Annotated in this window: 55 protein-coding genes and 2 pseudogenes (1 of these 57 cut by a window edge); 18 read left to right on the forward strand and 39 right to left on the reverse strand. The window is 59.1% G+C overall.

Going from position 1 to position 56,039, the window contains the following annotated elements; all coding sequences use genetic code 11:
• The 11 genes from KVG95_RS06780 to KVG95_RS06830 all read right to left on the reverse strand — a co-directional run.
• Positions 1–169: the beginning of a methionine ABC transporter permease gene (locus KVG95_RS06780; RefSeq protein ID WP_030128490.1), read on the reverse strand. The gene continues 476 nt to the left of window position 1, outside the view; only the first 169 of its 645 coding nucleotides appear in the window; its start codon is at positions 167–169; its stop codon lies off the left edge, out of view.
• Complete coding sequence (locus KVG95_RS06785) at positions 159–1,280, reverse strand: methionine ABC transporter ATP-binding protein (RefSeq protein ID WP_217855142.1); 1,122 nt, start codon at positions 1,278–1,280, stop codon at positions 159–161. Before KVG95_RS06785 ends, KVG95_RS06780 begins: the two co-directional genes overlap by 11 nt.
• A gap of 2 nt (positions 1,281–1,282) precedes the next feature.
• Complete coding sequence (locus KVG95_RS06790) at positions 1,283–2,092, reverse strand: MetQ/NlpA family ABC transporter substrate-binding protein (RefSeq protein ID WP_217855144.1); 810 nt, start codon at positions 2,090–2,092, stop codon at positions 1,283–1,285.
• 174 nt (positions 2,093–2,266) lie between these two features.
• Positions 2,267–3,625 carry an LLM class flavin-dependent oxidoreductase gene (locus KVG95_RS06795; protein WP_217855146.1) on the reverse strand — a complete coding sequence of 453 codons (1,359 nt, stop codon included), beginning with the start codon at positions 3,623–3,625 and terminating at the stop codon, positions 2,267–2,269.
• Positions 3,625–4,818, reverse strand: coding sequence for an SfnB family sulfur acquisition oxidoreductase (locus KVG95_RS06800; RefSeq protein ID WP_217855148.1), 1,194 nt, complete (start codon positions 4,816–4,818; stop codon positions 3,625–3,627). The genes KVG95_RS06795 and KVG95_RS06800 overlap by 1 nt, the downstream gene beginning before the upstream one ends.
• Positions 4,819–4,856: 38 nt before the next feature.
• On the reverse strand, positions 4,857–6,098 hold the full coding sequence (locus KVG95_RS06805; RefSeq protein WP_217855150.1) for an SfnB family sulfur acquisition oxidoreductase: 1,242 nt from the start codon (positions 6,096–6,098) through the stop codon (positions 4,857–4,859).
• A 221-nt stretch (positions 6,099–6,319) separates the two neighbouring features.
• Positions 6,320–7,078, reverse strand: a complete 759-nt coding sequence (locus tag KVG95_RS06810; RefSeq protein WP_217855152.1) for a hypothetical protein — start codon at positions 7,076–7,078, stop codon at positions 6,320–6,322.
• A 505-nt stretch (positions 7,079–7,583) separates the two neighbouring features.
• Entirely contained in the window at positions 7,584–8,333 is a 750-nt protein-coding gene (tcyN, locus tag KVG95_RS06815) for an L-cystine ABC transporter ATP-binding protein TcyN (protein WP_008068688.1), read from the reverse strand.
• A gap of 4 nt (positions 8,334–8,337) precedes the next feature.
• Positions 8,338–9,003, reverse strand: a complete 666-nt coding sequence (gene tcyL / locus KVG95_RS06820) for a cystine ABC transporter permease (RefSeq protein WP_007903115.1) — start codon at positions 9,001–9,003, stop codon at positions 8,338–8,340.
• On the reverse strand, positions 9,003–9,797 hold the full coding sequence (gene tcyJ / locus KVG95_RS06825; protein ID WP_217855154.1) for a cystine ABC transporter substrate-binding protein: 795 nt from the start codon (positions 9,795–9,797) through the stop codon (positions 9,003–9,005). The genes tcyL and tcyJ overlap by 1 nt, the downstream gene beginning before the upstream one ends.
• Positions 9,798–10,107: 310 nt before the next feature.
• Entirely contained in the window at positions 10,108–11,100 is a 993-nt protein-coding gene (locus tag KVG95_RS06830; protein WP_217855156.1) for a D-cysteine desulfhydrase, read from the reverse strand.
• 190 nt (positions 11,101–11,290) lie between these two features.
• On the opposite strand from KVG95_RS06830, the gene epsC reads away from it, so the two are divergent.
• Positions 11,291–12,217 (forward strand): serine O-acetyltransferase EpsC, encoded by a 927-nt coding sequence (gene epsC / locus KVG95_RS06835; protein WP_217855158.1) that lies wholly within the window; start codon positions 11,291–11,293, stop codon positions 12,215–12,217.
• Between the two features lie 426 nt (positions 12,218–12,643).
• Entirely contained in the window at positions 12,644–14,599 is a 1,956-nt protein-coding gene (gene betT, locus KVG95_RS06840) for a choline transporter BetT (RefSeq protein WP_185047081.1), read from the forward strand.
• Between the two features lie 26 nt (positions 14,600–14,625).
• Here the strand turns inward: betT and KVG95_RS06845 are convergent, their stop codons facing one another.
• Positions 14,626–14,886, reverse strand: coding sequence for a hypothetical protein (locus tag KVG95_RS06845; protein WP_123721735.1), 261 nt, complete (start codon positions 14,884–14,886; stop codon positions 14,626–14,628).
• A gap of 211 nt (positions 14,887–15,097) precedes the next feature.
• On the opposite strand from KVG95_RS06845, the pseudogene KVG95_RS30305 reads away from it, so the two are divergent.
• From KVG95_RS30305 to mgrA, 4 genes and pseudogenes are all read left to right on the forward strand, one after another.
• Positions 15,098–15,208, forward strand: a pseudogene (locus tag KVG95_RS30305) (LysR family transcriptional regulator); the annotation flags it as partial.
• 176 nt (positions 15,209–15,384) lie between these two features.
• The gene (locus tag KVG95_RS06850) at positions 15,385–15,519 is read left to right on the forward strand and encodes a type II toxin-antitoxin system HicA family toxin (protein WP_225922951.1); all 135 of its coding nucleotides are present in this window, start codon (positions 15,385–15,387) and stop codon (positions 15,517–15,519) included.
• A complete protein-coding gene (locus KVG95_RS06855) occupies positions 15,516–15,980 on the forward strand; it encodes a type II toxin-antitoxin system HicB family antitoxin (RefSeq protein WP_217855160.1) in 465 nt (154 codons plus the stop codon). The genes KVG95_RS06850 and KVG95_RS06855 overlap by 4 nt, the downstream gene beginning before the upstream one ends.
• A gap of 165 nt (positions 15,981–16,145) precedes the next feature.
• A complete protein-coding gene (mgrA, locus tag KVG95_RS06860) occupies positions 16,146–17,183 on the forward strand; it encodes an L-glyceraldehyde 3-phosphate reductase (protein ID WP_217855162.1) in 1,038 nt (345 codons plus the stop codon).
• Positions 17,184–17,337: 154 nt separating this feature from the next.
• On the opposite strand, the gene tauD is transcribed toward mgrA, so the two are convergent.
• The 7 genes from tauD to KVG95_RS06895 all read right to left on the reverse strand — a co-directional run bounded on the left by tauD (position 17,338) and on the right by KVG95_RS06895 (position 25,806).
• The gene (gene tauD / locus KVG95_RS06865) at positions 17,338–18,180 is read right to left on the reverse strand and encodes a taurine dioxygenase (RefSeq protein WP_217855164.1); all 843 of its coding nucleotides are present in this window, start codon (positions 18,178–18,180) and stop codon (positions 17,338–17,340) included.
• Positions 18,181–18,312: 132 nt separating this feature from the next.
• The gene (gene tauC, locus KVG95_RS06870; protein ID WP_217855166.1) at positions 18,313–19,146 is read right to left on the reverse strand and encodes a taurine ABC transporter permease TauC; all 834 of its coding nucleotides are present in this window, start codon (positions 19,144–19,146) and stop codon (positions 18,313–18,315) included.
• A complete protein-coding gene (gene tauB / locus KVG95_RS06875; protein ID WP_217855168.1) occupies positions 19,143–19,937 on the reverse strand; it encodes a taurine ABC transporter ATP-binding subunit in 795 nt (264 codons plus the stop codon). Before tauB ends, tauC begins: the two co-directional genes overlap by 4 nt.
• A gap of 16 nt (positions 19,938–19,953) precedes the next feature.
• The gene (gene tauA / locus KVG95_RS06880) at positions 19,954–20,931 is read right to left on the reverse strand and encodes a taurine ABC transporter substrate-binding protein (protein ID WP_217855170.1); all 978 of its coding nucleotides are present in this window, start codon (positions 20,929–20,931) and stop codon (positions 19,954–19,956) included.
• 290 nt (positions 20,932–21,221) lie between these two features.
• Entirely contained in the window at positions 21,222–22,805 is a 1,584-nt protein-coding gene (gene gshA, locus KVG95_RS06885; RefSeq protein ID WP_217855172.1) for a glutamate--cysteine ligase, read from the reverse strand.
• Between the two features lie 293 nt (positions 22,806–23,098).
• Positions 23,099–23,482, reverse strand: coding sequence for a PaaI family thioesterase (locus tag KVG95_RS06890; RefSeq protein WP_050681815.1), 384 nt, complete (start codon positions 23,480–23,482; stop codon positions 23,099–23,101).
• Positions 23,482–25,806, reverse strand: a complete 2,325-nt coding sequence (locus KVG95_RS06895) for a Tex family protein (RefSeq protein ID WP_008076563.1) — start codon at positions 25,804–25,806, stop codon at positions 23,482–23,484. The genes KVG95_RS06890 and KVG95_RS06895 overlap by 1 nt, the downstream gene beginning before the upstream one ends.
• 359 nt (positions 25,807–26,165) lie before the next feature.
• Between KVG95_RS06895 and ompR the strand changes: the two genes are divergently transcribed.
• Together ompR and KVG95_RS06905 are read left to right on the forward strand one after the other, a co-directional pair.
• Positions 26,166–26,906, forward strand: coding sequence for an osmolarity response regulator transcription factor OmpR (gene ompR / locus KVG95_RS06900; protein ID WP_007903084.1), 741 nt, complete (start codon positions 26,166–26,168; stop codon positions 26,904–26,906).
• A gap of 115 nt (positions 26,907–27,021) precedes the next feature.
• Positions 27,022–28,335 (forward strand): ATP-binding protein, encoded by a 1,314-nt coding sequence (locus KVG95_RS06905; RefSeq protein ID WP_052962882.1) that lies wholly within the window; start codon positions 27,022–27,024, stop codon positions 28,333–28,335.
• Between the two features lie 126 nt (positions 28,336–28,461).
• Here the strand turns inward: KVG95_RS06905 and rimK are convergent, their stop codons facing one another.
• Together rimK and rimB are read right to left on the reverse strand one after the other, a co-directional pair.
• Positions 28,462–29,367: a 30S ribosomal protein S6--L-glutamate ligase gene (gene rimK / locus KVG95_RS06910; RefSeq protein WP_008005189.1), complete on the reverse strand. Its 906-nt coding sequence runs from the start codon at positions 29,365–29,367 to the stop codon at positions 28,462–28,464.
• Positions 29,364–29,843 (reverse strand): retropepsin-like aspartic endopeptidase RimB, encoded by a 480-nt coding sequence (rimB, locus tag KVG95_RS06915; RefSeq protein WP_007903080.1) that lies wholly within the window; start codon positions 29,841–29,843, stop codon positions 29,364–29,366. The genes rimK and rimB overlap by 4 nt, the downstream gene beginning before the upstream one ends.
• 214 nt (positions 29,844–30,057) lie before the next feature.
• Between rimB and KVG95_RS06920 the strand changes: the two genes are divergently transcribed.
• The 3 genes from KVG95_RS06920 (at position 30,058) to KVG95_RS06930 (ending at position 33,313) form a co-directional block, all read left to right on the forward strand.
• A complete protein-coding gene (locus KVG95_RS06920) occupies positions 30,058–30,465 on the forward strand; it encodes an RNA-binding S4 domain-containing protein (protein WP_007903079.1) in 408 nt (135 codons plus the stop codon).
• Between the two features lie 224 nt (positions 30,466–30,689).
• Positions 30,690–31,592 (forward strand): Hsp33 family molecular chaperone HslO, encoded by a 903-nt coding sequence (gene hslO, locus KVG95_RS06925; RefSeq protein WP_217855174.1) that lies wholly within the window; start codon positions 30,690–30,692, stop codon positions 31,590–31,592.
• A 179-nt stretch (positions 31,593–31,771) separates the two neighbouring features.
• Entirely contained in the window at positions 31,772–33,313 is a 1,542-nt protein-coding gene (locus KVG95_RS06930; protein ID WP_217855176.1) for a phosphoenolpyruvate carboxykinase, read from the forward strand.
• Between the two features lie 326 nt (positions 33,314–33,639).
• Here KVG95_RS06930 and KVG95_RS06935 read toward each other — a convergent pair whose 3' ends face one another.
• The 8 genes and pseudogenes from KVG95_RS06935 to KVG95_RS06970 form a co-directional block, all read right to left on the reverse strand.
• Positions 33,640–34,116 carry a helix-turn-helix domain-containing protein gene (locus KVG95_RS06935; protein WP_217855178.1) on the reverse strand — a complete coding sequence of 159 codons (477 nt, stop codon included), beginning with the start codon at positions 34,114–34,116 and terminating at the stop codon, positions 33,640–33,642.
• Between the two features lie 82 nt (positions 34,117–34,198).
• Positions 34,199–34,552, reverse strand: coding sequence for a DUF1493 family protein (locus tag KVG95_RS06940; protein WP_217855805.1), 354 nt, complete (start codon positions 34,550–34,552; stop codon positions 34,199–34,201).
• A gap of 57 nt (positions 34,553–34,609) precedes the next feature.
• Positions 34,610–34,756: pseudogene (locus KVG95_RS06945) on the reverse strand (YhfG family protein); the annotation flags it as partial.
• Between the two features lie 21 nt (positions 34,757–34,777).
• A complete protein-coding gene (locus KVG95_RS06950; protein WP_217855180.1) occupies positions 34,778–35,050 on the reverse strand; it encodes a type II toxin-antitoxin system RelE/ParE family toxin in 273 nt (90 codons plus the stop codon).
• Positions 35,050–35,553 carry a ParC-related protein gene (locus KVG95_RS06955; RefSeq protein WP_367616726.1) on the reverse strand — a complete coding sequence of 168 codons (504 nt, stop codon included), beginning with the start codon at positions 35,551–35,553 and terminating at the stop codon, positions 35,050–35,052. The genes KVG95_RS06950 and KVG95_RS06955 overlap by 1 nt, the downstream gene beginning before the upstream one ends.
• Positions 35,554–35,649: 96 nt before the next feature.
• Positions 35,650–35,949, reverse strand: coding sequence for a hypothetical protein (locus KVG95_RS06960; RefSeq protein WP_217855182.1), 300 nt, complete (start codon positions 35,947–35,949; stop codon positions 35,650–35,652).
• A 387-nt stretch (positions 35,950–36,336) separates the two neighbouring features.
• Positions 36,337–37,464 (reverse strand): hypothetical protein, encoded by a 1,128-nt coding sequence (locus KVG95_RS06965; RefSeq protein ID WP_217855184.1) that lies wholly within the window; start codon positions 37,462–37,464, stop codon positions 36,337–36,339.
• Positions 37,465–37,573: 109 nt separating this feature from the next.
• Positions 37,574–37,852, reverse strand: a complete 279-nt coding sequence (locus KVG95_RS06970; protein ID WP_052962869.1) for a hypothetical protein — start codon at positions 37,850–37,852, stop codon at positions 37,574–37,576.
• Positions 37,853–38,160: 308 nt separating this feature from the next.
• Here KVG95_RS06970 and KVG95_RS06975 point away from each other — a divergent pair, with 308 nt between their 5' ends.
• The 4 genes from KVG95_RS06975 to KVG95_RS06990 all read left to right on the forward strand — a co-directional run bounded on the left by KVG95_RS06975 (position 38,161) and on the right by KVG95_RS06990 (position 42,937).
• Complete coding sequence (locus tag KVG95_RS06975) at positions 38,161–38,664, forward strand: polysaccharide deacetylase (protein WP_217855186.1); 504 nt, start codon at positions 38,161–38,163, stop codon at positions 38,662–38,664.
• Between the two features lie 275 nt (positions 38,665–38,939).
• Positions 38,940–40,874: a RecQ family ATP-dependent DNA helicase gene (locus tag KVG95_RS06980; protein WP_217855194.1), complete on the forward strand. Its 1,935-nt coding sequence runs from the start codon at positions 38,940–38,942 to the stop codon at positions 40,872–40,874.
• Between the two features lie 228 nt (positions 40,875–41,102).
• Positions 41,103–42,329, forward strand: a complete 1,227-nt coding sequence (locus KVG95_RS06985) for a 3-hydroxyacyl-CoA dehydrogenase (RefSeq protein ID WP_217855196.1) — start codon at positions 41,103–41,105, stop codon at positions 42,327–42,329.
• Positions 42,330–42,505: 176 nt separating this feature from the next.
• Positions 42,506–42,937 carry an acyl-CoA thioesterase gene (locus tag KVG95_RS06990; RefSeq protein WP_217855198.1) on the forward strand — a complete coding sequence of 144 codons (432 nt, stop codon included), beginning with the start codon at positions 42,506–42,508 and terminating at the stop codon, positions 42,935–42,937.
• 71 nt (positions 42,938–43,008) lie between these two features.
• Here the strand turns inward: KVG95_RS06990 and KVG95_RS06995 are convergent, their stop codons facing one another.
• From KVG95_RS06995 to KVG95_RS07010, 4 genes are all read right to left on the reverse strand, one after another.
• Positions 43,009–43,491, reverse strand: coding sequence for a glycine zipper domain-containing protein (locus KVG95_RS06995; RefSeq protein ID WP_123721694.1), 483 nt, complete (start codon positions 43,489–43,491; stop codon positions 43,009–43,011).
• 355 nt (positions 43,492–43,846) lie between these two features.
• A complete protein-coding gene (locus tag KVG95_RS07000; protein ID WP_217855200.1) occupies positions 43,847–46,195 on the reverse strand; it encodes an FdhF/YdeP family oxidoreductase in 2,349 nt (782 codons plus the stop codon).
• The gene (gene fdhD, locus KVG95_RS07005) at positions 46,192–47,031 is read right to left on the reverse strand and encodes a formate dehydrogenase accessory sulfurtransferase FdhD (RefSeq protein ID WP_217855203.1); all 840 of its coding nucleotides are present in this window, start codon (positions 47,029–47,031) and stop codon (positions 46,192–46,194) included. Before fdhD ends, KVG95_RS07000 begins: the two co-directional genes overlap by 4 nt.
• 93 nt (positions 47,032–47,124) lie before the next feature.
• Complete coding sequence (locus KVG95_RS07010; protein ID WP_217855205.1) at positions 47,125–48,012, reverse strand: LysR family transcriptional regulator; 888 nt, start codon at positions 48,010–48,012, stop codon at positions 47,125–47,127.
• Between the two features lie 137 nt (positions 48,013–48,149).
• Here KVG95_RS07010 and lysM point away from each other — a divergent pair, with 137 nt between their 5' ends.
• Positions 48,150–48,590 carry a peptidoglycan-binding protein LysM gene (lysM, locus tag KVG95_RS07015; protein ID WP_038978513.1) on the forward strand — a complete coding sequence of 147 codons (441 nt, stop codon included), beginning with the start codon at positions 48,150–48,152 and terminating at the stop codon, positions 48,588–48,590.
• Between the two features lie 119 nt (positions 48,591–48,709).
• Here the strand turns inward: lysM and yrfG are convergent, their stop codons facing one another.
• Positions 48,710–49,372 (reverse strand): GMP/IMP nucleotidase, encoded by a 663-nt coding sequence (yrfG, locus tag KVG95_RS07020; RefSeq protein ID WP_030129609.1) that lies wholly within the window; start codon positions 49,370–49,372, stop codon positions 48,710–48,712.
• Positions 49,373–49,462: 90 nt separating this feature from the next.
• Between yrfG and nudE the strand changes: the two genes are divergently transcribed.
• Both nudE and cysQ read left to right on the forward strand, forming a co-directional pair.
• Positions 49,463–50,029 carry an ADP compounds hydrolase NudE gene (nudE, locus tag KVG95_RS07025; protein WP_038978515.1) on the forward strand — a complete coding sequence of 189 codons (567 nt, stop codon included), beginning with the start codon at positions 49,463–49,465 and terminating at the stop codon, positions 50,027–50,029.
• The gene (gene cysQ / locus KVG95_RS07030) at positions 50,026–50,859 is read left to right on the forward strand and encodes a 3'(2'),5'-bisphosphate nucleotidase CysQ (RefSeq protein ID WP_217855207.1); all 834 of its coding nucleotides are present in this window, start codon (positions 50,026–50,028) and stop codon (positions 50,857–50,859) included. The genes nudE and cysQ overlap by 4 nt, the downstream gene beginning before the upstream one ends.
• A gap of 157 nt (positions 50,860–51,016) precedes the next feature.
• Here cysQ and KVG95_RS07035 read toward each other — a convergent pair whose 3' ends face one another.
• The 5 genes from KVG95_RS07035 to KVG95_RS07055 all read right to left on the reverse strand — a co-directional run bounded on the left by KVG95_RS07035 (position 51,017) and on the right by KVG95_RS07055 (position 56,023).
• A complete protein-coding gene (locus KVG95_RS07035; protein WP_217855209.1) occupies positions 51,017–51,472 on the reverse strand; it encodes a thioesterase domain-containing protein in 456 nt (151 codons plus the stop codon).
• A 40-nt stretch (positions 51,473–51,512) separates the two neighbouring features.
• Entirely contained in the window at positions 51,513–52,907 is a 1,395-nt protein-coding gene (locus KVG95_RS07040) for a sigma-54-dependent transcriptional regulator (protein WP_217855211.1), read from the reverse strand.
• Entirely contained in the window at positions 52,904–54,712 is a 1,809-nt protein-coding gene (locus tag KVG95_RS07045) for a sensor histidine kinase (protein WP_217855213.1), read from the reverse strand. The genes KVG95_RS07040 and KVG95_RS07045 overlap by 4 nt, the downstream gene beginning before the upstream one ends.
• A gap of 106 nt (positions 54,713–54,818) precedes the next feature.
• Positions 54,819–55,364 carry a dTDP-4-dehydrorhamnose 3,5-epimerase gene (gene rfbC / locus KVG95_RS07050; RefSeq protein ID WP_007895246.1) on the reverse strand — a complete coding sequence of 182 codons (546 nt, stop codon included), beginning with the start codon at positions 55,362–55,364 and terminating at the stop codon, positions 54,819–54,821.
• Between the two features lie 134 nt (positions 55,365–55,498).
• On the reverse strand, positions 55,499–56,023 hold the full coding sequence (locus tag KVG95_RS07055; protein WP_217855215.1) for a DUF3916 domain-containing protein: 525 nt from the start codon (positions 56,021–56,023) through the stop codon (positions 55,499–55,501).
• Positions 56,024–56,039 lie beyond the last annotated feature (16 nt).

The following is a 56,039-nucleotide window of genomic DNA, read 5'->3' on the forward strand; positions in this document are numbered from 1 at the left end:
CAAACGCACCCAACGCGCGATTCAGCGCTGGTGCTTCGTAGATCCCACCCTTGGAACTGGTGACCAGAATCACCGCCAACGGAATGCCCGCCAACAATGCGATCAACGACGACACACCCACCATCAAAAACGTGTCGATAAAGCCTTGCAGCAACCGATCAAACCACATAACCCAGCACCTCCACCTGTTGCGCCCAGTTGCCAGCGCGCTGACGCAATTCCTCGGCGCCGAGGGACGAACCGGTCACTGCCAGCAGCAATTGCCCGAGCGCATGGCCTTGAATCCGTTCCACGCCCCCTTGCAGCAAGCGCACGCGGCCACCGAGGGCGCTGAACAGCGCCGCCAGGTCTGGCTCGTCGCTCGCGCTGCCGGTGAATTGCAAACGCAGCACCACAGCGGCATCCGAAGACTGCGGCAGCTCCCGCAAGCGGCTTTGCAGTTCTTCCGGCAGACCGTGTTGCAATGGCGCGAGCAAGGTCTTGCTGACCTCATGTTGCGGGTTGCCAAAGACTTCCCAGACCGGCCCTTGCTCGACGATTCGCCCGTGTTCCAACACCACGACCCGATCACAGATATCGCGGATCACCGCCATCTCGTGGGTGATCAGCACGATGGTCAGGCCCAGCCGTTGATTGATCTCACGCAGCAGGCCAAGGATCGATTGCGTGGTCTCCGGATCGAGGGCCGAAGTCGCCTCGTCACACAGCAGAATCTGCGGGTCATGCACCAACGCGCGGGCGATGCCGACGCGCTGTTTCTGTCCGCCGGAAAGTTGTGCTGGGTAGGCTTTGTGCTTCTCCTGCAGGCCGACCAGTTCCAGCAATTCGCGGACTTTGCGCTCGCGCTGCTCCTTGGGCACACCGGCGACTTTCAGCGGCAATTCGACGTTCTGCCAAACCGTCTTGGCCGACATCAAATTGAAGTGCTGGAAGATCATGCCGATCCGTCGCCGCAGCGCCACCAAGCGGTCTTCATCGAACTCGCTGATGTCGACCTGATCGATCAGCGCCCGCCCGCTGCTCGGTTGTTCAAGGCGGTTGATGGTACGGATCAGCGACGACTTGCCGGCGCCGCTGCGACCGATGATGCCGAACACTTCGCCGCGCTGGATCGCTAGGTCGATGCCGTGCAGGGCCGCCACCGGACCTTGCTGGCCGTTGTAGGTTTTACCCAGGCCGATGAAGCGCACGTGGGCGCGATTCAGGTCGGGGTGCAGTTCGGTTTGTGTGGCGTTATGTGGCTCCGGAAGTTCCAGTCGCCGTTGGATAGCGGCCGTCATACTCAGCTTTCCCAGCCGGCTTGATAGAGCTTGCCGTGGGCTTTATCCAACGCCGCACGAACGGCTGGCGAATGCTGGTAGATGTCGACGAATTTGATCAGCCGCGGGTCGGTTTTGCTTTTCGGCTGGATCACAAACTGGATCACGTATTCCTTGTGATCGAGGCCATCGAACAGCAGGGCAGAACTGGCATCGAAGGTCTTCGACAGACGGATATAGGCCGGGTAACCCTGGACCAGATCAGCATCGTCGTAGGCGCGCACCAGTTGCACGGCTTCGACTTGAAGGATTTTGATTTTCTTCGGGTTGGCGATGATGTCTTCTTCGGTGGCTTTGTAGCCGACGCCCGGTTTGAGGGTGATCAACCCGGCCTTGGCCAGCAGTTGCAGGCCGCGACCGCTGTTGATCGGGTCGTTGGCGATGGCGACGCTGGCGCCTTCGGGCAACGCGTCGAAGCTTTTGTATTTTTTCGAGTAGAGGCCGACGTTGTTGATGATCCCCGGGGCGAACGGCACCAGATCAAAACCGGCGGCAGCCTTGGCGTTTTCCAGGAAAGGGATGTGCTGGAAATAGTTCACGTCGATGTCGCCCGAGGCGAGGCTGACGTTGGGGGCGATCCAGTCGCTGAACTCCACCAGTTCGACTTTCAGGCCTTGTTTGTTGGCTTCTTCTACTGCGGCTTCCAGGGGAATGGCGAAGGCGGCGGTGGTGCCGACTTTCAGTGGTGCGTCGGCGGCGAAGGTGATGGAGCTGAAGAGGCCGAGGGCCAGGGCCAGTGCTTTGACTGGGTGGTTGAACAGTTTTTTGGTCATGATGGTTTTCCAGTCAATTGTTTAATGGGTGCACACATCTGTGGCGAGGGGCTTGCCCCCGTTGGGCCGCGAAGCGGCCCCAAAACCATGCAATGAGGCGTGTCAGGTAAACCGTTTCGCAGGTTTTGCGACTGCTGCGCAGCCGAACGGGGGCAAGCCCCCTCGCCACAGGGATCAGCGGCGGAACGCAGAGCCCGTATGTTGCTCAGGTAAATGCGCTTCGCCGTGAAACAGCTTTTCCCGCAGGCTGCCGTCGTCGTAAGCGGTCTTGTACGACCCTCTGCGCTGCAACTCCGGAATCACCAGCTCAATGAAATCCACATAGCTTTCCGGGGTGACGATCCGTGTCAGGTTGAAGCCATCCAGTCCGGTTTCCGCGATCCACGATTCCAGTTCGTCAGCCACCTGCTGCGGCGAGCCGACCACGGTGATGTAGCGGCCACCGAGGGCGTGTTGTTCCAGCAGTTTGCGGCGGGTCCAGTCGTTGTTTTGCAGGTTCTTGGTGGCGGACTGGATGGCGTTGCTCTTCACGTACTGGATCGGTTCGTCGAGCTCGTATTCGGAAAAGTCGATCCCGGTGGAGGCCGAAAAATGCGCCACGCCAGCCTCGGCGCTGGCGTAGCTCAGGTACTCGGCGTGTTTGGCCCAGGCCAGCTCTTCTGTCTCACCGACAATCACGTTCAAGCCCATGAACACCTTGATGTCCCAGGGATTGCGCCCGGCCTCGACAGCGCTGGCGCGAACCTTGTCTACCTGAACCCGGGTCGCCGGTTTGTTCTGACCGCTGATGAACACGCACTCGGCATGCCGACCGGCGAAGAGCAAACCGCGATCGGAACTGCCGGCCTGAAACAGCACCGGCGTGCGTTGCGGCGATGGCTCGCAGAGGTGATAACCCTCGACCTGATAGAACTCGCCCTTGTGCTCGACCTTGTGCACCTTCTCGGGTTGGGCGTAGATCCGTTGCTCACGGTCGTTGAGCACCGCGCCGTTTTCCCAGCTGCCTTCCCAGAGTTTGTAGAGCACTTGCAGGTATTCATCGGCCTGGTCGTAACGCCGGTCGTGTTCCACCTGTTCGCTCAGGCCCATGGCCTTGGCGGCGCTGTCGAGGTAGCCGGTGACGATGTTCCAGCCGACCCGCCCACGGCTCAAATGATCAAGCGTCGACATGCGCCGGGCGAACAGATACGGCGGTTCGTAGGTCAGGTTGGCGGTCAGGCCGAAGCCGAGGTTTTTGGTGACCGCAGCCATGGCCGAGACCAGTAGCAGCGGGTCGTTGACCGGCAACTGGATCGACTCTTTGAGCGGCACGTCCACCGAGTTTTGATAGACGTCGTACACACCGACGATGTCGGCGATGAACAGACCGTCGAACAGTCCGCGCTCCAGCAACTGCGCCAGTTCAGTCCAGTATTCGATGGTTTTGTATTGGGTGGAATTGTCCCGTGGATGCGTCCACAGGCCATGGTTGATGTGCCCGATGCAATTCATGTTGAACGCGTTGAGCAGGATTTTCTTTTTGGCATCAGCCATCAGATGGTCCCTCGCAATGGAGGGTTTTCATCGTTGAGGTAGTAATTGCCCACCGCGTGATATTTCCAGCGCACCGGGTCATGCAGGGTATGTACCCGAGCGTTGCGCCAGTGGCGATCCAGGCCGTGCTCGACCAAGGTCGCCTGACTGCCGGCCAGTTCGAACAACGTGCTGCCGGCGGCAAGGGAGATTTCGGTGCTGATGGCCCGGGCTTCAGCGACGGCAATCGACGCGGCGGCGACAGTCTCGGCATTAGTGTCGGCCTGGGCCAGATCGAGGATTTCTCCAGAGCGTTCCAGCAAGGCTTCGGTGGCGTGCAGGCGAATGCTCAAGTGGCCGAAACTCTTGATCGTCAGCGGGTCTTCGGTGGCTTTGTCGTTGCCGGAATCAATCCACGGCCGGGTCTTGGTGCGCACAAAATGCAGGGCATCTTCATACGCGGCGCGGGCGATGCCGGTGTCGATCGCGGCGTGGAGAATCTGCGCCAACGGGCCGACAGTGGTCGGGCGCTCGAACGCGCTTTGAAACGGAATCACGTCCTCGGCGGCGACGTAGACATCCTCGAATACCACCGAACCGCTGCCGGTGGTGCGCTGGCCGAAGCCGCTCCAGTCGTCGATCACCGTCAGGCCTTTGCTGTTGTGCGGGACGAACGCCAATTGCTGCACACCATTTTCGTCCACGACCGAGGTGGGGATACGCTGGGCGTAAATGGCGCCGGTGGCGTAGAACTTGCGACCGTTGATGCGGTAGCCGTTGCCATCACGAGTCAGGCTGGTGACGCGATCATGGGCGGTTTTGGTGCCCAGTTCCGCGAGTGCGTTGCCGAAGCGCTGGCCGGCCAACACTTCGGCGTAGAGACGTTTTTTCTGCTCATCAGTGCCGTTCACGCGCAGCACTTCGAGGGCGTAGAAATGGTTTTGTGGAATCTGTCCAAGGGAGCCGTCGGCCTGGGCGATCAGCGTGATGACCTTGGCCAGGGTGACATTGGAAACCCCAGCGCCACCGTATTCTTTTGGCACGCTGATGCCCCAAAGACCCGAACGGGAAAACACTTCCAGTTCCGGGTACGGCAAACGACGTTCGCGGTCGCGCAGGGCGCTGTCACGTTTGAAATCGTCGGCCAGGTCACTGGCGACAATCAGGGCTTGCTCATCGCTGGTGATGACCGCGACGTGGTGAGAAAGAGTCATGTGTTTCTCCAGAGATCTGGTCAAAAGGGTTCGGGTCGTCAGATCCAGGAATGCCGTGCAGGCAAGGTTCCATTGAGGTGGTAAGCGCCGACGGCGTGATACTTCCAGCGCACCGGGTCGTGCAGCGTGTGCACCCGGGCGTTGCGCCAGTGGCGGTCGAGATTGAATTCGGCGAGGGTGGCGCGGCTGCCGGCCAGTTCGAAGAGTTTTTCGCTGGCCAGCAGCGAGATCTCGGTGGTCAGCACTTTGGCTTCTGCCACGGCAATCGAGGCGCGTGCAGCGGACTCGGCGGTGAGCGGCGCGGCGTTGACCTCATCGAGTACTTGCCCGGCCTTGCGCAACAACGCTTCGGCGGCATGCAGTTCGATTTTCAGCTTGCCGATGTCGGCGATCACATAGAGGTCGTCGCTCGCCCGCTCGACCTTGGCGTCGATCCAGGGTCGTGCGCGTTTTTGCACGAACTCGATGGCGTCATCGATGGCGCCCCGGGCAATGCCGGCGTCGATGGCTGCTTGAATCAGCTGCGATACGGCGCCCTGGGTATTCGGGCTGTCATTGATCTTCCAGTTATCCACCACCAGCTCGGCGTCGACCCGCACGTTGTTGAGCAAAATGGTGCCGCTGGCGGTGGTGCGCTGGCCGAAACCCGACCAGTCATCAACGATGCGCAAGCCCGGGGTACCACGACGGACGAAGGCCAGCACTTGCTTGCCGTCGTCGTTCAGCGCCTTGACGGCCACCCAGTGGGCGAACAGGGCGCCGGTGGAATAGAACTTCTGCCCGTTGATGATGAAGCCATCGCCGTCGGCGGTGATCCGCGCCTTGAGCTCCAGGGTGTTTTTGGTCCCGCGCTCCGGCCCCGCGTTACCGATTCGCCAGCCTTCGAGCACGCTTTTGAACAGCTGTTTTTTCTGCGATTCGGTGGCGCTGCCGAGTATCAGGTTGAGAATCCCGAACTGGTTCTGAGGGATTTGCCCCAAAGCCGGGTCAGCCGCGGAAATGATCGCGAACACCGAGGCTATGGTGACGAATGAAACCTGCGGGCCACCGTACTCACGCGGGATGGCAATGCTGCCCAGGCCGCTGCGGGTGAACTGTTCGATTTCCGACCACGGCAGCTTGCGCTGCTGGTCACGTTTGGCTGCTTGCAGGCGGGCGACTTGCGCCAGCTCATGGGCAGCCTTGATGGCTTGTGCGTCGTTGCGCAAGACCTGCGCGGGCAACAACAATGGGGTGATGTCCAGATCACTCTGGACGATCGCATCTGCCAGACTGGACATCAGTGCCGCTCCTTGGCTGCACGCAATGCCCTGGCGATTTGCACTGGGGTGATTGTGTTCCGGACCATACCTACCTCACATCTCATGAAAGCGCCGCAAGTTGCGGCGAACGAAAAACACGAATGTCCGGTGGTCCGGTGCATATACCCTAAACGTGTATAAATAATTAATGAACTAACTTTTAGGAATATGTATAGAAGGTGTTATCAGACCCGATGAGCTCACGGCTTTCGAGGCTCAGCGGTCATGAGCACTGTTTTTGGTGGTACTTTCAGGTAGGGATTGGCACAGCCGATCTTCAGTGTGCGCGCCGGTGCCCACCGCGAGTTGTTACCCACGCGGTCGAGGATGCAGTAGGTCACTTCCAGTCGAAGGTCTTCGCCGGCTTCGAGAATGATCGCCGGGGGTACCCAGACCTGAATTGGCTGACCCACATCGCAAGCCTTGAGCTTGGGCAGGTCCATGCGCACATCGCCCCAGCGCAGGGTGATTTCGTCGTCGGCGGCCATGTTCAGGTAAGGCTCGATGGTCAACGGCACGCCGCGTTTGACTTGGTTTGGATTGACTCCCTGACGGCGAATGGTCTCAGGGATAAACACCGGTGCCAGGCTCTGGTTTTCCTCATCGCAAAGCAGCCGGCCGCCCGGGCAATCAAGTTTGATCTGGACGCGCGCCGCCGGTGATACCGCGGCCCCTTGCCCCACCTGCATGACCTTGTAATGGACGCGAGCAGAACCATTGGCAATGAAGCTTTCCGGCACCCGCAGGCTCACGGGGTTGCCGCCATGGTCGGGACCCAAGACATTGGAGGCCACGTAGCAGTTGTCCCAAAACAGTTCGATCAGATCGCCTTCGTCCATGCCGGGGTAGGGTGGCACGTCGATCATAAGATGAGCGGCCGAAGTGATGTTGATGCCGGCCTTCTGGCTTTGTGCCAGGGTCGGGGCTGCAAGTTCAGGTTTGTTTGAAGTGCTTGTCATGGGTTTCTCTCCTTGAAGCTTTGCCGCGAAGTCCATTTCTGAAAGATCGAAAGGCGTGAATTACCAAGCAACAAAACGATTCACTATTTGCGCGCTTAAACAATAATTGAGTGTGATGGCTGTTGCCTGTTGGAGACTAGATAAGAGTGCGCTTGAATAGGTGTCAATAGCGTTGGTTGGTTAAAGGTTAGTTCTTGCGTGATTCAGAAAGCTCCTACGCGGTGTGGTTAATAAACCGCATCGCTCTGTCGAATATAGTCCGGTATTTGGTGGGTTTTATGCCTCCGAGGCAGCAACCCTTTGAGCGCGGACAGCGAGGTGTTTTATAGATTTTAGGCGATATGAATCTGTTGCAGGACATATATATGTACCGCATAGGACGGCGGGAAGTTATTTATGATGAGGGCGAGTCGTGTAATTTGTTGAAGGCTGTCATACGCTTTTATAAAGCGGAGTTAATGTCACTTCCATCCATGGAAGTTGACTGTCTTTGAGTGGGATAGCACTAAGCGTTATTAAGAAATTTGCTGAGAAACTGCTTGGTCCGTTCCTCTTTCGGATTGGCAAACAATGCCTTGGCTTCGCCTTGTTCGACGATCACACCCTTGTCGAAAAACACCACGCGGTTGGCCACGTCCCGGGCAAAGCCCATTTCGTGGGTAACGATCACCATGGTGCGTTTCTCCTCGGCCAGGCCGCGGATGGTCGCCAGCACTTCGCCCACCAGCTCCGGGTCCAGCGCCGAGGTTGGTTCATCGAACAGGATCACTTCCGGTTCCATCGCCAACGCTCGGGCAATCGCCACACGCTGTTGCTGACCGCCGGAGAGGCGTCGCGGGTAAGCGTCTTCCTTGCCCGCCAGGCCGACCTTGGCCAACAGCTTTTTACCCAAGGCAACGGCTTCGGCACGCGGGATCTTTTTCACCACTAACGGGCCTTCGATCACGTTTTCCAGGGCGGTGCGATGGGGGAACAGATTGAAGTTCTGGAACACAAAACCCACGTGCTGGCGCAAGCGCCGTACCAGGCTCTGCTGCTGGTTCAGGGGGCGGCTGCCATCGATCTCGATGTCGCCGACCTTGATCCGGCCGCTGCTAGGCTCCTCGAGAAAATTCAGGCAACGCAGGAAGGTGGTCTTGCCCGAGCCGCTGGGGCCGATGATCGCCACCACCTCGCCTTCCTTCACCTGCAGATCGATGCCGTTGAGCACCACCTGACCCTTGAACTGCTTTGTCAGTTTTTCCACGACAATCATTGGGTCAGGACTCCTGGTCGTGCCGATTGACCCGCGCTTCCAACTGGTTCTGCAGGTGCGACAGTACAGTCGCCAGAACCCAGTAGATCAGCGCCGCGGCAAGATACATGGTGAAAATTTCGAAGGTGCGAGCGGTGATCAGCTGCGCTTGGCGGAACAGTTCCGGCACCTGAATAGTGGCCGCCAGCGCCGTGTCCTTGACCAGCGAGATAAAGCTGTTGCCCAAAGGTGGCAGAGCCGTGCGCGCCGCTTGCGGCAGGATGGCCCGGCGCAGGGTTTGCGCGCGGGTCATGCCGATACTGGCAGCGGCTTCCCACTGGCCGCGCTCGATGGAGCTGATGGCGGCACGCAGGATTTCGCAGGCGTAGGCGGCCATGTTCAGCGAGAAGCCGATCAGGGCCGCCGGCAGCGGATCAAGTTCGATACCCAATTGCGGCAAGCCGTAATAGATCACGAACAGTTGCACCAGCAACGGCGTGCCGCGAAAGAACGACACATAGATGCGGGCGATCCAGCTCACCAGTTTGAAGCGCGACAGCCGCATCAACGCCAGGCCGAAGCCCATCAGCAGGCCGAAGAACATTCCGCCCAGGCTCAGGATGACCGTGTAGTACGCGCCCTTGAGCAGAAAGGGCGCGGAGTCCAGCGCAAGTTGGAAAGCTTCTCCCATTATTGAGTGACGTCAGCGCTGAAGTATTTTTCCGAAAGCTTTTTCAACGTACCGTCGGCACGCAGCTTGTCGATGGCTTTGTTCACCGCGGCCAGCAGCTCAGGCTCGCCTTTGCGCAGGGCAACACCGGCTTCCTGGCGGGAGAACGCTTCGCCGGCAGCGGCAGTGTCCTTGGCCTTCCTGGCATATTCCAGCGCGGCCAGGCGGTCGATCAGGATGGCATCGATGCGGCCGACGCGCAGATCCTGGAACTTGGTCGGATCATCTTCGTAGGTGCGGATGTCAGCCTTAGGCACATTCTCTTTCACCCACTGCTCGTAGTTGGTGCCCAGACCTACGCCGACTTTCTTGCCGGCCAGATCGGCGGCGGTCTTGATGGTGTCTTTGTTTTTGGTCAGGGTCAGCGCCTGAATCCCGGAAACGGTGTAAGGCGTGGAGAAGTCGTACTTCTTCTTGCGCTCTTCGGTGATGGTCACCTGGTTGATCACCGCGTCCAGACGCTTGGATTCCAGGGCCGCGAGGATGCCTTCCCATTTGGTCGGCTGCAGTTTGACCTTCACGCCCAGCTCTTTGGCCAAGGCTTCGGAGAACTCGACTTCGAAGCCGCTCAGTTTGCCGGCCTCGTCGACGAAGCTGAACGGTGGATAAGTGCCTTCCAGACCGACGTTGATCACGCCAGCGTCCTTGATTTTTTGCAGCTGCTCACCAGCCACTGCCTGCCCGAGCAGACCGGCGCTCAGCGCCAGGCCCAGCGAACCCACCAGCAGATTTCGACGTAATGCGGAAAAATTCATGACAAGCCCCTGTGTTTTCTTATGGAAGACGCTTAAGGAAAGTTGGCAAATTCGGGATTTGAACGACTGCGATATCCTGCCCTAAAGCAGCTTATGCGTCTTGCTGCAAATTCGCCTGCGGCGCGACTATATGATGTTGTATTTAGATAGGAAAATACTAAATATTCAGTTTATTATTCTTTTTTGAGATATGACAAGCGTCTTCATGATCGTTCCCACGCTCTGCGTGGGAACACCTCTAGGGACGCTCAGCGTCTAGTGACGCGAGCATCACGGGCTGCATTCCCACGCAGAGCGTGGGAACGATCAGTTATAGAAAGTCTTTGTAGGCAAACAACGCCGGCGCCCCGCCGGTGTGCAGAAAGATGATCGGGCCGTCATTGAAGCGTTGGCGCCCGATGCCGTCGAGCAAACCGGCCATGGCCTTGCCGGTGTACACCGGATCCAGCAACAACCCTTCCTGACTCGCCAGCAGCTTCAGCGCCGACAATGTCCCTGCATTCGGCTCGCCATAACGCGGACCGAAATATTCGTCCCACAGTTCGACTTTGAAACTCGCCGGCAGGCTCACGCCGAGCAGTTCGGCCGTGCGCTCGGCGAGGCCCTGGACTTTCGGACGTTGAGCTTCATCGCTACGGGAAACGGTGACGCCGATCACCGGCAAATCCGGCAGTGCTTCGCTCAATGCCAGCGCCAGGCCGCTGTGGGTGCCGGCACTGCCGGACGCCAGGACCACGGCGGCGAAATTCAGCCCGGTGTCCTTGATCTGTTCAGCCAGTTCCAGGCCTGCACGGACATAACCCAAAGCGCCCAATGCATTCGAGCCACCAATTGGCACCAGATACGGCTTTTTACCGTTGCTGCGCAGACGCCCGGCCAGCGCTTCCAATTGCTCGTCGGCGTTGTCGAGGTTTTCCACCAACTCGACCTTGGCATCGAACAGGTCCAGCAACAGCCGATTGCCGTTGCCGACATAGTTGCTGTCATCGGTGCCGAGCGGATTTTCAAGCAGGGCCACGCAGCCCAGGCCAAGCTTGGCCGCAATGGCGGCGGTCTGGCGCACGTGGTTGGACTGGATCGCGCCAGCAGTGATCAACGTATCAGCACCTTGGGCCAAGGCATCGGCGGCCAGGTATTCGAGTTTGCGCAGCTTGTTGCCGCCCAGTGCCAATGGCGTCAGGTCATCGCGTTTGACGTACACATCGCGGCCCAGCCAAGTCGACAGGCGTTCGAGTTTTTCCAGGGGAGTAGGATGACCGAGCAGGTCGAGGCGATTAAAGCGGGCAAGCTGTTGTTTGATCATGGGTCCGTACTGGCGGAGGAAGATGTCAGGACTATAGGCACGGGTATTTAGTGGGGCAACTGCCAATCGCTTATAGCCAAAAGTATTGTGCACAGCACTATTGGTTCTTAATTCGGCTGCAAGCCGTTGCCGTAAAGTAATCGCGGTTAACGCGGCCAGACAGTCCGGCCGCCCGTGAGGAGTTTTTACCGTGAGCGAGCGTTCCAGCCATTGGCAATTGCAGACCATCGTCAGCCAACTGCGTACGGCGCGCGACCAGTGGCGCGCACAAAACGGCCGTGCCAGCGGCGAGCAGGGCGGCCGCGAGTTGCCGTCCCGAGCGGCCATGGCGGACATTCTCGAAGCCTTGTGTGGTGCGCTGTTCCCAATGCGATTGGGGCCGGTGGATTTGCGCGAGGAAAGTGAAGATTTCTACGTCGGCCACACACTCGACGTGGCACTGAACGCGTTGCTCGCTCAGGCCCGGCTCGAACTGCGTTACGCCGCGCGCCACAGTGCCCAGGCCGACACTGAAGTCGAGGCCAAAACCATTCAGATCATTCAGGATTTCGCCCTCGCTTTGCCGGGGCTGCGCATGTTGCTGGACACCGACGTGCTGGCGGCCTATCACGGCGACCCGGCGGCTCGCAGTGTCGATGAAGTGTTGCTCTGCTATCCGGGGATTCTGGCGGTGATTCACCATCGTCTGGCCCATCATTTGTATCGCGCCGGCTTGCCGCTGCTGGCGCGGATCAGCGCGGAAATCGCCCACTCGGCCACCGGCATCGATATCCATCCGGGGGCGCAGATCGGGCGCAGTTTCTTCATCGATCACGGGACGGGTGTGGTGATTGGCGAGACGGCGATCATTGGCGAGCGGGTGCGGATTTATCAGGCGGTGACTTTGGGCGCCAAACGCTTCCCGTCGGACGAGGACGGCCAGTTGCAGAAGGGCCATCCGCGGCATCCGATCGTCGAGGACGATGTGGTGATCTATGCCGGCGCGACGATTCTGGGGCGTATCACCATTGGCAAGGGCTCGACCATCGGCGGCAACGTCTGGCTGACCCGCAGCGTGCCGGCAGGGTGCAATCTGACCCAAGCGAATCTGCAGCATGATGATGGGACGCAGAAGTAGGGGGCAAAAATCTCTAGTGGTCTTTCTGACGCCATCGCGGGCAAGCCACGCTCCCACAGGGTTTGTGTCGAACGGTATTTCCGTGAACGACACGAAAACCTGTGGGAGCGGGCTTGCCCGCGATGGTTTCAAGGCAGGCCCAGATAATGGCATTTAGCTAATTTCCCGCCGAACGAATCCCGCAAATCCCACCTTATACCCTCCCTTGAGCTAGCACAGAAAAGCTACCGCCGAGCCCTGCGATTAGTCCTTAGCCCCCTATCCATGTTTAACTTGAACGCTCATTCAAGTTAAACCGCCGGTTTGCTGCCCGCTCACAACAGGAGGCTTGCCTTTGCCGAGTCCGTTATTGATTGCCCTGTTTCACCCCCTTGAGGTGCACCTTTCATGAGTGCATCGTCCACCCCCGCAAGCGGCCAGGTCCGCATGAATCCGCCGGTGTTTTATTTCGCGGCGACCTTTATTTTGCTGTTCGCCGTTGTCGTCATGGCGATTCCCGAACAGGCCGGTGCCTGGCTGTTGCAAGCGCAAAACTGGGCGGCCAATACGGTCGGCTGGTACTACATGCTCGCGATGACGCTGTATCTGGTCTTCGTGGTGGTCACCGCCTTGTCTGGCTACGGCAAGATCAAGCTCGGTGCCGACCACGACGAGCCCGAATTCAGCTACCTGTCCTGGGCCGGCATGCTGTTCGCCGCCGGGATCAGCATCACGCTGTTTTTCTTTTGCGTGTCCGAACCGCTGACTCACCTGGCGCAACCGCCGCAAGGCGAGGCCGGCACGGCGGATGCGGCGCGTCAGGCGATGCAGATTCTGTTTCTGCACTGGGGCCTGCACGGCTGGGGCGTGTTCGCCTTTGTCGGCATGGCGCTGGCCTATTTCGCCTATCGACATAACCTGCCGCTGGCCCTGCGTTCGGCGCTGTACCCGCTGATCGGCAAGCGCATCAACGGCCCCATCGGTTACGCGGTGGACGGCTTCGGCATCATCGCCACGGTGTTCGGCCTCGGCGCGGATATGGGCTTTGGCGTATTGCACCTCAACTCGGGCCTGGACTACCTGTTCGGCATCGCCCACACCCAGTGGATTCAGGTCGGCCTGATCACGCTGATGATGGGCGCTGCGATCATCGTCGCGGTGTCCGGCGTCGATAAAGGCGTGCGAGTGATGTCCGACATCAACATGCTGCTGGCCTGTGCGCTGTTGCTGTTTGTGTTGTTCGCTGGCCCCACCCAGCACCTGCTCAATACGCTGATCCAGAACATCGGCGACTACCTCGGCGCCTTGCCGATGAAAAGTTTCGACCTCTACGCCTATGACAAACCCAGTGACTGGCTGGGCGGCTGGACGGTGTTCTACTGGGCCTGGTGGATTGCATGGTCGCCGTTCGTGGGCCTGTTCATCGCGCGGATTTCCCGTGGCCGGACCATCCGTGAATTCGTCTTCGGCGTGCTGCTGATCCCGCTCGGTTTCACCCTGGCGTGGATGTCGATCTTCGGCAACAGCGCCATCGACCAGGTCCTCAACCACGGCATGAGCGCGCTCGGCATGTCGGCCATCGACAACCCGTCGATGACCCTGTACCTGCTGCTGGAAACCTATCCGTGGAGCAAAACCGTGATTGCGGTCACGGTGTTCATCAGCTTCGTATTCTTCGTGACCTCCGCCGACTCCGGCACCGTGGTCCTGTCGACGTTGTCCGCCAAGGGTGGTAACCCGGATGAAGACGGGCCGAAATGGCTGCGAGTGTTCTGGGGCGCGATGACGGCGTTGGTGACCAGCGCGCTGCTGTTCTCCGGCAGCATCGACGCATTGAAGTCAGCGGTGGTGCTCACCTCGTTACCGTTCTCGATGATTTTGCTGCTGATGATGTGGGGGCTGCACAAGGCGTTTTATCTGGAATCGCAGAAGCAAATCGCACAACTGCATTCCCTCGCTCCGGTGTCCGGATCACGGCGCGGTGGATGGCGTCAGCGCTTGAGTCAGGCGGTGCATTTCCCGTCTCGGGATGAGGTCTATCGCTTCCTCGATACCACGGTGCGCCCGGCGATTGAGGACGTGACCGCAGTGTTCGTCGAGAAGGGTCTGCACGTGGTCGCTCAGCCTGATCCGGCCAATGACAACGTCAGCCTGGAGATCGGTCACGGCGAACTGCATCCGTTCATCTATCAGGTGCAGATGCGCGGTTACTTCACGCCGTCCTTCGCCCGTGGCGGCATGGGTTCCAAGCAACTCAACAACCGCCGCTACCACCGGGCCGAAGTGCATTTGAGAGAGGGTAGTCAGGATTACGATCTGGTGGGCTACACCAAGGAGCAGGTCATCAACGACATCCTCGACCAGTACGAACGGCACATGCAGTTCCTGCACTTGGTGCGTTGATCTACGCGGGTGGCGCTGACGTCTTGTCAGGCGTCAGTGCTCATCGCCATGAACAACACCAGCGCCGCCACCGGCACGCCGAACACCGCGCTACCCACTACCAGTTCGGTGCTCAACGGCTGGCCGGCGTTGACCATGCCGACCGCGCCGTTGATCAAGGTCAACGCCAGCCACAGCACGACAAAGCTGAAGGCCAGGGTCTGGCGGGGGAAACCGATTTTCTCGCCGATGAACAGCATCAGCGCCAGCAGGACCAGGCCGAAGAAGATGATGATTGCTGTGTGCATGGTGAGTCCACCCTTCAGGTATGCATTGCTTTTGAGGCAGCCATCGCGAGCAGGCTCGCTCCCACATTCAACCGCGTTGCTGAATGAGAGCTCGGTCATCTGTGGGAGCGAGCCTGCTCGCGATGGGGTCACCTCGGTGTCCTTGCTACTTATTGAGCATAGGCACCGCTGCGCTTAAACCAACCCACCATTCACCCAAGCCGAATCCGGCCCACCGCGTAGCCGGGCAAGTTCCGTGTTGTATCCCCATAACAAACACATGTCGCCACGGGTTCGGGTGTTTGTGGACTGGTTGGGGGAGGGGTTTGCAAAGGCCCGATAACCGATGGTCCGCGGGCAATCTGGCTTGCTTGAGTTCGGCTAATATTTATCACAATGTGTGTCGTGTGTATTAAAGATGTGATCATCACGTAATGTGCTCAGCAGATGCTGCCCACAAGGACGAAGGTGATGCGAAGTCGGGAAATGATCAGGATGATCGAGGAGGATGGCTGATATCTGGTGGCCGTGAAAGGTAGCCACCATCAGTACAAGCATTCGTGCAAGTCAGGCAGGGTGACGATAAAGCACCCTGATTCGGATCTCCCAAAAGGGACGATCAACAGCATATTGAAACAGGCGGGTCTGAAATGAGACCCGACATCGGAAACGAGAGCCTCGAAGGGGCCACATCACAGGAAGGACTCATCGAAATGAAATTCCCGGTCGTTCTGCACAAGGATGCCGACTCAGAATACGGAGTGATTATCCCGGACGTGCCGGGTTGTTTCTCTGCGGGCGCTACTGTGGCGCAGGCATTTGAAAACGTGAAAGAAGCGTTGGCTTTGCACTATGAAGGCTTGGTCGCCGATGGTGATCCACTGCCGCAGGTGCGTGAGATTGACGCTCATCTTGATAACTCTGATTACGCTGGCGGTGTATGGGGTGTGGTCGACTTCGATATCACGCCTTACTTCGGCAAGTCGGTGCGCTTCAATGCCACGCTCCCAGAGCAATTGCTTGAGCGTATCGACCAGACGGTCAGACGAGATCAGCGATACAGCTCAAGATCTGGTTTTTTGGCGGCTGCCGCGTTGCGTGAGTTGACGGCGTAAACGTTGGGAGTGGATATCGGCTCTATGCGCTGGGTCAGATTTAATAATCTGTGAAACGTTTCAGCATTTTCTCGAGTCCGAGGTTTATCGGCGTTTGTCCAAGCGTATGCTGGGCAACTTGCAGAGCAGTCGATACCACATTCAAGTCAGACAAGAGAGGATTCGATGACATACACCGCTTCCGAAAGCCGCTACGATTCCATCCCTTACCGCCGTGTAGGCCGCAGTGGGTTGGTGCTGCCGGCACTGTCCCTGGGCTTGTGGCACAACTTCGGCGACAGCACGCCAATCGACACCCAGCGCTCGTTGCTGCGCACGGCGTTTGACCTGGGCATCAACCACTTCGACCTGGCCAACAACTACGGCCCGCCGTACGGCAGCGCCGAGATCAACTTCGGTCGTTTGCTGCGTGAAGACTTCAAGCAGTACCGCGACGAGTTGATCATCTCCAGCAAGGCCGGTTGGGATATGTGGGCCGGCCCTTACGGTCAGGGCGGTGGTTCGCGCAAATACGTGCTGGCCAGCCTCGACCAGAGCCTGCAGCGCCTGGGCCTCGACTACGTAGACATTTTCTATTCCCATCGCTTCGACCCGGACACGCCGCTTGAAGAAACCGCCAGCGCACTGGCCACCGCGGTGCAGCGGGGCAAGGCGCTGTACATCGGCATCTCGTCCTATTCCGGGGTGAAAACCCGTGAAATCGCCGGGTTGCTGAAAGAGTGGAAAGTGCCGTTGCTGATTCATCAACCGGCCTACAACCTGCTGAATCGCTGGGTGGAAAAGGACCTGCTGGACACCACCGATGAACTCGGTACCGGCGTGATCGCCTTCACGCCATTGGCTCAGGGGCTGTTGACCGACAAGTACCTCAATGGCGTGCCAGCGGATGCGCGGGTCAATCGTCCGGGCGGTGGTTCGTTGCAGGCGTCGCACCTGTCCGAAGCCAACATCGCCCATGTGCGGGCGCTTAATGAAATCGCCAAACGCCGCGGTCAGAGCCTGGCGCAGTTGGCGCTGGCCTGGACCCTGCGCGACCCACGGGTGACCTCGGCGCTGATTGGCGCGAGCCGGCCTGAGCAGATTATCGAGAACGTCGGGGCGTTGAAGAACCTGAGTTTTAGCGTGGAAGAGTTGGCGGAGATTGACCGGTTTGCCCAGGAGGGTGGTGTCAATTTGTGGGAAAAGCCTTCGACGGCTGAATAAGTGTTCGGCGCTGGATATTCTGGCGCCTGTCACATAGCGTTCGCGAGCAAGCCCGCTCCCACATTAGACCGAGTCCTTAAATAAGAATGCGATCACCTGTGGGAGCGGGCTTGCTCGCGAAGAGGCCCTCATAGCCACTGAAGAAGCTGGGTGCTCACCGAAAGAAAGGCACATCCCCCAACACCGTCGCCCGCTGCATCACCCGCCGCGCCGGGCGGTAATCATCCACCGCGTGATGCTGGGTCACGCGATTGTCCCAGAACGCAATGTCGTCTTTCTGCCAGCGCCAACGGATGGTGAACTCCGGTCGTGTGGTGTAGGCGAACAAGAATTTCAGAATCACCTCGCTTTCCGTTTCCGACAGCTCATTGATCTTCGACGTGAACCCCTCATTGACGAACAGCGACCGGCGCCCGCTCACCGGGTGCGTGCGAATCACTGGGTGCGACAGCGGCGGGTTCTTGCGCCGGGCTTCTTCCCACTGGGCCAAGGCTTCCGGTGTATTGCCATAGCGCTCCAGCGGGAACGATCGGGTGAAATCGTGAGTGGCGGTCAACCCTTCGAGCAGAGTTTTCATCGGTGCGGACAGTGCTTCATACGCCGCAATACCACTGGCCCACAGCGTGTCACCGCCAAATTCCGGCAGCAGTTTGGCGCTGAGCACTGCGCCCATGGCCGGGGTCGGCAGGAAGGTCACGTCGGTGTGCCAGATCGCGTTGTCCCGCACGTCGGTGACGGCAGTGTCGAGGATCAGCACTTCCGGCTGTTCCGGCACGTTCGGGTAGATCGGATGAATATGCAGGTCGCCGAAATAGGCGGCGAATCGCGCTTGCTGTTGCGGCTCGATCGGCTGGTCGCGGAAGAACAGCACTTGATGCTTGAGCAGCGCTTGTTCGATGGCGTCGCGTTGTTCCAGGTTCAGCGCCTGGCTGATGTCGATGCCGCTGATTTGCGCGCCTAGGGCGGAGCTTAAAGGGACGATTGTCAGGTTACTCATGGTGGTTCTCTTCAATCTGGGGCGTCGAGCTGTTTGTGGGAGCGGGCTTGCTCGCGAAGAGGCCGTGTCAGTCAACTTAGATGTTGAATGCTGGACAGCTTTCGCGAGCAAGCCCGCTCCCACAATGAATATTCAGTGAGCCTGGCCGTGCCATGGCACCAGTTTGCGTTGCAGGGCACGCAGGCCCATTTCCATGGCGAATGCGATCAATGCGATCACCAGAATCCCCAGCACCACCACATCGGTAACCAGGAATTGCGCGGCCGATTGCACCATAAAGCCCAAACCGCTGGTGGCGGCGATCAACTCGGCGGCCACCAGCGTCGACCAACCCACACCCAGACCAATTCGCACACCGGTCAAAATGTCTGGCAAGGCACTGGGCAAAATCACGTACCGAATCAACTGCGCCCGAGTCGCGCCCAGCGACTGCGCGGCGCGCAATTTGGCCGGGTCGACGGTGCGCACGCCAGTGGCGGTGGCAATCGCGATCGGGGCGAAGATCGCCAGGTAGATCAACAAGACTTTCGACAATTCACCGATGCCGCACCAGATCACGATCAGCGGCAGATAAGCCAGCGGCGGAATCGGGCGATAGAACTCGATCAGCGGATCAAGAATGCCGCGAGCGATACGGTTGTGGCCGATGGCGATACCCACCGGCACGGCGGTCAGCACCGCGAAGCCCAAGCCCAGGCCAATACGGCTGAGGCTCGCGCCCAAGTGCTGCCACAAGGTCGAATCCATGTAGCCGGTGGTCACCAGCAGCCAACCTTTTTGCAGCACGGCGGAGGGTGGCGGCAGGAACAGCGGTTCGATCAAACCAGTGGCCGTGACGGCCCACCAGATCGCCAACAATGCGATCAGGGTCAGCACGCTGATCCAGCGCGTGTTCAAACTGCGACGCAGCGGAATGACCGTCGAACTCGACTTCACCGTCGCGGCGGGAATTTCATAGGTGCTCATGCGCGCTCCTGCCGCTGGACGGCACTGCGTTGGGAAAACACTTTGGCGAGCACGTGTTCGCGGGTTTTGATAAAGCGCGGGTCGGATTTGATTGCCCGCGCCGATTCGCCAGCGGCGTAACGCTGACCGAAGTCCAGGCTCAGACGCTCGACGATTTGCCCGGGGTTGGGCGCCAGCAAAATCAGATCCGTGGCGAGGAACACCGCTTCTTCAATGTCGTGGGTAATCAGGAACACCGGTTTGGCGGTGCGTTGCCAGACCTGCAGCAACAGCTCCTGCATCTGTTCGCGGGTGAAGGCATCGAGGGCACCGAAGGGTTCATCCATCAGCAAAACCCGAGGGTCTGCTGCGAGGGCGCGAGCGAGGCCAACACGTTGCTTCTGCCCGCCCGAGAGCTGCCAGATTCGGCGATTTTCGAAACCGGAAAGGTCCACCAGCGCGAGCATTTCCCGGGCGCGGATTTCGCGTTTGTCCCGGGGGACGCCAGCCAGTTCCAGACCGAAGCCGACGTTGGCCAGCACGTCCTGCCAAGGCAACAGGGCGTCGTCCTGGAACACCACGCCGCGCTCGGCGCTCGGGCCTTTGACTGGCACGCCGTCAAGGGTGATGCGCCCGGCAGTGGGCTCGACGAAACCGGCAATCAGGTTCAACAGCGAGGTCTTGCCACTGCCGGACGGGCCGAGGGCGACCAGCAACTGCTGGGGCCCCAGACTCAGGGAAATATCCGCCAGCACAGGTTCCGTGCTGCCTGGGTACTGTGCGCAGATGCGCTCCAGCTGTAGCAAAGCCATCGCGGTTAACTCCCGATCAATTGGTGATGTATTTGGCGCTGACGTACGGCGCGTAGTCCGGCAGCACGGCCTCGACCTTGCCCTGTTCCTTGAGGAATACCGCAGTGTCGGTGATGGCCTTGGTGGTCGGCGCGCCGAGGGTGATCACCTGATCAGCCGCGAGCGGGAAGACGTTGCCTTGCAGCAGCAATGGAATGTCGCTGGCCTTGGCACCGGAGAGCTTCACCAGTTTGTCGACATTGCTTTGGTTGGCGAGCCAGGCTTTCGGGTCTTTGCGGTAGTCGGCGTAGGCATCGAGGGTCACTTTGGCGAACGCGGTGACGATTTCCGGGTGCTTCTGGGCGAAATCCTTACGCACGATCCAGGCATCGAAAGTCGGTGCGCCGAATTTGGCCAGTTCGCCCGAGGTGATCAGCACTTTGCCGTTTTCCTTGGCCACGCCGAGCGCTGGGTCCCAGACGTAGGTGGCGTCGATATCACCGCGTTTCCATGCAGCGATAATCGCCGGCGGCGCGAGGTTGAGCACGGTGACTTTCGATGGGTCGATGTTCCAGTGTTTCAGCGCGGCCAACAGGCTGTAGTGGCCGGTGGAAACAAACGGTACGGCAATTTTCTTGCCGATCAGGTCTTGCGGGGTCTTGATCCCGGAACCGTCGCGAGCGACCAGCGCTTCGGCGGCGCCGATCTGGGTGGCGATGAGAAAGGTTTCTACCGGGACTTTGCGGGTGATTGCCGCCGTCAGGGGGCTGGAACCGAGGTAGCCGATCTGCACATCGCCAGACGCGATGGCGGCAATGATGTCGGCGCCGTTGTCGAATTTGCGCCAGTCGATATTGGCGTTGGTGGCTTTTTCGTAGGTGCCGTCAGCCTGGGCGACTTTGGCCGGGTCAACGGTGGTCTGGTAGGCGACGGTCACATCTGCCGCCTGAGCCAGGAAACTCGCCGAAGCCAGAAACGCGGCGGCCAGAAGGCGAAGAGGGGAAGTCAGTTTCATCGGGAAGCTCCTTGTCAGGCGACCGAGAGTCGGCGTGAAAAGGAGACTAAATGATATAAGAATCCGAAAATAAATAACTTTTTCGAATTACCTTATGAGCGGAAAATTCTAAGAGAGGCCGTTGTGGCGAGGGGGCTTGTCGGACCGCCGCATCGCCCCGTTCGGCTGCGAAGCAGTCGTAATGCAGGCGACTCGGTTTATCCGAAATATTGCGTGTGTCGGTTTTGGGACTGCTGTGCAGTCCAACGGGGGCAAGCCCCCTCGCCACAGAGGGGACCTGCTCTGGCAGTTTAGTTGCTGATCGCCAGAATACTCGCCTGATACGACCCGACAAACACATCGAAATCGCCGACTTCGTTCTGTTCCAGCTCTACCTGCTGAGCCAGCGACGAGCGCGCCCGTTCTTCAAATTTAGCCTGTTCTTCGCTTGAAAGCGGCTCGCTGCGGAAAAACTCTGCGTGCACCTGACTCTGACGCAAGGAGAACTGAGCAAAGCTTTCCTTGTGCTCGGCCATCGCCGCCAACACCTGAGCCGATGGCGTCAGGGACGAGTCCTTGACCTTGGCCAGTTGTGCGTCCAGCGCCTTGCTGTGAGCATCGCCGCCATGGCTTTGATCCAGCAACGCCGCCAATGGCGCAATTTTTTCCAGCAATTCGCCGGCCCATTCCTTCAGGTCTACCAGGTGCCCGTCGCGTTGCAACTGCAGGCCCGGACGACGACCTTCCTTGACCACGCTGAGGAAGTTCGACGTCGCATTGCCACAGCTGGTGCTGGTCAGCAGCGGGCTGTCGTTCAGCGCGCAATACAACAGGAACGCATCAAGGAACCGCGACTCGGTGAGGTCGATGCCCATCGGCAGGAACGGGTTGATGTCCAGGCAGCGCACTTCAACGTATTGAATGCCACGGGCCACCAACGCCTGGATCGGCCGCTCGCCGGTGTAGGTCACGCGTTTCGGGCGGATGTTGGAGTAGTACTCGTTTTCGATCTGCAGGATGTTGGTGTTGAGCTGAACCCACTCACCGTCCTGGTGCGTACCGATCTCGACGTATGGCGGGTAAGGCGTGGCCACGGCTTTGCGCAGGCTGTCGGTGTAGCTGGTCAGATCGTTGTAGCACGGCGTCAGGCCGGCTTGGGCGTTGCTCTGGTAACCCAGATCGCTCATGCGCAGGCTGGTGGCGTACGGCAGGTACAACGTGTCCGGGTCCAGCTGTTCCAGTTGATGCGAACGACCGCGCAGGAAACCGGCGTCCAGCGCAGGCGAGGCGCCGAACAGGTACATCAGCAGCCAGCTGTAGCGACGGAAGTTGCGGATCAGCGCGATGTAGGCCGACGATTGATAATCGCGATCGGTGCCGACAAAGCCTTCGGCCTCTTTAAGCAGCGGCCAGAGCTTTTCCGGCAGGGAAAAGTTGTAGTGGATCCCGGCGATGCACTGCATGGTCTTGCCGTAACGCAGGGCCAGACCCTTGCGATAGACATACTTAAGCTGACCGATGTTGGAGGTGCCGTAATAAGCGATCGGGATGTCTTCCTCGGCCGGCAACGGGCACGGCATCGATGGACTCCACAGGTACTCATTACCGAGCTTGCTGTAGGCAAACCGATGGATCTTATCGAGGCTCGCCAGGGTATCTGCCGGGTCTGGCAGGGCTGGCGTGATGAACTCCAGCAGCGACTCGGAATAGTCAGTGGTGATTTGTTCATTGGTCAGCGCGGAACCCAATGCTTCAGGGTGCGGCGTTTGCGCCAGGCGCCCTTCGCCTGTCACGCGCAGGCATTCACGTTCGATGCCGTGAAGGCACTGTTCGAGCAGAGAGAGGTTAGCGCGCTCGCCAAGCAGAGCCAGGCGGCGGTTGAGAAGTTCGCTCAAGTTGGATTCCTTCACGCGTCAGTCGCCCCAATATGGGGGTGGGCAAGACGGTCTACAAGGGTGAAGTTAAAACTGGCGTTTTCGCCTGGTTTTCGGGCCGCACTGGCCTGCTGTCAGCCAGCCAGGGATTGATCGCCGCAATCCCCTGTGGGAGCGGGCTTGCTCGCGAAGAGGGCGTGTCCGTCAACATTGAAGTTGCCTGACACACCGCCTTCGCGAGCAAGCCCGCTCCCACAGAAAACTCCGACGCTGCAGTCACAGCGCCGAAATTAACTCAAATTGATGATGGGGGGCTACAGGACAGCGAACGTGCCTTGTGCTTTTGCGACGAGTTTGTCGCCTTGCATCACGTCGGCTTCAACCACCAGCGTGCGGCGGCCCGGATGGATCACCCGTGCCGTGCACATCACTTCACCGTCGGCGACGGCGCGGATGTAGTTGATCTTGCACTCGATGGTTGCGCTCTGCTGGTCAAAGCCGTGGGTGCTGGAACAGGCCAGCCCCATGGCAATGTCCACCAGACTGAACAAAGCGCCGCCGTGCAGCTTGCCGCCGCGATTGCGCAGTTCTGGCTCAAGCGCCAGGGCGACTTGCGCCACCCCGGTTTCCAGACTGTGCAAGCGACACCCCAGCAGCTTGAAAAACGCGCTTTCGGTCAAGCCGACCGGGATCTCCATCAGCGTTTTTTCAACTGTTTGGCGTTAGCGAACAGCGAGGCCATGGCGTTGTTGGCCGGGGCTGCTGCCGTGGTTTCCTTGCGCGGTGCGGTGTTCTGGGATTGGCGTGGTGCCGAACCTGGACGCGCACCGCGAGCACCGTCGATCTTCTCGCCCGGGGTGTCGCTCATGCGCATCGACAGGCCAACGCGTTTGCGCGGGATGTCGACTTCCATGACCTTCACCTTGACTACATCACCGGCCTTCACCGCTTCGCGCGGATCCTTGATGAACTTCTCCGACAGCGCGGAAATGTGTACCAAACCGTCCTGATGCACGCCGATGTCGACGAAGGCGCCGAAGTTGGTCACGTTGGTGACCACGCCTTCGAGGATCATCCCCAGTTGCAAGTCCTTGAGGTCTTCGACGCCTTCCTGGAACTCGGCGGTTTTGAACTCGGGACGCGGGTCGCGACCGGGTTTTTCCAGCTCTTGCAGGATGTCGGTGACCGTCGGCAGACCGAAGGTTTCGTCGGTGTACTTCTTCGGATCGAGGCGCTTGAGGAAGCTCGCGTCGCCGATCAGCGAGCGAATGTCACGGTCGGTTTCAGCGGCAATGCGCTGCACCAGCGGATAGGCTTCCGGGTGAACCGCGGACGAGTCCAATGGGTTGTCGCCATTCATCACGCGCAGGAAACCGGCGGCCTGTTCAAAGGTTTTTTCACCCAGACGCGCGACTTTTTTCAGCGCCGCACGGGTTTTGAAGGCACCGTGCTCGTCGCGGTGGCTGACGATATTTTGCGCCAGGGTCGCATTAAGGCCGGAGATACGCGCCAGCAGCGCCACGGAGGCGGTGTTGACGTCGACGCCCACGGCGTTCACGCAGTCCTCGACCACCGCGTCCAGGCCGCGTGCCAGTTTCAGCTGCGACACGTCGTGCTGGTACTGGCCGACGCCGATGGATTTCGGATCGATCTTCACCAGCTCAGCCAGCGGATCCTGCAAGCGACGGGCAATCGACACCGCGCCACGGATCGACACGTCGAGGTCCGGGAATTCCTTGGAGGCCAGTTCCGACGCCGAGTACACCGATGCGCCGGCCTCGGAGACCATGACTTTGGTCATCTTCATGGCTGGGTATTTTTTGATCAGCTCAGCAGCGAGCTTGTCGGTTTCACGGCTGGCGGTGCCGTTGCCGATGGCGATCAGATCCACCGAATGCTTGGCGCACAGGGCGGCGAGCACGGCGAGGGTCTGGTCCCACTTGTTGTGCGGCACGTGCGGGTAAACCGTGGCGTGATCCAACAGCTTGCCGGTGGCATCGACCACGGCGACCTTGCAACCGGTGCGCAGGCCCGGGTCGAGGCCCAAGGTGGCACGCGGGCCGGCCGGGGCCGACAGCAGCAAGTCGTGCAGGTTGTGTGCGAACACGTTGATCGCTTCGGTTTCCGCGCCATCACGCAGTTCGCCCAGCAGGTCGGTTTCCAGGTGGGTGTAGAGCTTGACCTTCCAGGTCCAGCGCACCACTTCGCCCAGCCATTTGTCGGCGGCGCGGTTCTGGTTCTGGATGCCGAATTGCTGGCCGATCATGCCTTCGCACGGGTGCATGGTGCCCGGCAGTTCATCGCCGACTTTCAGCGCGGAGCTGAGAATGCCTTCGTTGCGGCCACGGAAAATCGCCAGCGCGCGGTGCGATGGCATGCTTTTCAGCGGTTCGTCGTGTTCGAAGTAGTCGCGGAACTTGGCGCCTTCCTCTTCCTTGCCAGCGATCACGCGGGCACTGAGGGTGGCTTCCTGCTTGAGATAGTTGCGCAACTTGTCCAGCAGGCCAGCGTCTTCGGCGAAGCGCTCCATGAGGATGTACTTGGCGCCTTCAAGGGCTGCTTTCACATCGGCCACGCCTTTTTCGGCGTCGATGAAGCGCGCGGCTTCGGCTTCAGGGTTCAGGGTCGGGTCGTTGAACAGGCCGTCGGCCAGCTCGCCGAGGCCGGCTTCCAGGGCGATCTGGCCCTTGGTGCGGCGCTTCTGCTTGTACGGCAGGTACAAGTCTTCGAGACGGGTCTTGGTGTCGGCGAGTTTGATGTCGCGTTCGAGTTGCGGGGTCAGCTTGCCTTGCTCTTGAATGCTGGCGAGGATGCTGATCCGCCGTTCGTCGAGTTCTCGCAGGTAGCGCAGACGCTCTTCCAGATGACGCAACTGGATGTCATCGAGGCTGCCGGTCACTTCTTTCCGGTAGCGGGCGATGAAGGGAACGGTAGAGCCTTCATCGAGTAGCGCGACGGCCGCTTCGACCTGTTGTGGGCGGACGCCGAGTTCCTCGGCGATGCGGCTGTTGATGCTGTCCATAAAACCACCTGACAAATTGTGAAAGCAGGCTCGCAGGCGCAGAGATAAGGGCTCGGCGAGTCTGGTTGAGCGGCCTGGCGTGCGCCGCTACCTGAGCCAACAGGCTTCCCGTTGACCCGTGAAATCGAACAATTACTGCCAGCGCCATGAAAAAAAACGGCTGCTTACAGTAACGATCAGACGTTGCCTGACACAAAAGGCCGCGCATTATAACCAGCGTTCTGTCCATTCGGGGGTATCGCGGTTTGTAGGCACAATGCCCGGTTTTCTGGCGGTAGAGGAAAAATCTGCTAACAATGCACACGGTGCGTATAACGGCAGCTACGCCATAATGCGCGCCGAGATCAAAGGAGCATCCAATGAGCAGCACTGCAAACATTGCTGAAGGCGAAAAAATTCTTATTGTTGACGACGATCCTGGGCTGAGCAGCCTGCTGGAGCGTTTTTTCGTCAGCAAGGGCTACCGCGCCCGCGCCGTCCCGAACACTGAACAAATGGACCGCCTGCTGGCGCGTGAAGTGTTCAACCTGGTCGTCCTCGACCTGATGCTGCCCGGCGAAGACGGCTTGACCGCTTGCCGCCGCCTGCGCACGGCGAACAATCAGATTCCGATCATCATGCTGACCGCCAAGGGCGATGAGCTTAGCCGCATCAAGGGCCTGGAACTGGGCGCCGACGATTACCTGGCCAAGCCGTTCAACCCGGACGAACTGATGGCTCGGGTCAAAGCGGTTCTGCGTCGTCAGGCGGCACCGGTGCCGGGCGCCCCGGGCAGCGAAGACGAAAGCGTGACCTTCGGTGACTACGAACTGTCCCTGGCCACCCGCGAACTCAAGCGCGGCGACGAAGTGCATATGCTCACCACCGGTGAGTTTGCGGTGCTCAAGGCATTGGTCATGAACGCGCGTCAGCCACTGACCCGCGATAAACTGATGAACCTGGCCCGTGGCCGCGAGTGGGATGCCCTGGAGCGTTCCATCGACGTGCAGATTTCCCGTCTGCGCCGGATGATCGAACCCGATCCGTCCAAACCACGCTATATCCAGACCGTCTGGGGCGTGGGTTACGTGTTCGTTCCGGATGGCGCCGCCACGAAGTGATCGGTGATTTGTAGGAGCGGGTCTTGCGGGTAACGGGTCAGATGACCTTTCCCGCAGACTCGCGATCTGCAATATGCGAGCATCGCTCGCTCCTGCAAGTATGTAGCGGTTACCCATGAAAACCCCTGTTTGGTTCCCCCAGAGCTTCTTCTCCCGCACCCTGTGGCTGGTGCTGATCGTCGTCCTGTTCTCCAAGGCGCTGACCCTGGTTTATCTGTTGATGAACGAAGATGTGCTGGTGGATCGCCAATACAGCCACGGCGTCGCCCTGACGCTGCGTGCCTATTGGGCCGCCGACGAAGAGAACCGCACGAAGATCGCCGATGCCGCGACCCTGATCCGGGTGGTGGGTGCCGGTGTGCCGGAAGGCGAACAGCACTGGCCCTACAGCGAGATCTACCAGCGACAGATGCAGGCCGAATTGGGTGCCGACACCGAAGTGCGATTACGCATGCACTCACCGCCGGCGCTGTGGGTCCGGGCGCCCAGCCTGGGCGATGGCTGGCTGAAAGTGCCGTTGTACCCGCATCCATTGCGCGGCCAGAAAATCTGGAACGTGCTCGGTTGGTTCCTCGCCATTGGTTTGTTGTCCACCGCCTCGGCGTGGATCTTCGTAAGCCAGCTCAATCAACCGCTTAAACGACTGGTCTATGCCGCGAGGCAACTCGGTCAGGGCCGCAGCGTGCGCCTGCCGATCAGTGATACACCGAGCGAGATGACCGAGGTTTATCGCGCCTTCAACCAAATGGCTGAAGACGTCGAACAGGCGGGGCGCGAACGGGAGCTGATGCTGGCCGGGGTCTCTCACGATCTACGCACGCCCCTGACCCGTTTGCGGCTGTCCCTGGAGCTGATGGGCGATCACAGTGACCTGACAGACGACATGATCCGCGACATTGAAGACATGGACGCGATTCTGGATCAGTTCCTGGCGTTCATTCGTGACGGACGTGACGAGTCTGTGGAAGAAGTGGACCTGAGCGAGCTGGTTCGAGAAGTCGCTGCACCGTACAACCAGAACGAAGAGAAAGTGCACTTGCGCCTGGAGCCGATCCAGCCGTTCCCGTTGCGTCGGGTGTCGATGAAACGGCTGCTGAACAACCTGATCGGCAATGCTCTGCATCACGCCGGCAGCGGCGTCGAAGTGGCGGCTTATGTGTCCGGAGATACCAGTGCACCGTATGTGGTGCTGAGCGTCATGGACCGTGGCGCGGGGATCGATCCGTCGGAACTGGAGGCGATCTTCAACCCGTTCACCCGTGGCGATCGTGCCCGGGGCGGGAAGGGGACGGGGTTGGGGTTGGCAATCGTGAAGCGGATCGCTTCGATGCATGGCGGGAATGTCGAGCTGCGCAACCGGTCCGGTGGTGGGCTGGAAGCGCGGGTGCGGTTGCCGCTTGGGTTGATGTTGCCGAGGGATGCTGTCTGACTCGATCGTTCCCACGCGCAGCAAAGGAATGCAGCCCGGGACGCTCCGCGTCCCATCCAGAGCCGAACGCGGAGCGTCCGTAGAGGCATTCCCACGCGGAGCGTGGGAACGATCACCTTGCCAGCTTCAACCTTTCCCTTTGGTCCGAGTCATATTCGGCCCGCCATTCTTCTCCAGATGCTCAATGATGATCCCCGCCACGTTCTTTCCGGTGGTGGTTTCAATCCCTTCAAGCCCTGGCGACGAGTTCACTTCCATCACCAGCGGTCCATGATTGGAGCGCAGGATATCCACCCCCGCCACCGCCAACCCCATGACCTTCGCCGCACGCAACGCAGTCATGCGTTCTTCCGGCGTGATCTTGATCAGGCTCGCACTGCCACCGCGATGCAGGTTGGAGCGAAACTCCCCCGGCTTGGCCTGGCGCTTCATCGCCGCGATCACCTTGTCGCCGACCACAAAACAACGAATGTCCGCGCCGCCGGCTTCCTTGATGTATTCCTGAACCATGATGTTCTGCTTCAGGCCCATGAAGGCTTCGATCACCGATTCTGCCGCCGTGGCTGTTTCACACAGCACCACACCGATGCCCTGAGTGCCTTCCAGCACCTTGATCACCAGCGGTGCGCCGTTGACCATCTCGATCAAGTCGGGAATGTCATCCGGGGAATGCGCAAAACCGGTGACCGGCAAACCGATCCCCCGGCGCGACAGCAATTGCAGTGAACGCAGTTTGTCTCGCGAACGGGCAATGGCTACCGATTCGTTGAGCGGAAAAACCCCCATCATTTCGAACTGGCGCAGCACCGCGCAGCCATAAAACGTTACCGATGCGCCAATCCGCGGGATCACTGCATCGAAACCCTCCAGCGGTTTGCCACGGTAGTGGATCTGCGGCTTGTGACTGGCAATGTTCATGTAGGCGCGCAAGGTGTCGATCACCACCATTTCATGGCCACGCTCCATACCGGCTTCGACCAGACGACGGGTGGAATACAGACGCGGGTTCCGCGACAGCACAGCGATCTTCATGCAACACCTGTGGAGAAGGTAGATACCGGGAACACCGGCTTGTCTTGTACATATTTAATGCCCGGATTGACCACCAACTGGCCGTCGATCAGGGCTTTGGAACCGAGTAACAGGCGATATCGCATGGACTTGCGGCAGGCGAGGGTGAACTCGACCCGCCAGACCCGATCACCGAGGGCCAGGGTGGTGCTGACCACATAGCGCATCTGCGCATGGCCGTTGGAGCTTTTAATGGTTTTCCTCGTTACCAGCGGGGCTTCGCAGCGCCGGTGCCGCAGTTGCACCACCGTGCCCAGGTGCGCGGTAAAGCGCACCCACTGTTCCCCATCGCGCTCGAACGGCTCGATGTCGGTGGCGTGCAAACTGGAGGTGCTGGCGCCGGTGTCGATTTTTGCCCGAAGGCCCGCGACTCCCAAATCCGGGAGCGCCACCCACTCGCGCAGACCGATAACGGTCAAATGGTCAAATGTCTTCAAAAGTGCTCAACCGGCAAAAACCGCTCAGACCGCGTGCGGCCGAATTCGCGGTATTCACGCAGAATAATGGGTAAAAGGCGACAGATATCTACTGCCCGAATTTCCATCCCTCAATGTGCGGGGGAATGCCTGCATTCTAATCCACAGCGTGGTGATTCATGGCACGACAGAAACGGTAGTACAGTTCATCGATATTTCAGAATGAGGTCATCCAATGGCACAAAAAAGCGAAGAGGACGACAAGGTCCGTCTCGATAAATGGTTGTGGGCCGCGCGTTTTTATAAAACACGTGCCTTGGCCAAGGCCGCGATTGAGAGTGGCAAGGTGCATTGCCGGGGCGAGCGCTGCAAGCCAGGCAAGGAGCCGAGGGTGGGCGATGAATTTCAGATTCGCACCGGCTTCGAGGAGCGCACGGTGGTAGTCCAGGCGCTGTCGATCGTGCGCCGTGGTGCGCCGGAGGCTCAGGCCCTGTATGCCGAAACCGAAGCCAGCATTGCCAAACGTGAAGCGGCTGCGGCCATGCGCAAGGCCGGGGCATTGGGCGTGAGCACTGATGGCAAGCCGAGCAAGAAGCAGCGTCGGGATCTGTTCAAGTTTCGCGGTAACAGCAACGACGAGTAGTGACCGTCGTCTGGCGCAGACTTGCAATCGCGCACCTGCGCAGCCATATGGGTGTACTCGTCAGCGGCAGAGTGAAAACGCCGTTCGTCGAAAACCGAGGTTTGACCTTGCTTGGAACAACCCCGGATTGTTCATAAAATGCCCTTACGGCTGAACTTTGCCCGCTCAATAATGCGGAAATGACGCGATTTTCTTTTTTGTCACCCTTTCAGATACCCAGACCTATGACCAATCTATCGGATAACGACTACACCCAACGCTTCATCTTCGATGACAGCGACACCCGCGGCGAGCTGGTTGGGTTGGAGCGTAGCTATGCCGAAGTCCTCGCCAAACACGCCTATCCGGAGCCGGTCGCGCAACTGCTGGGCGAGCTGATGGCGGCGGCAGCGTTGCTGATTGGCACCTTGAAGTTCGATGGCTTGCTGATTCTGCAGGCCCGTTCCGAAGGCCCGGTGCCGCTGTTGATGATTGAGTGCTCCAGCGAGCGTGAGATCCGCGGCCTGGCTCGTTACGAAGCCGACCAGATTGCCCCGGATGCGACCCTCGCCGACCTGATGCCCAATGGTGTCCTGGCGCTGACCGTCGACCCGACCCAGGGCCAGCGTTACCAAGGCATCGTCGACCTCGACGGCGCAACGCTCTCGGAGTGCTTCACTAACTACTTCGTCATGTCTCAGCAGGTCGGCACGCGCTTCTGGCTCTACGCCGATGGCCGTCGTGCCCGTGGCCTGTTGCTGCAGCAATTGCCTGCCGACCGTCTGAAAGACGAAGAAGAACGCGCGGCCAGTTGGCAGCACATCACCGCCCTGGCCAGCACGCTGACGGCCGATGAATTGCTGAGCCTGGACAACGAAACCGTGCTCCATCGCCTCTATCATGAAGAACAGGTGCGCCTGTTTGACGTGCAGCACCTACGTTTCCATTGCAGCTGCTCTCGGGAACGCTCGGGCAATGCGTTGGTCAGTTTGGGTCTGGATGATGCCCAGGCACTCGTTATCGAACACGGTGGCGCCGTGGAGATCGATTGCCAGTTTTGCAACGAACGTTACCTGTTCGATGCGGCCGATATCACCCAATTGTTTGCTGGTGCAGGGGTCGATACGCCGTCAGATACCCGTCACTAAAACGTTTCAGTGCAGGTAAATTCACTGCTTAACGCCGGAATAACGCCGTTCTGACGGGAGGGCCCTACACTTTTTGGGCTTTTCTGGCATAATCCGGCCCACTTTTTTCGCGGTAGTAGTGCACGACTTTCTACTACAAAACGTTTGGAGCACTCGGCCACTGGCCGACGGGGAACCTCATGACGCAAGCCAATAACGCCGTGTACACCGATCTGAGTGTTGATGATCTGGTTAAAGAAGCCCTGAATCGCGGTGAAGGCGAGCTTGCCGATACCGGCGCGCTGGTTGTTCGCACCGGTCACCGTACCGGCCGTTCGCCAGTCGATCGTTTCATCGTTGAAGAGCCGACCACCCAGGACGCCATCGCCTGGGGCCCGATCAACCGCAAGTTCCCGGCCGACAAGTTCGATGCCCTGTGGGCTCGCGTCGAGGCCTTCAACAACGCGCAAGAGCATTTCGTTTCCCACGTGCACGTAGGTGCTGCCGAAGAGCACTACCTGGCCGTGAAGATGACCACCCAGACTGCCTGGCAGAACCTGTTCGGTCGTTGCCTGTTCATCAACCCGGCCCAGTACAACCCGGCTGGCCGTGAAGAGTGGCAAGTTCTCAACGTTGCCAACTTCGAATGCGTTCCAGAGCGTGACGGCACCAACTCCGATGGTTGCGTGATCCTCAACTTCGCCCAGAAGAAAGTGCTGATTGCCGGCATGCGCTACGCCGGTGAAATGAAGAAAGCCATGTTCTCGGTGCAGAACTTCCTGCTGCCGGCCGCCGACGTGCTGCCAATGCACTGTGCTGCCAACATCGGTGAAGCGGGCGACGTGACCCTGTTCTTCGGTTTGTCCGGCACCGGCAAGACCACCCTGTCTGCCGATGAAAGCCGTTACCTGATCGGTGACGACGAGCACGGCTGGGGCGAGGGTGTGGTGTTCAACATCGAAGGCGGTTGCTATGCCAAGTGCATCGACCTGTCCGAGAAGAACGAGCCGGTCATCTGGAAAGCCATCAAGCACGGCGCAGTCCTGGAAAACGTTGTGCTGGACGACGCCAAGAAGGCTGACTACGCCGACGGCAGCCTGACCCAGAACAGCCGCGCAGCCTACCCGCTGGAGCACGTCGAGAAGCGTTCCGAGAAGAACCTCGGCGGCGAGCCAAACGCTGTGATCTTCCTGACCTGCGACCTGACCGGCGTCCTGCCGCCAGTCTCGATCCTCAGCGAAGAACAAGCGGCCTACCACTTCCTGTCCGGCTACACCGCACTGGTGGGCTCGACTGAAATGGGTTCCGGCAGCGGCATCAAGTCGACCTTCTCCACCTGCTTCGGCGCACCATTCTTCCCGCGCCCGGCCGGCGAATACGCAGAACTGCTGATCAAACGCATCCGCGGCTTCGGCTCCAAGGTCTACCTGGTCAACACCGGCTGGACCGGCGGTGGCTACGGCGTCGGCAAACGCTTCAACATCCCGACCACTCGTGGCGTGATTGCAGCGATCCAGAGCGGCGCGTTGATCGGTGCAGAAACCGAACACCTCGACATCATCAACCTCAACGTGCCAAAAGTCGTACCGGGCGTTGAGACTGGCCTGTTGAACCCACGTAACACCTGGGCTGACAAGGCTGCTTACGATGAGGCTGCTAAAGCGTTGGCTGGGTTGTTTGTTGAGAACTTCAAGAAGTTCGACGTGAGCGACGCGATCAAGGCTGCTGGGCCGAAGTTGTAAGCATTGGTAGTGGTTTGAGGTAAGAGAAAGCCGCCCTTTGGGCGGCTTTTTTGTGGGCGCGATTCAGTTCTCTACGAGACAGAACTGGCAATATTCCCGCAGTAAACACGCAAAACAGCCAGAATTATTCCCCTTCTGTTGTCCTGATCCACTAGACCCCGATGGTTAATGGGGGGTTGTCGCCGCGTCTTTTCGCCCTGCGCTTGAGGTGCACGTCGTAGCTTTCGGGCTGCAAAGAGCGATTAGTGTCGTAATCGGTGATGGCGTTTACCCCTGCATCAGCCCCATGCGCGCACAACAACCTGCCTCATTCGTTATGTGTTGGGCTAAGGCTTCTTTTTTCTTGTCAGTAATGCGGACAGTGAGTGGGTATTCAGCGGGAAGTCGCGAAGATCACTCTCGCTGAGAGACCACTTACGAATAACGCTACCTGCCTGAGAGCCGTGTGGTTTGCTTGCTTTGGCGGCAGTTGTGCTTGGTTCGCGCCTGGGTTTTTTAGCCTTTGGGCCTGGGGTTCGACTTAACTGAGCATCTTGTAGTCGACGCCCCGTTTCATCGGATTCGCCAACCTTGTTCAAGTCCTGCTCCAGGCCTAATACATGCATCACCGACAGATAAGCGCCCATTGTCACCCCCGCACCACCAGACTCCAGAGAACGCAGCGTCATGACAGACATGCCGGCTCGTTCTGCCACTTGTTTAGCTGTCAGCCTTCGACGTAAACGAGCCAGTTTTAGGCGTTCGCCGAGGTCGGTAAGCAGTCGGGCAATACGCGGGAGAAGTGCCGCTGTTTTTCTAGCCATACAGCTAATATTCCTTCACTTCTGAGGTGATAACGCCAGAATAATTGCACTTATGCGAGCCGTTCCAGACGTGGCGTCTGCCCTATTGGTTCTCCAGTTCCTGCGTATCCCACCGTTGCACCTTGATCGCTTGGTAAAGCATGCCAATGGTCAAAGGCACCTTGTCACCGCGCCCCTTCGCCCGACGCTTGAGAAACACATCAAACCCTTCCGGCTGAAAATACCGATACGCATCGTAGTCGACGAAATCAATGGCGAACTGTTCCTCCAGCGCTTCCATCAGCTGCCGCGCGTCTGCGCCATCACAGCCCAGGTCAAAGTTGATCGAGGTGGTGAGGCTGATGGTATTTCGTTCGGGCAGGCCGAGTTCTTCGTGCAGCAGCTGCATGAGCAGGTGCATGGCGTGGTCGTCGGGGAAGTTGAGGGCGAGGTTCATAGCGCGTCCGTTTGGCTTGGGGAGGGCAGGTTGAGTCGGTTTTCCTTGTCGGTACTTGGCGATCACTTCTTCTCGTGTAGGAAGCGGCACGTCAAGGTCTGCCGGAGACGTATCAAATCCGGCGAGGCGTAGGCTAGCCAAGTAGTTTGAACGGCAGACTTTTTCGTAGTGCGCTTGTTTCTGTTTGAAGGTTAATTTGCTCATGAATAGTGTGCCGGAGCCGTTTCAGGGCCATTTCTGTCTGGCATGCATTACTCGCAGCATCTCTACCAAATCGTCTCTGATCAGATAGACCATTACGTAGTTTGAGGTTACGACTATCTCGCGTGTCCCTGGAACGATGCCTTTCCTGTAAAGAGTCGGGCGCTGTCGAGCGTGCTCTGCCTTCAGTTCAAACATCTCATCGAGGGCAACAGCTGCGATTGGGTTGTCCTGACTGATGTGATCCATGATTCTGCTTCGGTCATCAAGCGCCATCGGACGCCAGACCAACCTCATCAACGCGCTCGTTGACGTATGGCATCACGCTTGGCGGCAAATATTCGGCGGGCCTCTTCGTCGCTCACGCTCGGTCTCAAATCATCAACACTGCTTTGTACCTGTTCCTTGAACCATTCTTCATATGCCGCAGCCTCATGGGCCTGTTTCATTGCCTCGGAGCGATCAGGGCGGGTGTAGGTTTTGAATTGGAACGGATCATAATTCGATGCGTCCACATCGAAGTGGTTGATGCCCATGTCTCGCAGATAAGTCACCAGTGTTTCAAGTCGTTTGAATAGGCGCACTTGACGACTGCGTTGTGCCGTCAGCGAGCATTCTTTACTTCCGTATCGGATTTGAATCGACCAACCGCCTGGTCTTGCGACGATATGAGCGCTGTTTACCGAACCGTTTTCAAGCAGTCGAGTGAGGGTGCTGTGATCGATGGTTTCGGTTGTCATGAAGGCGAGTCCATTGTTGAACAGTGGCTCATATGCTACGCAATCAATAATAGTTTGCAAGATTCAGCTCCTCACGTTGGAAAGGGGGGGATACAGCATTGATCGTCGATCAGGCAGGCAGCCCTTGTCTGGAGCAGTGCCTGCCTGAGAGTGGTTTTAAGCCGGCGCTTTCCAGCCCATCATGCGTTGCTGGGCGACTTTAAGCAGGTCGCAGCCGTCCTGTGTCAGTAAGTAGACCGCGTGGGTGATGTGGGGGATGTCTTCGATGTCGCCGTGTTTGAAGCAAACGCAGTGCAGGGTTTTGAGGAGATCACTGGAGGCTCGGATACGCTGGAGGGCGGCTTCGAGAATGTCCTGAGGGTTTGCCTCTGTATCGATGATCAGGGGCGGGGAGTCGGTGAGGTTGGTTTGCAGCGGGAGGTAGCGATCGGTTGTGGACGGATTCCATGAATTCATTTTATGTAATCTCAAATGCATCAGAAGGAACCGCCGCCATCGTGACCAAGCGATGGGAGGCGGACTGTGTTCGGGTTGGTCAACCGGTGAGATCACACGCAAACCCGGCACGTCCGAAGACGTCCCAAACACAGCCGCCATAAAGCATGCTGACGCAAAAGCGCCGGCAGCATACAACGGGTGCGTGCGTAGATCTAATTCGGGTGACCAAGCCCGAGTCGTTGATTTGGCAGCGACAGTCACGACTATAGGTGCGAGCACCGGGCAGCGATAGACGACAAGGAGTCCCCGCTTGTAGGAACCGGATGAGCCTTGGCTAGGCCGTTTCTATAGGAATTTTCCGCGACGCAATTTCTCGTATTTTTCCGCCATCCCGCGCCCATCACCTCAACAAATATGCTGATACGCCGCAACATCCAGCACGCTAGTCGTCAGCCCAGTCGCCGGCGTATAGATCGTGCCTTTCACCGCCGAGAAGTTGACCCCTTGGCTGCCCAGCGAAACATAGCGTTCGCCTTGATCCAGCTCGGTGAAGTAGGTGTAAGAGTATTTGTGCATCAGCCGGTACATCGCTTCGTTGTCGACCATGGCTTTGCCGAGGTTCTCCAGATCGGCATGGGTCAGGTTCAACGACTTGTCCAGTTGCACGCCCCAACGCTGGAGGCAGACTTCGGCGAAGTGGCGGACGAACCGGCCGGGCTCGGCCAGGGTTTTCGGGCCGTTGACACCGTCGGGGGAGGCATTGCCGGCCACGGTGGCGTGACGGCCGGGTATGGGGTAAATGTGGGTTTTGGTGCCGGTGGCGGTTTGCGGAATAACGCAGCTGAAACCTTTCGAGCGTTCGTCCCGGGCATAGAAACCTACATACTCTTTGACGTTGGCGTCGAGTTTGACTTTGTCATCCTGAAAGTTGCCAATACCCGGCACCGGGTCAATTGCAAAGATATTAACCGGGATGTCTTTAAGTTCGCTGTCCTTGAACATGGCGTTGGCCAGCATGTGGCAACTAATGCCGCCGCGGCTCCAGCCCACCAGGTTTACTTGGGTGGGAATAACACCGTCCTTGCGGAAGGTTTTGATGATCTGTTCTTGTAACGCCTGCTGGGTCACGCTGCGATCGCCATAGTTGTATTTGCGCCAGAACCACGAGCCTTCAACTTTTACGTCTTCGATTGGAATACCGGCCGCTTTGAGGCGGTTGTATTCCTCTTCGGTCAGTTGCTCGCGCTGCCAGTCACACTGGCCTTTGATGATGTTGATTGCGTGCTGGACGTTTTGCTCCCAGCCTTTGCCGAACAGTGTGCCGCTGAGACCGTACTCCTCGGACTTGGTAAAGAGATCGTCGGCTTGCAAGTTACCGCTGCCGGGGCCGTCGACCACGATCCATTCGGCGAACTCCCTGCCGAGATGGTGAGATGCGAGTGTCGATACCAGTTCCCCATCCCAGTAATTTGCATTGGTGTCGTCGAATTTAGTTGAGCCAGTGCCGCAGAAGAAAATAGTTAGTACAGTCATTTGTGTTGCTCTTGTTTAATGTAAGAGCTGGCACGTTAGTTTTTGTTGTTTGAATAGTGAAGTGATTAGTTGTTGCTGGTTTTGTAAGGTGTGTCAGTTGTTTGTGTTTTTATTTAATTCGCTGTTTGGCGATTTCAAGAAGTTCGCAGCCATCTTGGGTCAGCAAGTAAAGTGCGTTGACGATATTGGGTATGTCTTTCACGTCGGCTTGTTTGAAGCACAGGCAATAGAGCGTTTCGAGCAGATCGCTGGCGGCGCGGATGCGTTGCAGGGAGGCGTCGAGAATCTCGTGAGGATTGGCTTCGGTGTCGATGACCAACACGGGGGTATCGCTGTAGCTGGTTTTGAGCGGGTGATAGCGGTCTGTTAACGAGTGGAACGTGTTCATCGAGGTCAGTCCTGTGGGAAGTCGGGCAGTCCGCCGGCAGGCCGACACAATGTTTTCAGCCGCGACGAAAACTATAGAGGGCCGTGGCGAGGCGTCGCAAGGTGGCGCAAATGGACAGATTTTGTAGGTTGTTTACCGGCGCTATCGGCCTTTACCTACGCATACTCCAACTATTTTTTAAGCTTTTCCCTTAGAGGTCGATATTCCTACGGGCTTGTCAGGCTTAGCGCATCAAAGCTCTGCATGGTGCGCGCCAGAATTTGTAGGACGTTTCGAAGCGTCTGGTCGACTCTTAAAGGGAATTAGGTATGCAATGGCTACGTATGGCCGCGATTTTGTTGTTCTGGGCTGGTGTTTGTCGGATGACGGGCGCTGCCGACGGGGAGCATTCGCTGATCCTTGCCAACATGGACCGCAACGGTTGGCCACAGGCGCTGACTACTCAGGCAGACGTCGACACCGCGTCCCGCGCCGAGGTGTTGATGGTGGGCAAGGCGCTGTTGGCCAGCGAAGCGCTGGATGAACAGGGTCTGAAACAGCGACTGGGTGTGCAGGCTGTGAAGCTCAAATCGGTCAGGCAGGTGCGTGACGGGTTGTGGGGGCGGTTGCTGATTACCTACCGCAACGCCAGCCAGAACTGTGACGGTGAACCCTTTTGCCCCCGTGTGCGAAGTGTCGAGGATTTGCGTCAGTTGGCGGCGGCGTTCACTGGCGAGATCAGCCCGGCTTTTGCGGTTTGGGCGAGCAAGAGCCAGGTGTTTCATGAGCAGGCGCTGGATGAGCAGTTGCGGGTGGCGGTGTTGGTGCCCTGATTTTTTATTGATGTTTTTTGGGTGATATTGCTGGCCTCTTCGCGAGCAAGCCCGCTCCCACAGTTGACCGCGTTCTTACGTAGGAACTCGGTCTAATGTGGGAGCGGGCTTGCTCGCGAAAGCGATCTGCCAGCCGCTCCATTCCCTACGCCTTGCAGTCTCCCCGACCTATCCGCTGTATCATCCCGTATCGTTTTTGCCCCCGACCTTTTCTCGACTCGCTGCGTTCGCCGGCTAGGCTTTGGGCTTCGCAGCGGTCAACGGAGTGACAGCTTATGCACAACACCCTGGAACAGGTTTTCGGTTATCCACAGTTTCGGCCTGGCCAGGAGGCGGCGGTCAGTGCTGTGTTGGCCGGGCGCTCGGCGGCGGCGATTTTCCCGACCGGTTCGGGCAAGTCTCTTTGCTATCAATTGCCGGCCTTGTTGCTGCCGCACCTGACATTGGTGGTCTCGCCTTTGCTGGCGTTGATGCAGGATCAATTGGCGTTCTTGCAGCGCCACGGCATTGCGGCGGGCAGTATCGATTCGGCCCAGAGCCGCGATGACGCCAGCGATGTGATGGCCCGGGCAAAGTCCGGGGAATTGAAGATTCTGATGATTTCCGTGGAGCGTCTGAAGAACGAGCGCTTCCGCCATTTTTTGCAGCAGGTGCCGATCTCGCTGCTGGTGGTGGACGAGGCCCACTGCATTTCTGAATGGGGTCACAACTTCCGCCCCGACTACCTCAAGCTGCCGGACTATCAGCGCCAGTTCAACATCTCTCAGGCCTTGCTGCTGACCGCCACCGCGACACCCAAGGTGATCGCTGACATGGAGGCCAAATTCGGCATCGCCCCTGAGGATGTGGTGACCACCGGTTTCTACCGACCCAACCTCAACCTGTTGGTGGAACCGGTACGCGGCCAGGACAAGCGACGACGCCTTGTCGAGTGGATGAGCCAACGTCCCGGCCAGCCGAGTATCGTCTACGTCACCTTGCAGAAAACCGCCGAGCACATCGCCGAACATCTGGGCCGCAATGGCATCCAGGCCGAGGCCTATCACGCCGGTTTGCCCCATGAACAGCGGGAAGGAATACAGAAACGGTTTATGGGCGGGCAGTCCAATTGCATTGTCGCCACCATTGCCTTCGGCATGGGCATCGACAAAAGCGATATCCGTAACGTGGTGCATTTCGACCTGCCTAAATCCATCGAAAACTACAGCCAGGAAATCGGCCGCGCCGGGCGTGACGGGCAGCCATCCGATTGCCTGGTGCTGGCCAACCGCGACAGCCTCAACGTGCTGGAGAACTTCGTCTACGGCGACACGCCGGAACGGGACGGCATTCGTTGCGTGCTCGAGGAGTTGCAAGCCGCCGTGCCCGAGGGGCAGTGGGAGTTTCTGCTGGGACCTTTGGCCGATCAGAGCAACATTCGCCAGTTACCGCTCAAGACCTTGCTGGTACAGCTGGAGTTGCGCGGAATAATCGCGCCGCGTTATGCCTATTACGCCGAATACCGCTTCAAGTATTTACAGGAACCCGAAGCATTGCTTGCCCGATTTGAAGGTGAGCGAAAGGACTTCGTCTCGGCGATCATCCAGACCTCCAGCCGCGCACGGACCTGGGCCACGGTGAATTTCGATGCGCTGTATGAGCAGTATTCCGCCGAGCGCAGTCGGGTGGTCAAGGCGTTGGATTATTTTCAGGAAAAGGGCTGGGTCGAGGTCGAAAGCAAGCAGATGACCGAAGTCTACAGCCTGCTGGACGCGGACTTTGATTCCCCAACCCTGAGCGCTGAATTGCACGCCTATTTCACCCGACACGAGCGCACCGAGATCGCTCGGATTCACGCCATGCTCGATCTGTTCGCCACTGACCACTGCCTGGGTTACCGCCTGGCCGAGTACTTCGGCGACGATAACGCGCCCCGGCAGTGTGGGCATTGCTCGGTGTGTCACGGTCAGGTGGCGCGATTGCCGGCACCGCCGGAATTGCCAGCGCTTGTGGATAAAAATTTCGAGGCGTTGTGTGGTGATTTTATCCACAGGCACGAGCAGCACACGGGCAACATCCCTTCGGCTGAGCGCGTAACAAGATTTCTATGTGGGATCAGTGTACCGCTGTTTACCAAGCTCAAGGCTCGGGCGATTCCGGGGTTTGCGGCGTTGGAGGATTATCCGTATGGCGACGTGCGCGACTGGGCTAAAGCGCACCTGCCAAGCTGAAACACCGTCAATGTGGGAGCGGGCTTGCTCGCGAAGGGGCCATCAGATTCAACATTGATGTTGCCTGACACACCGCTTTCGCGAGCAAGCCCGCTCCCACAGGGATATCGATGTTCTTGAACGCACATCCATCCCCTGAATGTCGCTCATCACAGGAATAAATTTCAAAAAAGCCCGGCGCCTGACTATGGTGAGGACTGTCTTTGGATCGCTAACAAGAGAACAATCATGAGCCAGACACCGTTTGATATTCAGCGCGCCGCCGTGATCGGCGCGGGCACCATGGGCCGTGGCATTGTCATGTGCCTGGCCAACGCCGGGGTGCCGGTGCAATGGGTCGATAACAATCCGCAGATGCTTGAGCAGGCACTGACCAGCGTGGCTGAGACCTACGCCCACAATGTGCGTCAGGGACGGATCGATCAGGCAGAGGCGGATGCGCGCATTGCACGGGTGACGGCGGCTGCCGATTACGCAACGATCCGCGATGTCGATCTGGTCATCGAAGCGGTCTACGAAAACCTCGAGTTGAAACAGAAAATCTTCCGCGAGCTCGACGGCCTGATGAAACCTGAAGCGATTCTGGCCAGCAACACCTCGGCGCTGGACATCGACGCGATTGCTGCTGCCACTCGCCGTCCGCAACAGGTGCTGGGCCTGCATTTCTTCAGCCCGGCGCACATCATGAAACTGCTGGAGATTGTGCGTGGCGCCCAGACGGCGCCGGCAGTGCTTGATGCGGCGCTGGAGCTGGGCAAGCGCATGGGCAAGGTCAGCGTGGTGTCGGGCAACTGCCATGGTTTTATCGGCAACCGCATGCTGCATCCGTACGTGCTCGAAGCGCGCAAGATGCTGCTGGAGGGTGCATTGCCTTACGAGGTGGATGCGGCGCTGCAAGGTTTTGGTTTCGCCATGGGGCCGTTCCGCATGTACGACGTGGTCGGCATCGATCTGGAGTGGCGCGCTCGGGAGCTGGCTGGCAAGGGTCAGGATGCGCCGGAGGTTCAGGTGGACAACCGCCTGTGCGAGCTCGGGCGTTTCGGTCAGAAGAGTGGCGATGGGTATTACCACTACGAACCGGGCAGTCGCCAGGCTGAGCACGATCTGGAGGTCGATGCGCTGGTGCTGGAAGTCAGCGAAGGGCTGGGGTTCCAACGTCGCGAGATCGGCCCTGAAGAGGTTCTGGAGCGTTGTTTGCTGGCGCTGGTCAACGAAGGGGCGAAGATTCTTCAGGAAGGTATTGCGACGTCGGCGCATGACATCGATCTGGTGTACCTCAATGGTTATGGTTTCCCGGCGGACAAGGGCGGGCCGATGGCCTGGGCGGATCAGCAAGGGTTGGAAGATATTCATCTGCGGTTGTTGCAGCTTGAGACCAAACAGGGTGATCACTGGGCGCCGGCGCGGTTGATTGGAGAGCTGGCGGCAGAGGGTAGAGGCTTTGCTGACGTGTGATTTTATATGGCGTCTGTGAGGGCCCCTTCGCGAGCAAGCCCGCTCCCACACGGGATCTTCATTGAACACAGATTTCGTGTGCGACCAAGATCAACTGTGGGAGCGGGCTTGCTCGCGAAGAACGATAACGCGGTTTTCGCTTTAGACTCGCTGTTCAACCCAAGGAACCGACACTGATGTCCAACCCGATGCCCCAACGCACCGACTACCCGCACTTCCAGCCCATCACCACCCGCTGGCATGACAACGACGCCTACGGTCACATCAACAACGTCACCTACTACAGCTTCTTCGACACAGCGGTGAACACCTACCTGATCGAAGTCGGCGGTCTGGATATCCATGACGGCGAGGTGGTGGGTTTTGTGGTGAGTTCGGCCTGCGACTACTTTGCCTCCATCGCTTTCCCGGACCGGATCGAGATCGGCCTGCGGGTCGGCAAGTTGGGCAACAGTTCGGTGCAATACGAACTGGCGGTATTCAAGGCGGATGAAGAGGAAGCCTGCGCGGCGGGACGCTTCGTACATGTGTTCGTGGATCGGGCATCGAATCAACCGGTGGCGATTCCTGCCGGATTGCGCGGTGCATTGGAGCGGCTAGCGCTTTGAGCGGCAAAAAAAAAATCGCAGCCCGAAGGCTGCGATTTTTTGATCTACCGATAAACGAGGCGATTCAAGCCTCAGTCGCGATAGCGATGTTTATGCTTGCGATGGCCATAGGCATGGCCGCGACCTGGATGGCCGTCACGGTAGTAGCGACGATCGTCACGGTCACGATAGGAACGACGATCATCGTCGCGATCACTCTCTCTGCCCATGTAGTTACCCAGCGCGCCACCAGCGCCGCCGCCTGCTGCAGAGCCGATCAGGCTGCCGGTGGTGCCGCCCATGCTGCGGCCGACCACGTTACCGCCTGCTGCGCCCAACGCACCACCAATGGCGGCTTCGCCACGGCTGCGTTTGTCTGCGCCGACGGCGCTACCACCCGCGCCGCCCAAGGCCGCGCCAATGGTTGAACCTGTATTGCCGCCTAGCGATTGACCGACGACCGAGCCAAGAACCCCGCCCAATGCGCCGCCCACACCCGCTTCGGTGGTGCCGCCTGCAGAAGCGAAGCCACTGACCAGGCCAAGGGACAACAAGAGAATCGAGGAGAACTTCATAGAGGAACCTCAAGGGGATGACGGCGCGATCCTGAGGCTGTGTCATGGTTGTGACAATAGAAATCCGACGAGTAACACGACTTGAGCACAATTCTATAAGTTACTGTTTTTTGGGTGGAACTTAAGTGTTTTTCGCCGGTCTTTAACTACTTCGCAAAGGCCGTTTCCATACAGAAACGGCCTTTTTTGTGGGCGATTGGAAAGTGTTGGTTCCGAAAGATTCGTTGAATGATCCACCGCTTTCGCGAGCAAGCCCGCTCCCACATTGGAACTCAGTCGTACGCAAAATCTGTGTCCGCTGAAGATCAAGTGTGGGAGCGGGCTTGCTCGCGAAGAGGCCAGACCAGTCGCCGCGTCAAGCCGACTTGGCCATGATCAACCCGGTCTCACTCGCCGCCTCCAACCGAATCGCCACAAACTTCGACGTCGGCGTATGGCTGCCATCCCCGGTGCTTTCCAGCGGCACCAGCGGGTTCACTTCCGGATAATAGGCGGCCGCTTGCCCGGCAGGAATATCAAACGCCAGCAGCGTGAAACCCTTCACCCGGCGCTCACGGCTATCATCCCAGATCGAAACGATGTCAGCCTTCTGCCCCGGTTTGAAACCCAGGCGAATGATGTCGGCCTCATTGACGAACAATACATCCCGCTGACCTTTCACCCCGCGATAACGGTCATCAAGACCATAAATCGTGGTGTTGTACTGATCGTGGGAGCGCATCGACTGCATGATCAGGTCCGGCAGCACGCCGGTTGCGCGGGTGCGTTCGTGCACCAGGTCTTTGGGCAGCCTGTTCGCACGGAAGTTGGCCCGACCCGATGGGGTATTCCAGCGACGTGCGCGGGCGCTGTTACCCAGGTGAAAACCACCCGGGTTCTGGATTTTCTCGTTGAAGTCCCGGAAGCCCGGGATGGTGTCGGCGATCAGGTCGCGAATGCGGCGGTAATCGGCCACCAGCCAGTTCCAGTCCACCGGTTTGCTGCCCAGGGTCGCGGCGGCAATGCCGGCGATGATTGCAGGCTCTGAGCGCATCTGGTTCGACAGCGGCTGCAGCTGACCGTTGGAGGCGTGGACCATGCTGAACGAGTCTTCCACGGTCACCGCTTGGGCGCCTTCGGTCTGGATATCGATGTCGGTACGACCCAGGCACGGCAGGATCAGCGCTTCTTTACCGTGGGCCAAATGGCTGCGATTGAGCTTGGTGCTGATTTGCACGGTCAGGTCGCAGTTGGCCAAGGCCTGGAAGGTGCGGGTGCTGTCCGGCGTGGCTTGGGCAAAATTACCGCCCAGACCGATGAAGACTTTTGAGCGACCGTCGGCCATGGCGTGAATCGCCTCGACCACGTTGTGGCCGTTTTCACGCGGCACCTTGAACTGGAAGCGCCGCTCCAGTGAATCGAGGAACGCCACTGGCGGACGTTCGTTGATGCCCATCGTCCGGTCGCCCTGCACGTTACTGTGGCCACGGACCGGGCACAGACCGGCACCCGGCCGGCCGATGTTGCCGCGCAACAGCATGAGGTTGGCGATTTCCTGGATGGTCGGCACCGAATGGCGATGCTGGGTGATGCCCATGGCCCAGCACATGATCACGTTCTTGCCTTTGGCGTACATGCGCGCCGCTTGCTCGATTTCCACCAGCGTCAGGCCGGACTGCTCGACAATCTGCTCCCATGGGGTGTCGTCGATGACGCCCATGTATTCCAGCACGTTGACCGCATGTTCATTGAGGAAGTCGTGATCGAACACCGCCGGGGCACCAGCCTTCTGCGCGTCGCGTTCCCATTGCAGCAGGAATTTCGCCATGCCGCGCAGCACCGCCATGTCGCCGCCCAGCGCAGGACGGAAGTACGCGGTATTGGTCGGCTTATCGCCGTTGGTGAGCATTTCCATCGGATGCTGCGGGTGCTGGAAGCGTTCCAGGCCGCGTTCTTTCAGCGGGTTGACGCACACAACCTGAGCGCCGCGTTTCACCGCTTCGCGCAGGGGTTCGAGCATCCGCGGGTGGTTGGTGCCGGGGTTCTGGCCCCAGACGAAAATCGCATCGGCGTGTTCGAAGTCGTCGAAGGTCACCGTGCCTTTGCCGATGCCGACACTTTGCGCCATGGCCACACCGCTGGCCTCGTGGCACATGTTCGAGCAATCGGGAAAGTTATTGGTGCCGTAGGCACGCACGAACAACTGATAGAGGTACGCCGCTTCGTTGCTGGCGCGGCCCGAAGTGTAAAACTCGGCTTGGTCCGGGCTCGACAGGCCCTGTAAATGTTTACCGATCAGCGCGAAGGCGTCATCCCAGCTGATGGGTTGGTAGCGATCGGTTTCGGCGTTGTAGCTCATCGGCTCGGTCAGGCGGCCCTGATATTCAAGCCAGTAGTCGCTCTGTTCCAGCAGCGAGGTGACGCTATGTTTGGCAAAGAATGCAGCGTCGACACGCCGTTTGGTCGCTTCCCAGTTCACCGCTTTGGCGCCGTTCTCGCAGAACATCACCATGCCCTTTTCCGGAGAATCGCCCCAGGCGCAACCCGGGCAGTCGAAGCCGCCGTTCTGGTTGGTCTTGAGCATTATGCGCAGGTTTTTCAGCGCGTTATCGCTGGTCAACCAGGCTTGGGCGACGCTGATCAGCGCGCCCCAGCCACCGGCTGGGCCTTTGTAGGGTTTGTAGCGGGGGACGGGTTTCTGGTCGGCTTGACGGTGTTGACTCACGCTTGATTCTCCAACGCTGGGCTGTAGACCCGCGGTGCACTTTTCTGCGGCAGGTGGATGAGATTGAGGTTGTGACGACGGGCCCATTGCACGGCAAGGCTCGTGGGCGACGACAGGCTGACCAGTGTCTGGATGCCCGCGCGTAAAACTTTCTGGATCAATTCAAGACTGCAACGACTGGTGACAATCGCCAGGCCGCCAGTGGTCGGGATTTTCTGGCGAATCAACCCGCCGATCAGCTTGTCGAGGGCGTTGTGCCGGCCGATGTCTTCGCGGCCCAACAGTAATTCGCCGTTGCCGTTCATGAACACCGCCGCATGCACTGCGCCGCAATACTGGCCCAACGGCTGGAATTCGCCGATGCGCTGGCGCAGGCCGTCCAGCCATTCAGCCGGGGGCAGCGGGGCGCCGGGCAGTACTTTGAGATCGGGCAGTGCTTGCTCCACCGCTTCCACGCCACAGAGCCCGCAACCGCTGGTGCCGGCCAGTTGCCGACGCTGCTGCTTGAGGTTCCAGAAGGCGCGGTTGGCGATGGTCACTTGCGCGTATTGCGCCGACCCCGAGCCGCTGAGTTGCAAGTCGTAGATATCTGAAGAGTCTTCGATAATGCCGCTGCCAAGGCTAAAGCCGACGATGAAGTCTTCCAGATCCGTCGGCGTCACCAACATGACCGCCTGGCTGATGCCGTTGTAGGCGATTGCCAAGGCGACTTCCTCGGCCAGCGCGGCGCTGGCCGATTCGGTGTATTCAAGGTTGCAGTAACTGTATGTCTGGCTTGCGGTGGGCGCGGGCGTTTCAATAGCAGGCGCCGCGCGGACAGGGCGCTTGGCGTTCATTAGGGTCACCAACGGTTTGGTCAGCTTTAAGACTAGGCGCGTCAACTTGTCGCGTCTAATTGCTATTACTGATCTGCCGATAGATGGCGTCGATCAAGAGCCTGTCATTGATTGTTGATAGATGGCGAAACACGCTTCTGCAAGCGCCGAACGTGGAGCGCTGCGACGCATGATCAGCCCCAGCCGGGCGAGAGTCTGGGCGTTTTCTATGGGCTGCAGGCGCAAGTGATCGGTGAGGTTTTCCAGACCACCTTCCAATGGCATCACGGCGCAGCACAGACCACCGTGTACTGCTTGTAACAGTTGGTGGACGGCATCGGTTTGCAGCAACGGTTGGGGGGCCAAGCCCCGGCTGTGGAAGTTATGGTCGATGGACTGGCGAAAATGCATGCCGCTGGTGAGCATGCCCAGCGGCAGTTCAATCAACGATTTCCAACTTAAGGGCGCGTCGCCGAAACTGAAGAAACGCTGATCGTAGAGCAATCCCATGTGGGTTTCGCGGAAGGCCAGGGAGTCGAAACGCTCGCCGTCCAGGCGTTCCAGATAGGAAACACCGAGGTCGAGGCGATTGTTCGCCAGTTGTTCGAGGATCTGTTCGGAACTCAGTGCCGAAAGTTCGAAGCGCAGGTTCGGGTGTTCGGCGTGCAGGCGTTGCATCAGCGGTACCGGGTCGAAACTCGACAGCGGCACCACACCCAGACGTAACGTACCCACGAGGTTACCGCGACAGGCTGCAGCTTCGGCCTGCAAACCGTCATAGGCCGCGAGCACCGTACGCGCCCACGCCAGCACACGCTCACCCGGCGCAGTGAAACCTTCGAAGCGTTGGCCACGGTTGACCAGCGGCAGATCGAGCTCTTCTTCGAGGCTGCGCAGGCGCATGGACAGGGTTGGCTGGGTGATGTGGCAACGCGCGGCGGCCTGGCCGAAATGCCGGGTTTCGTCGAGAGCGATGAGGAATTTGAGCTGCTTGATGTCCATCTTCGCTCCAGGGCGCGGGCAAGGTTTGCGATTCTACCGCCTGCGCGGGGTTGGGTCATTGGTCGGCTGGGAACCGGGCTGCGCAAGGCTGGTCTAGTCTTTGGCGTCTGGAACCTAAACCCCAAGGAGAGTGCACCATGAGTATTTTTAGCTTTGTGAAAGAAGCAGGCGAAAAACTTATCGATCTGCTGACACCTGGCAATGCGAATGCCAGCGAACAGTTGAAGGAACACATCAGCAAGGTCGGCCTGGGTAATCCGAATGTTCAGGCGACAATCGAGGGTGATAAAGTCATCGTTACCGGTGAAGTGGCGAGTCAGGAAGAGAAGGAAAAGATTCTGCTGGCCGTGGGCAATATCGCCGGTGTCGGCAGTGTGGATGACCAGATCACCGTAACAGGTCCGGTTGCTCAGGCGGCGCGGTTCGTCACCGTTAAAAAGGGCGACACCCTCAGCGCGATTTCCAAGGCCGAATACGGCGACGCGAACAAGTACAACAAAATCTTCGAGGCCAACAAACCAATGCTTTCGCACCCGGACAAGATCTATCCGGGGCAGGTGTTGCGGATTCCTGAATAAGGCTTGAGATCGCTATCGCGGGCAAGCCACGCTCCCACAGGAATTGTGTCGTTCACGAAGGATGCGAACGACACAGATCCTGTGGGAGCGTGGCTTGCCCGCGATACAAGCGACTCGGTCTAAAGCCCGGCAATCAACTCCCGATAATCCCCCACCGCCGCAAACTCGGCCGTGTCCTTCGGCCCTTTGCGGCTGTCCGGCTCGCTCACGGCCAGCAGATGCGCCACGCCAAAATTGCGCGCACTGCGCAGAATAGGCAGCGTATCGTCGATAAACAGACTGCGCGTCGGGTCGAAGCCGATGTCGGCCTGCAAGGCATCCCAGAACTGCGGGTTTTCCTTGGGGAAACCGTAATCGTGAGAGCTGATCAAACGCTCGAAATACGGCGCCAGTTCAATTCGTTCCAGCTTCAATGACAGCGAGTCGCGGTGGGCATTGGTGATCAGTACCACGCGTTTGCCGGCCCGTTTGATCGCTGCCAGAAAAGTGTCCGCATCCGGTCGCAGGGCGATCAAGTGCGCGGTTTCCAGTTTCAGTTCGCGCACCGACAGCTTCAGCTCGGCGCTCCAGAAGTCCAGGCAGTACCACTGCAACTGACCGGCATTGCGTTCGAACAACGGCTGCAGTTCCAGCTCCGCCATGGCCCGGCTCACCCCATGCAGCTCGGCATAACGCTGGGGCAGGTGCTCCATCCAGAAATGGTTGTCGTAGTGCAGGTCCAGCAACGTGCCGTCCATATCCAGCAAAACGGTATCGATGTCGCGCCAGGGCAGCAGGGACATAAAAAACTTCTCCAGCGGTAAAAAAGATATCCGAGATAAACAATCAGGATAGGCCGGGTATAGTAACGCGTTCACGCCAAGGAGCTTCCCATGCGCCAGAAACCCACCGTACTCGCCCGCGAGATCGTCGCCACCAGCCGTTTGTTCTGCGTCGAAGAGCTGAAGTTGCGCTTTTCCAATGGCGTGGAGCGTACTTACGAGCGCTTGGTCGGCAAAGGCACCGGTCATGGCGCGGTGATGATCGTGGCGATGCTCGACGCGGACCACGCGGTGTTGGTGGAGGAATACTGCGGTGGCACCGATGCCTATGAACTGTCCTTGCCCAAAGGCTTGATCGAGCCGGGCGAAGACGTGTTGGCGGCGGCCGAACGGGAGCTCATGGAAGAGGCCGGGTATGGCGCGCGGCAGCTGGAACATCTGACCGAGTTGTCTTTGTCGCCCGGCTACATGAGCCAGAAGATCCAGGTGGTGCTGGCCACCGACCTGTACGAAGAGCGCCTGGAGGGTGACGAGCCCGAGCCGATGGGGGTGGACAAGATCAACCTGCGTGAATTGTCGGCCCTGGCGCAGAACCCGCGATTCACCGAGGGCCGTGCCTTGGCGGCGCTGTATCTGGCCCGTGACTTGCTGACTCAACGTGGGGTGTTTTTGCCGTGAACTTGAATTTTCCCCATCCGTTGATGGCGCCAGTCGTTGAACTGGCTTTGAAGGCTGGCAAGGCGATCCTGCCGTTCTGGCGCGTCAACGTTGCCGTGACTGCAAAGTCCGATGATTCCCCGGTCACCGCCGCCGATATGGCCGCTCATCATCTGATTCTGGCCGGGCTGACGGCGCTGGATCCGAGCATTCCGGTGCTGTCCGAAGAGGACGCCAATATCCCCCAGAGCGTGCGCGCCGGCTGGCAGCGCTGGTGGCTGGTCGATCCGTTGGACGGGACCAAGGAGTTTATTTCCGGCAGCGAAGAGTTCACCGTCAACATCGCGTTGATCGAGCAGGGGCGGGTGGTGTTTGGCGTGGTGTCGATGCCGACCAACGGGCGCTTTTATGTCGGCGGTGCCGGGTTGGGTGCCTGGCGTGGCGATAAAGACGCCGAGCCGTTGCCGATTCAGGTTCGCGAAATTCCGGCTACGGGTGAAGCCTTCACGGTGGTCGCCAGTCGTCGGCATTCGAGCCCTGAGCAGGAGCGCTTACTCGCGGGGTTGAGCGACAGTCTGGGTGAGTTGCAACTGGCCAATATTGGCAGTTCGCTGAAGTTTTGCCTGCTGGCAGAAGGGGCGGCGGATTGTTATCCGCGGTTGGCGCCGACGTCTCAGTGGGACACGGCTGCGGCTCAAGGCGTGCTGGAAGGCGCGGGGGGGGAGGTGCTGGATTTGAGCGGTGAGCCGTTCTGCTATCCGGCGCGGGAATCGTTGTTGAATGAATTCTTTTTGGCGCTGCCGGCTAAGGCGGCATGGCGGGAAAAGCTGCTGAAACTCGCACGCTCGTGACCGTAGCAAGAGAGGCTTTGCCAAAATTCCTGCCAGTTATGCAAAATCCTCGTGGGAGCGAGCCTGCTCGCGATGACGGTCGAACATTCAATGATGTTGACTGATAAATCGCTATCGCGAGCAGGCTCGCTCCCACAGGTTTTGTGGCGGCTGAGGTTTAGCGGTGAAGAACGTACTGCCCGGTAAACTTCACCGCATCCTCTTCACTCCCGGTATTCACAATCTGCGAATGCAGCGTCAACCGCGCCCGTCCATACCGCTCATACATCGCCAGAAACTTCTTCCACACCGCCGCACTCGGTGCCTGGCAAATCGCCGTCGCGTCCATGGTGACCGGCAGCGGGTAGCTGATCTGCCCTTCCTGAATCACGATATGCCCGTCATCGATGCCTTCTTCGCGCAAACGCAAATGCAACCAGCCCCATCCGGCCAGCACCGCGCCGCAATACAGGCTGCCACCGAACATGGTGCTCTTGTGATTGACGTTGGCCTCCAACGGCAGATGCAGGCGCAGTTGATGGTCTTGCCAGTCGAGCACTTTGAGGCCCATGTCCCGCGTGAGAGGGATGTCGTGGTGGAGGATCGATTCCAGGTGACGACAGTCGCGGTTCATTCAAAGGCCTCTTGTTTGAAGATGATGATTTGGCGGTAGCTCAATCGATATCGTCGGTGGGGTTGCCGGCACCGCTATCGGCGAAGTTCAGACCATGCTTGCGCAGTTTGTCATGCAAGGTTTTGCGCGGAATGCCAAGCGCTTCGGCGAGGCTGCGTACGGAGCTGTGCGAGCGTGCCAGTTCGGCGGCAATCAGGCTCTTTTCGAAGTTCTCTACTTGCTCGCTCAAACCGCCGCTGACCACTTCGATCATGGTGCCGACGCCGCCATCCGGCGCACTGTTGTCCAGCGCCAGTTCAAGACCGAGGGCAAAACGTTCGGCGGCGTTCTGCAGTTCGCGCACATTGCCTGGCCAGGTATGGCGTAACAGCAGCGCCCGGTGCCCCGGTTGCAATTCGTGGGGCGGCAAACCGTGGCGGGCGCTGGCTTCATCGGCGAAATGCTGGAACAGCATCAGCGCATCTTCGCCCCGCTCGCGCAGCGGTGGAATGCGCAGCGGCGCGACGTTCAAACGGTAATACAAGTCGGCACGGAAGCGCCCCTGATCGGCGGATTGACGCAGGTCTTCCTTGGTCGCGGCGATGATGCGGATGTCCAGCGGGATCAGCTGGTTGCCGCCCAAGCGCTCAACCACCCGCTCTTGCAGCAAGCGCAGCAATTTCACCTGCACGTCGAGGCTCATGCTTTCGATTTCATCGAGGAACAACGTGCCGCCGTTGGCGAATTCGAACTTGCCGATGCGACGCTTCTGCGCGCCGGTAAACGCACCAGGTTCGTGACCGAACAGCTCGCTTTCCACCACCGACTCAGCCAGGGCCCCGGCGTTGATCGCCACGAACGGGCCGTTGCGCCGACTCGACAGGTCGTGCAGCGCGCGGGCCACTACTTCTTTACCCGCACCGGTTTCGCCAAGGATCAGCACGTCGGCCTTGGTCGCCGCCAATGCACCGATCTGCTCACGCAGGCGCAGCATCGGCGCCGATTGCCCGACCAGTCGAGCGCTGAGTTCGTTGCGATCGCTCAGGGCCAGGCGCAGGCTGCGGTTGTCCAGCACCAATCGGCGCAGGTCCAGGGCACGATGTACGCTGTCGAGCAGGGCGTCGCTGGCGAAAGGCTTTTCCAGAAAGTCATAGGCCCCGGCGCGCATGGCTTGTACCGCCAGCGGCACATCGCCGTGGCCGGTGATCAGCAGCACTGGCAGTTCCGGGTCCTGGGCGTGGAGTTCGGTCAGCAGTTCGAGACCGTCCATGCCCGGCATGCGGATGTCGCTGACCACCACGCCCGGCCAGTCGCGTTCCAGTTGCCCGGCCAGGCCTTTGGCTTCAGCGAGCGGCAGGATTTTCAGGCCGGCCAGGTCCAGGGTCTGGCTCAAGGCTTGGCGCAGATGGGGATCGTCGTCGATCAACACGACCTGGATGCGGTTGTCGATGGTCATGCACTTCGGTCCTCGGACGGTTGCAGGCTCACGCCCGGTGCGCCTGCGCGCAGTTTCAGGGTAATCAGGGCGCCACCTTCCTTATGGTTGGAGAACGACAGTTCACCACCGAAGGCGCGCATCAGGGTGTCGCAGATCGCCAGCCCCAGCCCAAGCCCCTGAGTGCGGGTCTTGGTGGTGTAGAACGGCTCGCCGGCACGACCCAACGCTTCCAGGCAAAACCCGGGGCCGTTGTCGCGAATGTACAGATTGACGCCGTCGGCGGTGGATTCGGCACTCAACCAGAGTTTACGCGGCGGGCCTTTTTCCGTCAGGGCATCGAGGGCATTGGCCAGCAGATTACCGAGTACCTGGCGCAGGCGGGTTTCCCCAGCCTCGACCCACAGGGTGGCGGCTGGCAGGTCACGGATCAGCTCGACTTCCATGCTGCGTCGACGCTTGGCCAGTAACGCCAGCGCGTCGTCCAGCGCCGGTTGCAGAGCAACGCTTTCCGGGGCGTGGCGATCACGCCGAGCGAAGGCGCGCAGGTGGGCGATGATCGAGGCCATACGCCCGGTCAATTCACTGATCAGCTTGAGGTTGCCGCGAGCATCCTCGGTGCGCTGATGATCGAGCAGCACTTCGGCGTTTTCCGCGTAGCTGCGGATCGCTGCCAGCGGTTGGTTGAGTTCATGGCTGATGCTCGCCGACATCGTCCCCAGCGCCGAGAGCTTGCCGGCCTGCACCAGGTCATCCTGCGCGCGCACCAGTTCCTGCTGAGCGTGTTCGCGCTCCAGCACTTCCTGCTTCAGTCGACGGTTGAGGCCTTCGAGGTCGCTGGTCCGTTCGGCGACCCGGCCTTCCAGTTCCTGGCGGGCCTTGCCTTCGAAGGCGATCCGATCCAGGTAATGGCGCCGGCGTTGCATCATCAGGCCGAGCAGCAGCATCAATACCAGAAGCGTTGCGCCACCGATGGCCACGACCGTGCGCACCGGGCGGTCGATCAGGGTACGCGGTGCAAGGATACTGACACTCCAGCCGGTTTCTTCGATCTGCCGGGTTTGGGTCAGCCAGGCGTTGGCGTCGAGGTTCAACGGCTTGGGATCGCGGGTCGGGTAGGGTTGAATCGCAGTAATGGCCTCGCGCTCTGCGTCGCTCAATGGGCGTGTCGAGCGAAAACGCCACTCTGGCCGCGACGTGAGGATGACCACGCCATTGTGGTCGGTCACCAACAGTTGTTCAGGGGTTTTGCCCCAGAGGCTTTCGGTGTGGTCGAGGTCGACCTTGATCACCAGCACGCCGATGATTTTTTCGCGATCACGTATTGCCGCCGCAAAGAAGTAGCCGCGTTTGGCCGAGGTGGTGCCCAGGCCGAAGAAGCGTCCCAAACGACCGTCCATGGCCTCGCTGAAATAAGGACGGAAAGCGAAATTTCGGCCAACGAAGCTGTCGTGTTTGTCCCAATTGGAGGCCGCCAGCGTCTTGCCGGTGGTGTCCATCAGGTACATGACTTCGGCACCGGTCTGGGCGCTGATGTTTTTCAGCAGGCGATTGGCATTGCCTTGAACCACGCCCTCGTCGGGTGCGGACAATGTCGCACGCAGCGCGGGCAGCTCGCCGAGGATCTGTGGCAACACTTCATACCGATGCAGGGTGCCCAGCAGGTTGGCGACGTAGAGGTCGAGGGTCTGACGGTTCTGCCCGGCCAGTTCGCTGCGGTAGTAACGCTCGGCCAGATGCTCCAGCGGCCACAGCAAGGGCGCCAGGCACAGCGCGAGCAACGCCAGGCTGCGCCAGCGAGGTCTGCGGGGAAGGGTCGGAGTCATGAGCATCAAGCGCCTGTGGGTACAGACGCATTATGCCTAGGCTTGCGGGCGCAGTCTGCGCACCTGGGATCAAGTGCGCGCTGGCGGTGAAAATTCACACAGGAATTCAGGAAAAGACTTCGGCGTCCTTGAAGAACGCGGCGGACTGATCCTTGGCCGACAGTTTCGGTGCTTCGTCCAGCTGCCAGTCAATGCCCAGGTCCGGATCGTCCCAGCGAATGCTGCGCTCGGCCGACGGGGTGTAGTAGTCGGTGGTTTTGTAGAGGAACTCGGCGAAATCACTCAACACCACGAAACCATGGGCAAAACCTTCCGGTACCCAGAGTTGGCGATGGTTGTCGGCAGACAGACGCACAGCGACCCATTTGCCGAAATGCGGCGAGCTGCGGCGAATGTCCACCGCCACGTCCAACACCTCACCGGCGGTGACGCGCACCAGTTTGCCCTGGGTGTTTTCCAGTTGGTAATGCAGGCCGCGCAGTACGCCTTTTTGCGAGCGGGAATGGTTGTCCTGAACGAACTGGGTGTTCAGGCCGGTTGCTTCTTCGAAAGCCTTGGCGTTGAAGCTCTCATAGAAGAAACCGCGCTCGTCACCAAATACCTTGGGTTCGATGATCAGAACACCGGGCAGGTCGGTGGTGACTACATTCATGGTGTTTCTCCAGCAATAGGCGTGATGGCCGACATTCTTACGCAAAGTGGTGGTTGGTGCGAGTGGTGTGGTGGTTCAGGCGATAAAATTCGTTTAGTCGCTGTGTTCCATCAGTAAAAAACTGGTGATCTCTGTTAATCGACCTCACCGAAATACCACTGCTCGGCCTCATAGGGTTGCCCGTCACAATCTTCAGCGGTATAGCGCAATCCTCTTTCCTTCATCCCGTCTGGAAGGACGAGACCCCATTCTGTTGCGAGGCTTTTGTCCGTTCGGCAGTGCTCACTGTCAATTGCCGGGATATGTCCTCGGTGGTAGTCCAGATTGGTGTAAATGCAGATTTCGCTGGTGAACATGTCCGGTAGGCAAATGACCGTGACTATTCGACAGTCGATGGCATTTTCAGGCCTGGCCTGGCGTATGTGGTGCGCTGCATTGATCATTTGTTGGGCGCATTCTTTGCGTATGGCAGTGGTCGCTTGTTTACCCTCTACCAGTGTCGTGAGAACCGGGATTTTCCAATTGCTGTATTTCTGTTCGAGAGTCAGATCGTCCGGAAAATAGCCCTCGAAGCGAGAGGACCAGGCTGCAAGCGCTTTCAATCGACGTGGGATGTTGCGGACTTTTTTGTTTGAGAGTGCAAGGCGGCGCATCGTCATGGTGGCGACTTTATCC

Source organism: Pseudomonas farris (genome assembly GCF_019145235.1).
GTDB lineage: Bacteria > Pseudomonadota > Gammaproteobacteria > Pseudomonadales > Pseudomonadaceae > Aquipseudomonas > Aquipseudomonas farris.

Excerpts from the sequence above, each read along its gene's own strand:
- KVG95_RS06785 (WP_217855142.1), bottom strand. The coding sequence starts at position 1,280 with ATGACGGCCGCTATCCAACGGCGACTGGAACTTCCGGAGCCACATAAC.
- KVG95_RS06790 (WP_217855144.1), bottom strand. The coding sequence starts at position 2,092 with ATGACCAAAAAACTGTTCAACCACCCAGTCAAAGCACTGGCCCTGGCC.
- KVG95_RS06795 (WP_217855146.1), bottom strand. The coding sequence starts at position 3,625 with ATGGCTGATGCCAAAAAGAAAATCCTGCTCAACGCGTTCAACATGAAT.
- KVG95_RS06800 (WP_217855148.1), bottom strand. The coding sequence starts at position 4,818 with ATGACTCTTTCTCACCACGTCGCGGTCATCACCAGCGATGAGCAAGCC.
- KVG95_RS06805 (WP_217855150.1), bottom strand. The coding sequence starts at position 6,098 with ATGTCCAGTCTGGCAGATGCGATCGTCCAGAGTGATCTGGACATCACC.
- KVG95_RS06810 (WP_217855152.1), bottom strand. The coding sequence starts at position 7,078 with ATGACAAGCACTTCAAACAAACCTGAACTTGCAGCCCCGACCCTGGCA.
- tcyN (WP_008068688.1), bottom strand. The coding sequence starts at position 8,333 with ATGATTGTCGTGGAAAAACTGACAAAGCAGTTCAAGGGTCAGGTGGTG.
- tcyL (WP_007903115.1), bottom strand. The coding sequence starts at position 9,003 with ATGGGAGAAGCTTTCCAACTTGCGCTGGACTCCGCGCCCTTTCTGCTC.
- tcyJ (WP_217855154.1), bottom strand. The coding sequence starts at position 9,797 with ATGAATTTTTCCGCATTACGTCGAAATCTGCTGGTGGGTTCGCTGGGC.
- KVG95_RS06830 (WP_217855156.1), bottom strand. The coding sequence starts at position 11,100 with ATGATCAAACAACAGCTTGCCCGCTTTAATCGCCTCGACCTGCTCGGT.
- betT (WP_185047081.1), top strand. The coding sequence starts at position 12,644 with ATGAATCCGCCGGTGTTTTATTTCGCGGCGACCTTTATTTTGCTGTTC.
- KVG95_RS06845 (WP_123721735.1), bottom strand. The coding sequence starts at position 14,886 with ATGCACACAGCAATCATCATCTTCTTCGGCCTGGTCCTGCTGGCGCTG.
- KVG95_RS06855 (WP_217855160.1), top strand. The coding sequence starts at position 15,516 with ATGAGACCCGACATCGGAAACGAGAGCCTCGAAGGGGCCACATCACAG.
- mgrA (WP_217855162.1), top strand. The coding sequence starts at position 16,146 with ATGACATACACCGCTTCCGAAAGCCGCTACGATTCCATCCCTTACCGC.
- tauD (WP_217855164.1), bottom strand. The coding sequence starts at position 18,180 with ATGAGTAACCTGACAATCGTCCCTTTAAGCTCCGCCCTAGGCGCGCAA.
- tauC (WP_217855166.1), bottom strand. The coding sequence starts at position 19,146 with ATGAGCACCTATGAAATTCCCGCCGCGACGGTGAAGTCGAGTTCGACG.
- tauB (WP_217855168.1), bottom strand. The coding sequence starts at position 19,937 with ATGGCTTTGCTACAGCTGGAGCGCATCTGCGCACAGTACCCAGGCAGC.
- tauA (WP_217855170.1), bottom strand. The coding sequence starts at position 20,931 with ATGAAACTGACTTCCCCTCTTCGCCTTCTGGCCGCCGCGTTTCTGGCT.
- KVG95_RS06890 (WP_050681815.1), bottom strand. The coding sequence starts at position 23,482 with ATGGAGATCCCGGTCGGCTTGACCGAAAGCGCGTTTTTCAAGCTGCTG.
- KVG95_RS06895 (WP_008076563.1), bottom strand. The coding sequence starts at position 25,806 with ATGGACAGCATCAACAGCCGCATCGCCGAGGAACTCGGCGTCCGCCCA.
- ompR (WP_007903084.1), top strand. The coding sequence starts at position 26,166 with ATGAGCAGCACTGCAAACATTGCTGAAGGCGAAAAAATTCTTATTGTT.
- KVG95_RS06905 (WP_052962882.1), top strand. The coding sequence starts at position 27,022 with ATGAAAACCCCTGTTTGGTTCCCCCAGAGCTTCTTCTCCCGCACCCTG.
- rimK (WP_008005189.1), bottom strand. The coding sequence starts at position 29,367 with ATGAAGATCGCTGTGCTGTCGCGGAACCCGCGTCTGTATTCCACCCGT.
- KVG95_RS06920 (WP_007903079.1), top strand. The coding sequence starts at position 30,058 with ATGGCACAAAAAAGCGAAGAGGACGACAAGGTCCGTCTCGATAAATGG.
- hslO (WP_217855174.1), top strand. The coding sequence starts at position 30,690 with ATGACCAATCTATCGGATAACGACTACACCCAACGCTTCATCTTCGAT.
- KVG95_RS06930 (WP_217855176.1), top strand. The coding sequence starts at position 31,772 with ATGACGCAAGCCAATAACGCCGTGTACACCGATCTGAGTGTTGATGAT.
- KVG95_RS06935 (WP_217855178.1), bottom strand. The coding sequence starts at position 34,116 with ATGGCTAGAAAAACAGCGGCACTTCTCCCGCGTATTGCCCGACTGCTT.
- KVG95_RS06940 (WP_217855805.1), bottom strand. The coding sequence starts at position 34,552 with ATGAACCTCGCCCTCAACTTCCCCGACGACCACGCCATGCACCTGCTC.
- KVG95_RS06950 (WP_217855180.1), bottom strand. The coding sequence starts at position 35,050 with ATGAGGTTGGTCTGGCGTCCGATGGCGCTTGATGACCGAAGCAGAATC.
- KVG95_RS06960 (WP_217855182.1), bottom strand. The coding sequence starts at position 35,949 with ATGAATTCATGGAATCCGTCCACAACCGATCGCTACCTCCCGCTGCAA.
- KVG95_RS06965 (WP_217855184.1), bottom strand. The coding sequence starts at position 37,464 with ATGACTGTACTAACTATTTTCTTCTGCGGCACTGGCTCAACTAAATTC.
- KVG95_RS06970 (WP_052962869.1), bottom strand. The coding sequence starts at position 37,852 with ATGAACACGTTCCACTCGTTAACAGACCGCTATCACCCGCTCAAAACC.
- KVG95_RS06975 (WP_217855186.1), top strand. The coding sequence starts at position 38,161 with ATGCAATGGCTACGTATGGCCGCGATTTTGTTGTTCTGGGCTGGTGTT.
- KVG95_RS06980 (WP_217855194.1), top strand. The coding sequence starts at position 38,940 with ATGCACAACACCCTGGAACAGGTTTTCGGTTATCCACAGTTTCGGCCT.
- KVG95_RS06985 (WP_217855196.1), top strand. The coding sequence starts at position 41,103 with ATGAGCCAGACACCGTTTGATATTCAGCGCGCCGCCGTGATCGGCGCG.
- KVG95_RS06990 (WP_217855198.1), top strand. The coding sequence starts at position 42,506 with ATGTCCAACCCGATGCCCCAACGCACCGACTACCCGCACTTCCAGCCC.
- KVG95_RS06995 (WP_123721694.1), bottom strand. The coding sequence starts at position 43,491 with ATGAAGTTCTCCTCGATTCTCTTGTTGTCCCTTGGCCTGGTCAGTGGC.
- fdhD (WP_217855203.1), bottom strand. The coding sequence starts at position 47,031 with ATGAACGCCAAGCGCCCTGTCCGCGCGGCGCCTGCTATTGAAACGCCC.
- KVG95_RS07010 (WP_217855205.1), bottom strand. The coding sequence starts at position 48,012 with ATGGACATCAAGCAGCTCAAATTCCTCATCGCTCTCGACGAAACCCGG.
- lysM (WP_038978513.1), top strand. The coding sequence starts at position 48,150 with ATGAGTATTTTTAGCTTTGTGAAAGAAGCAGGCGAAAAACTTATCGAT.
- yrfG (WP_030129609.1), bottom strand. The coding sequence starts at position 49,372 with ATGTCCCTGCTGCCCTGGCGCGACATCGATACCGTTTTGCTGGATATG.
- nudE (WP_038978515.1), top strand. The coding sequence starts at position 49,463 with ATGCGCCAGAAACCCACCGTACTCGCCCGCGAGATCGTCGCCACCAGC.
- KVG95_RS07035 (WP_217855209.1), bottom strand. The coding sequence starts at position 51,472 with ATGAACCGCGACTGTCGTCACCTGGAATCGATCCTCCACCACGACATC.
- KVG95_RS07040 (WP_217855211.1), bottom strand. The coding sequence starts at position 52,907 with ATGACCATCGACAACCGCATCCAGGTCGTGTTGATCGACGACGATCCC.
- KVG95_RS07045 (WP_217855213.1), bottom strand. The coding sequence starts at position 54,712 with ATGACTCCGACCCTTCCCCGCAGACCTCGCTGGCGCAGCCTGGCGTTG.
- rfbC (WP_007895246.1), bottom strand. The coding sequence starts at position 55,364 with ATGAATGTAGTCACCACCGACCTGCCCGGTGTTCTGATCATCGAACCC.
- KVG95_RS07055 (WP_217855215.1), bottom strand. The coding sequence starts at position 56,023 with ATGACGATGCGCCGCCTTGCACTCTCAAACAAAAAAGTCCGCAACATC.